We start from the raw sequence: 57,671 nt of genomic DNA on the forward strand, positions 1-57,671 counted from the left end.
AGTTGTCGCTTTTGACCTTTTTTGAGATCATATAAAAAGCTAATTTAATATATTAATAAAAACAATTATTGAGGATATGTTTATGATGCGAGTTGGATTATTTATTCTAACTAACTTAGCTGTTATGTTTGTATTTGGTATCATTTTAAGTTTATTACATGTTGATGCCCATAGTACCTTAGGATTGCTTATCTTTGCTGGCATTTTTGGTTTTGGTGGCTCTTTCATTTCTTTACTATTATCCAAAAAAATTGCTTTAAGTTCTGTTGGGGGGAAAATCATTACTCAGCCAAGAACGGCTCAAGAACAATGGTTAATTGATGTTGTGCGCCGTCAATCATCTGAGCTTAAGCTTAATATGCCCGATGTTGCTATTTACAATGCCTCTGATATCAATGCTTTTGCAACCGGTGCAACCAAAAATAACTCGCTTGTTGCGGTCAGTTCCGGACTATTAAATTCAATGACACAAGATGAAGCCGAGGCAGTAATTGGTCATGAAATGAGCCATATAGCCAATGGTGATATGGTAACAATGACTTTGTTACAAGGTGTGCTTAATACTTTTGTGATTTTTATCTCTCGCTTATTATCTTTTGCTGTTTCTCAAGCGCTTAATGAACGTGACAGCAAAGTTCCTTCTCATTTAGTTTATTTCCTAATTGTTATGGTATTTGAAACCATTTTTGGTATTTTAGCGAGTCTTATCGTAATGTGGTTTTCACGTTACAGAGAGTTTAAGGCTGATGCCGGGTCAGCGAAACTAGTCGGCGCAACAAAAATGATCGCTGCTCTTGAAAAATTGAAAGTCAGCCATGAACCAACTGAACAAGCTTCAATCCTCGCATTTTGTATTAATGGTGCTAAAAAAATCAAATTTTCAGAACTGTTTATGTCACATCCGCCTTTAGATAAACGTATTGATGCTTTACGTAATCAATCATTTATCGGTTAGTTTTTTACTTAAACGTATATGTTTTCTGAAACTTCTTGGCAAACATGGGTAATGTTCCCAATGTTTGCCAAATTGTATCTGTCCATTATTTACCATTCATGAGACGTAACCATGTTGCATCCTAAAAACGCTACGAATACATTAGAACTACTTAGCCCGGCTAAAAATATCGAAATTGCCAAACAAGCCATTTTACATGGTGCAGATGCTGTATATATTGGTGGGCCTAATTTTGGTGCACGCCATAACGCCGGTAATTCAGTTAGCGATATTGCGCAATTAGTCGAGTTTGCTCATCAGTATTACGCTAAAGTATTTGTCACTTTAAACACCATATTACATGACAATGAGCTAGAGCCGGCAAGGAAACTAATTTGGCAACTATATGATGCAGGCATTGATGCGTTAATTGTACAAGATATGGGGATTTTAAATTTAGATATTCCACCAATCGATTTACATGCCAGTACGCAAATGGATATCCGAACACCGGAGAAAGCAAAATTTTTATCGGATGTTGGTTTTTCTCAAATCGTTTTAGCCAGAGAGCTTAATTTAACAGAAATAGCAACCATTCATCAGCAAATCGATGCCAATATCGAGTTTTTTATTCATGGCGCACTTTGCGTGGCTTTTTCCGGTCAGTGTTATATTTCCCATGCACAAACAGGGCGGAGTGCAAATCGTGGTGATTGTTCTCAAGCATGTCGATTACCTTTCACTTTAAAAGATGATCAAGGGCGAATTGTCGCTTATGAAAAACATCTTTTATCAATGAAAGATAATAATCAGTCAAATAATTTAAAACAGCTTATAGAAGCAGGCGTAAGATCGTTCAAAATAGAAGGGCGGTATAAAGATGTAAGTTACGTCAAAAATATTACGTCATTTTATCGGCAAAAATTAGATGATATCTTATCTAATTCATCTGATTTTCGTCCAGCATCAAGTGGAAAAACTGAACACTTTTTCACTCCCGATCCTGATCGAACATTCCATAGAGGCAGCACCGATTACTTTGTTCGTGGCCGACAGCCAGATATAGGAGCATTTGATTCTCCAAAATTTGTCGGATTACAAATTGGTGAAATTATTAAAGTAACAAAGCAAAGTATCGACATCAGCACCAGCAAAAACTTAACCAATGGTGACGGGCTTAATGTACTGATTAAGCGTGAAAATTTCGGTTTTCGTGCCGATCGCGTTGAAAGAATATCAACTAATCTTTATCGAGTATTTCCTAATGAAATCCCAAAACCTCTTTTTTCAGTTAAATTGCCCTATGTCATCAATCGCAATTTAGATCACCTATGGCAACAAAATCTACTTAAAGATTCCAGCCAACGCCGTATAGCCTTAACCTTTACATTACGTAATTGCGATAAAGGTATCCAATTAGTCGCTAAAAGTGAAGAGGGGATAAGCGTTCAATTAGAGCTCCATGGCGAATTTGATCTTGCCCAACAACCTGAGAAAGCGATTAAAAATATTAAGGATAATTTATCCAAACTTGGACAGACTATTTATTATTTATCCCATTTAGAGATTGAACTTGAAACGGTCTATTTCATTCCTAGTAGCCAACTTAATCAACTAAGACGAGATATTATTACTAATCTCACTACAGCACGGTTAGCAAATTATCAACCGAAAAAACGTAAACCCGAAATTCAACCAGCGCCAATATATCCGGAAAATCAGTTAACTTTTTTGGCCAATGTTTACAATCATAAAGCCAGAGAATTTTATAATCAGCATGGCGTGACATTGATTGAAAGTGCTTATGAAGCGCATCAAGTTAAAGATGATGCGCCGTTGATGATTACCAAACATTGTTTACGATTTGCGTTCAATTTATGTCCAAAACAAGCCAAAGGAATTCAGGGCGTTAAAACCAAAGTTACGCCAATGAAATTAGTTCAAAATAACGAAGAATTGATTCTAAAATTCAACTGTAAAGCTTGTGAAATGCAGGTTTGGGGCAAAATCAAAAAGCATATTTTAAAAATGCCATTGCCTGGTTGTGAAGTTATTTTACTGACAAGTAATGATTAACATATTGATAATTATCGGATTATTATTTATTCGATAATTATTATAACCAATCATCTATTTAAGAATTTTAGCGATAAATAGCGAATATAAAAAGGTGTCATTTTAGTTCGTAATAATGTTGTTATTTAACATAATATACATTATTTGAATTTTAACTATTTGATTTAATTATAATTATTAAATTAAGTGCGTAATAATGGAAAATAGGGGACTTACTAACGTTTTTTTAAAAGAAAACACGCTAAAAAAATTTCTATTCATCTGCGAATTTAATTTATTTTTTTAATATGTATTGCTTCTTTCAAATTATCAAATTCATTAAAAATATATTCAACAGTTGAATCAAAAGACATATGGGGAACATATAGATGGATAATAGTTTGGTCATCTGTGAATGTAGCATATTGATTGTCTACGAATAATAATTTGTATTTTTTTGATAAATTTTCATACAATGATTCAAATTTAGATTTATTAAATGTTGCTGAAACAGATAGTAGTATATTTTCATCTTTTGAAAAAATAAGCGTTACTTTTGAGGCATCAAGTGGTAGTTCGCTGTCTTTTATCGTATACATTGGTCCTTTGGAATAATAATTAATTCCATTGTCAATTAAAGTATATTTTTCCTATGCTTCTTTTAATGTAGTTTTATGAATTTCAAGTCCAAATGGAGCTGGGTTGGCATAAAGTATTGAGCTGAACATTAAAGTAATTATAATTAATATTTTTTTCATTCCTAATTTCCTTTTATTATATGACTTTATAATTTTAGAACGTTTATAAAAGATCGAAATTTTGTATCATAGTATATTTATTTTTTAAAGAAAAATAGATGTGGAGAATGATTCTATTTAATAATTTAAGAAAATTAATAGAATCAGATAATTTCTATAAAAAAATAGTTCGCATAATGTTAATGCCGTTATGTTTAATTCGTAGGCTGTATAATGTTGGCCACCGCAGGTGGCTAACAGTCAAGAATTTAGCATAACGGCAGATTATGCGTACTAATTATGATATTGTTTCTTTCTTTTTGAATTATATTTCCAGCTTTTTGACATCTTATATACGTAGGATGCGTAATCATCCGCAAGGGAATCTATATTGGTGCGCATAATGTATATTATGTTAAATAATGAAATTAGAAGTTAAATAATATCATTTCGTTTTAATCGATACTATCTCCGCAATCTGTTACATCATTTAGTTAAATAAACATGATCGAACAAATTTCGTTTTATCTCAAAATATGGTAACCTTATCACCAAATTTAGAAACCACTCCCCTTAAGGATTGTATGCAAACTATAAATAAGACATTACGTTCAAAAAGTTGTGCTGTACCATGCGAGTTATGCAGTATGGGAGCATTTTGTATTCCAATGTTGCTTAATAATACGTTGGATAGTGTTTTAAAACGTAAGCAATCTTATTTAAAAAATGAAATTCTTATTAAAGCCAAAACACCTTTTACTAAATTCTTTATCATTCATTCCGGTGCATTAAAAACATTTGTTGTAACACCTGAAGGAAATGAACAAATTAATGGCTTTTATTTACCCGGCGATATTGTTGGCTTAGATGCTATTTCAACTAAGGTATATAACAACAATATTCAAGCTTTAAGTAATACTTTGGTTTGTGAACTCAATTATGATGAATTAATGTCGCTATTCCATACTCACAAAAATGTTAGAGATATGGTTTTAAACTTATTGAGTGCTGATATACATAATTTTCAGAAATTAGTGCTATGTTATTCTCAGAAAAAATCTGACGAACGACTGGCGACTTTTATATACTCTCTTTACACACGTTACGAACAACGAGGCCATTCATCTTTAAACATTAAATTGTCGATGAGTCGTGCTGATATTGCTAATTATTTAGGATTAACCATCGAAACTGTTAGCCGTAATCTATCAAAATTTCAAGAGCAGAATATTTTATCGGCGAAAGGAAAATATATATTTATCAATAATCTAAATGCTCTAATGGATTTGGCTAAATAAATTTTTATTTTTATGCTAAAATTATCAACATATTTATTGTAAGGTCTTTATTTATGACAAGTTTAAAGAAAACATTTATTGCTGCTACACTCGCACTAGTCCCTATCTCTTCGTTTGCTGCCCAGCAACTAAATGAAGAACAAGCAAATAGCATGCAATCATTTAAAAGTATCACTATTCGTGGTGCATTTTATACAGATAGTGATTATATAATGGCTATGTCTAAAGCAGCTGATAAAGAAGGAGCCGCTTCTTTCTATATCACTACAACAAATATAAGCCCTTCAAATGATACATTACGTATAGTTTACGCTAAATTATATAAAGCAGATGCACCTAAAGCGATTGAGAAAGAAGAAAGTCTTCGTCAATTTGAAGGTGTGTATGAATATCCTAAATCAAAAGCTATTCGATTAGAACCTTTTGATATTGTCCGTATTCGTGGCTACTTCCCTACTGATTATGACATCAACCAAGCTATAGCTAAAGAAGCTGCAAGTCATGGCGCTTATGCCTTTTATATCGACTCACGATCAGAATTAGGAAGTAATTTACAAGTTGCAGCTTACTTATTTAAGAAAGATGCGCCGGAGCGTAAACTACAACCGGAAAATGCAATTCCTTATGATTCTGAAGCTGGTCAACAAGCATTAGCTCAAGGTGGTGAAGCCGCTATGCAGGTTGAAAAACCGGGCTATTACTCACCATCATCATTTAATGAAAAATTCTATGCTGAAAAATTCAATAATAAAGTTATTGATAAAACAACAACCACTCAAACAGCGACAACCTCGACTTCAACTCAAACTGCTTCAGCAGTTCCGGTTGAACCGCAACGCGTAAATCGTTACACCGTCACTCTTCCTGATGGTCGTAAAATTCAAGAGCTTAACGATGCTACAGCAGCTAAAATGGTGGCATTTAATACGATCAAGTTCAGAGGATACTATGTGACTGATCAAGAAATTTCTTATCAAGCAGGTAAACGAGCGATTGATGCTGGTGCTAAATATTACCATATAGCACGAGTTGCTCACGATTCGAATGGACCAAATATCACTGTTTTTGTCGATCTATATCGATAATATCAAAACAAAAATGGGCGCCGGTGCGCCCTACTTTTTCTAACTTAATTTAATATCACCCACTGCTTTTAAAGCTCCGATTTGACCTGATCAATCTGTTGTTTAATTCTTTTGGCTGAAATAGGATAAGGTGTACCAAGTTGTTGAGCAAATAAATTGACTCTTAATTCTTCAATCATCCATCTTATATTTACTACTTGCTGTTGTAATCGTTGATTTTCAGTCAAACTATTTAGCCAATTTTCATATAGATTTTTGACCTCTTCCACTGTATTCATCGCTTGCCTATCTTTTGACGCATTTTGCATTAATTTTTCAATACGCTTATCAATGGCTAATAAGTAACGATGAATATCATTAAGTCGATGATAGCCCGATTTTGCGACAAATCCTTTATATATCAGATTATTTATTTGTTGTTTGATATCAGATAAAGCAAAAGCTAATGATAAATCAACTCGTCCTTTTAACTTTTTATTGATATTAAAGTGGAGAGTTAAAATAGATTCTACTTGTTTAGCAATATCCACGACGGTTTCATTAATGTGAGCCTTAGTATAATCTAAAAGCTGTTGATATTGTTCCTGATTCTCAATGGTTTGATTATTTTTTTCAATCAGATAATCAACAGCACAAGCTATACAATCATCAATGAGCGACAGCACTGTACCAAATGAATTAAAATATAATCCTAATTTTGATTTATTCGGCAATTTTTCATGCAAATATTTGATTGGTGAAGGAATATTTAATATAAGAAGACGCCTTAACCCCAATTTAGTTAAGCGTTGTTGCTCTTGTTTTGAATCAACCAATTTAATACTGACAGAGTTTTGATTATCTATAATAGTTGGATAAGCTTTAACGACATAATTTTTCTGCTTCGCTTCGTAGATGTTCGGTAAAGTACCAAAGTTCCAGTCAGTTAAATTATCTTGCTCTAATGATATCGATTTTTTTTCGGTTAATGAAGATAATGCTTGTTGTACTTGAGTTTTTAACTGTTCTTTAAGTTTATCTAAATCTTTACCGAAAGCAATTTCCTTATTGTTATCAACAATACTGAAACTCATTTTTAAATAATCCGGGATTTGATCTAGTTGCCAATCTTCATTGGTAATTTTCACCCCAGTCATTTTCCTAAATTCAGTTTCTAAGGTTTCCAGTAATGGTTGATTAGTAGCCCCTACCCGATTTAAAAAAGCTTGAGCATAATTTGGTGCAGGTACCAGATTTTTTCTTAATGATTTAGGTAATGATTTGATTAAAGCTATTACTAGATCTTCTCGAAAACCAGGAACTTGCCAATCGAAACCTCGATTTTTGACTTGATTTAAAATATTAATGGGAATGGTTATTGTGACGCCGTCACGTTTATCGCCGATATCAAATTGATAACTTAGCGGTAATTTTAATTGGTCTTGATACCAAAAATCAGGAAAATCATTTAAGTTAACTGATTGAGCTGATTGATTAATCAGCATATTCTTCTCAAAATTAAGAAAATCCGGATCCGTTTTTTGCTTAGTTTTCCACCATGAATCAAAATGTTTTGCCGATATCACCGACTTATCAATACGCTGATTATAAAAATTAAATAGCTCATTATCATCAATTAAAATATCTTGACGTCGGGACTTATGTTCAAGATCTTCAACCTCTTCTATTAATTTCTGATTTTGTTTATAAAATTTATGATTGGTTAACCAATCACCTTCAACAAGAGCATGTCGAATAAACAGGCTACGACTTAAAACCGGATCGATTTTGCTATAATTGACTATTCGGCTTGCAACAATAGGTAGACCAAACAAAGTGACCTTTTCATTAGCAATTGTCGTTCCTTGCTTTTTAGACCACCTTGGTTCACTGTAACTATATTTCACCAAATGTTTAGCGACAGGTTCAATCCATTCTGCTTCGATCTTGGCCGCCGTTCTTCCCCATAAGCGGCTGGTCTCAACTAATTCACTGGCAATGCACCATTTAGGCTGATTTTTGAAAATTGCCGAGTTGGGAAAAATAGCAAACTTGATATTGCGAGCGCCAATGTATTCATGTTTTTCCAGCTCTTTCATTCCAACATGTGAAAGTAATCCACATAATAAAGCAACATGCAGCGAACGATAATCAGCTAACTGGCTATTTATCGGAAAAGCTAACTGTTTAATAGTTTGCCTAATTTGAGTATAGACATCTTGCCATTCTCGAATTCGCAGATAATTTAAAAACTCTTTTTGACAAAGTCGCCTAAATTGATTTCCCGATAATTCTTGCTGTTGAGTTTTAATATAATTCCATAAATTAATATATGAAATGAAATCAGACTGTTTATCAGCAAAGCGGCGATGCTTCTCATCAGAAGCTTGTTGTTTATCAAATGGCCGTTCTCTTGGATCTTGAATAGACAAAGCAGCGGTGATAATCATGATCTCTTTAGTACAACCCAACCTTCTTGCTTCAACTAACATTCTGGCTAATCGAGGATCAATGGGTAATTGCGCTAAAATTTTACCGATATCAGTAAGATGATATCGATGATGTTTAGTATAAAGGGCACCAAGTTCTTCTAATAAACGAATACCGTCACGAATATATTTAGAATCCGGCGCCTGAACAAAAGGAAAAGCCGCTATATCCCCCAAACCCAGAGCAGTCATTTGTAAAATAACCGAAGCAAGATTAGTTCGAAGAATTTCCGGCTCTGTAAATTCCGGTCGTGATAGGAAATCTTGTTCATCATATAAACGTATACAGATCCCATCCGATGTTCGGCCACAACGCCCCTTTCGTTGATTTGCTGATGCTTGTGAAATTGGTTCAATAGGTAGACGTTGTACTTTTGTGCGGTAACTATATCGACTAATTCTAGCAAGTCCGGGATCAATCACATATTTAATACCCGGAACAGTCAATGATGTTTCAGCAACATTGGTGGCAAGCACGATTCGTCTTTTCGTATGTGATTGAAATATTCGATTCTGCTCAGAGTTTGATAGCCTTGCATAAAGTGGTAATACATCAGTGTGACGAAGTTGCAACTTGTTAAGCGTATCGGCAAGATCTCGAATTTCACGTTCACCGGTTAGGAATATTAAAATATCGCCGTTACTTTCTGCTGAAAGTTCGTCAATAGCATCGATAATTGGCTGAAAATCACTATTTTTTTCAACTTCACTATCGTTATTGTCAAAAATTGGCGGTCTATATCTGACTTCTACCGGGTAGGTTCTACCTGATACTTCAACAACCGGAGCATGATTAAAGTGGTTTGAAAATCGCTCAACATCAATGGTTGCCGAGGTAATAATAACTTTTAAATCGGGTCGCTTAGGTAGTAATTGTTTTAAATAACCTAAGATAAAATCGATATTTAAACTTCTTTCATGTGCTTCATCGATGATAATAGTATCATACTGCAATAAAAGTTTATCTTTTTGGATTTCAGCCAATAAAATGCCGTCAGTCATTAATTTAATTAATGTTGTATCACTTACCTGATCAGAAAATCTTACTTTATAGCCGACTAACTGCCCTATTTCTGTATGTAACTCTTCAGCAATCCGATTAGCGACAGAGCGTGCTGCTAATCGTCGAGGTTGTGTATGGCCTATAAACCCTTTAACACCTAAACCTAACTCTAAACATATTTTGGGAATTTGAGTGGTTTTACCCGATCCGGTTTCGCCGGCAATAATAACAACTTGATTATCTCTTATCGCATTAAAGATATCCTGTCTTTTTTCGACAACCGGTAAATTTTCCGGAAAAACAATCTGTTCTGGAAGCGTTTTGAGCCTGGTTTGGTAATGCAAAACAGCTTGATCAATAAGCGAGTCAATTTCTGCCGTATTTTGATTATGTTTGGCCAGTTTAGAGATTTTAAATTTATCTAAGAAAGTCATCGATTCTAAGAATTTTAATTGCTGCTGAGATAACATAGGGAGTAAAATATAAGAATTATTTTTAATTAAACTAATTATAACAAATTTTATTTATCATTAGGAGTCAATATGAAAAAGACCTTATTGCTAATTACTTGTGCATTAATCATGTCGGGCTGTGGTGAATCAACAAAAGTTAAGGCCGAAGATTTACAACATCACCGTTTTATATTGGTCAAAGCAAATGGTGAAAGCATCTCTCCGGAAAATCCTGCCGAAATCGTATTTGGCGAAAATATGCATATTATGGGTAACATGTGTAATCGTTTTGTTGCTAATGCAACTTTTGAAAATCAAATCCTTAAAGCTCCAGGTCTGGCCATGACAAAAATGCTATGTCCCGATACAAAACTTAATGAACTCGATGCAACCATTGAAGCGTTATTTACTGAAGGTGCCAATGTCGAATTAAATAAAGACACTTTAACCTTAAAAAATAAGAATAATGAATTAGTCTACCAATTAAAAGATTTGATGTAATTAAAAGTCAAACTTGCCTTGTAACTTTTGCAAAAATGATTGAGTTGGCTGTATTTGATAATATTGTGTTAAGAAATAATTAATGATAAAAAACTTTATTTAAAATAGAGTTAAGACTATAATGGCAAAAGTTTTTTTAGGATCCACATTTTGATGAAAATGACCAATTCTTCAAATATTTTAATTATGTTGAATAACTACTTATCAGTTATTTATAACCTCTTATATACCATTCATACCAATGCAAAGACATTGGTTTTTTTTTGTACAAAACCGATTTATATAAAATTTAAACATTAACCTTAACAACTAGTAGATAATATTATGAAAAAGACAAAAATAGTTTGTACCATTGGCCCTAAATCAGAATCAAAAGAGATGTTAGCAAAATTATTAAATGCAGGCATGAATGTAATGCGTTTAAACTTCTCTCATGGGGATTATGAAGAGCATGGTAATCGTATTAAAAATTTACGTGAAGTAATGCAAGAAACTGGCTTGAAAGCCGCTATTATGTTAGATACTAAAGGGCCTGAAATTCGGACTATCAAATTAGAAGGTGGTAATGACGTATCGCTTGTTGCAGGGCAAACTTTCACATTTACAACGGATGAAACTGTGGTCGGTAATTCAGAGCGTGTGGCTGTAACTTATAAAGGTTTTGCGCATGATCTTAAACCAGGCAACCGAGTTTTAGTCGATGACGGTTTGATCGCTATGGATGTTCAAGAAGTTAAAGGTAATGAAGTAATTTGTAAAGTATTGAACAACGGTGACTTAGGTGAAAATAAAGGTATCAACTTACCGGGTGTTTCAATCAAATTACCTGCCCTTGCTGAAAAAGATAAAAACGATCTTATTTTTGGTTGTGAACAAGGCGTAGACTTTATTGCTGCTTCTTTTATTCGTAAACGTTCTGATGTTGAAGATATCCGTGCTCATCTTAAAGCTCACGGTGGTGAAGATATCAAAATTATATCAAAAATTGAAAACCAAGAAGGTCTGGATAATTTTGATGAAATCCTTGAAGCATCTGACGGTATCATGGTTGCTCGTGGTGACTTAGGTGTTGAAATCGCTGTTGAAGAAGTTATTTTTGCCCAAAAAATGATGATTAAAAAATGTAATAAAGCTTCTAAACCAGTGATCACAGCTACACAAATGCTAGATTCAATGATTAAAAACCCACGTCCAACTCGTGCCGAAGCTGGTGATGTGGCTAATGCGATCATCGACGGTACCGATGCAGTAATGTTATCTGGCGAAAGCGCAAAAGGTAAGTATCCGCTTGAAACGGTAAATGTAATGGCAACCATTTGTAAGCGTACCGATATCACCATTCCTGCTTCGTTAGAGTTAACAGCCAAAGAAGAAAAATTGCGCATCACTGCAGCTGTTTGTTGTGGTGCAGTTGAAATTGCTGAACGATTAAATGTACCACTCATTGTGGTTGCAACTCGCAGTGGTAAATCAGCACGCGAACTTCGTCACTATTTCCCTAAAGCTAAAATTTTAGCGCTATCTTCTAGCCAAAAAACAGTTAACCAATTAGCCTTATCTAAAGGTGTGCAACCAATTTTAATCGATGCCATTAATTCGACTGATGATTTTTATCGTTTAGGTAAAGAAATGGCCGTTAAGGTTTGTGGTTTACAACAAGGTGATACTATCGTTATGGTATCTGGTGCTTTAGTACCAAGTGGCACAACTAACACAACATCAGTACACCGTATCTAATATTTGTTAAATAAATAATAAAAAGCTAGCGTATTGCTAGCTTTTTTTTTCACTTAAGTTATTCTGTAATACATCAAATAATTGTATGGTAAGAGATAACAAATGATAGAAGAAACAGTATATTTACCAAAAGAACTAAGTTGGTTATCATTTAATCAACGCGTATTACAAGAAGCTGCTGATGAAAGTAACCCGCTTATTGAACGTGTTCGATTTTTAGGAATATACTCAAGTAATCTTGATGAGTTTTATAAAGTACAATTTGCTAATTTAAAAAAGTATGTCTTAATTGAGCAAGAACAAGTTCAATCTTCCTCCACAGCAAAAAATTTATTACGTCAAGTTAATCAAAAAGTCATTCAGCTGGAATTACAATTCGATCAGCTTTATAACGAGCTGTTATTAGAAATGGCAAGAAATCAGATTTTTTTGATTAACGAAAGGCAACTCACCTCTTATCAAGAAAATTGGATAAAAAATTATTACAAACAAAACTTAAGGCAATACATCACCCCTATTTTACTCGATAGCCATACTGAACTCATTCAATTTTTAAAAGATGACCATGCCTATTTAGCTGTTGAAATCATATGTGAAGATAGCATTAGTTATGCCTTGCTTGAATTACCGACTGATAATGCACCACGTTTTGTATTGTTACCGTCTGAATTCTCAACCAAAAACAAATCAATTATCTTTCTTGATAATATTTTACGTTATTGTTTATCCGATATATTCAAAGTTTTTTTTGATGCTGTAGAATTAAACGCCTATTCAATCAATATAAATCGAGACGCCGAATACGAGTTAAATACGGAATTAGATAGCCTGCTTGAATTAATGTCACAAGGATTAAAACAACGATTAACCGCCCAGCCAGTTCGTTTTACTTATCAAAAAGATATGCCCAAAGCGCTTTTTGAATTACTGATTAATAAATTAAGATTAACTGAGCAAGATGCCATGCCAGGTGGGCGTTATCCAAATTTTAAAGATCTTGCTAATTTTCCGGATCTGGGCGTTAAACATCTGCTCAATAAACGTTTGCCTAGTCTTGCCTATAATCGTTTTAAACAATTTAGAAATGCATTTGCCACAATCAACGATCGTGATGTTTTACTGTATTATCCTTATTACTCTTTTGGTCATGTTCTGGAAATAATGCGACAGGCTTCTTTTGATCCGGCTGTTACGCATATTCGAATGAACATCTACCGTGTTGCTAAAGATTCAAGATTTATTCATGCTGCGATTAATGCGGCAAATAATGGTAAAAAAGTGACGGTTGTGGTTGAGCTACAAGCACGTTTTGATGAAGAAGCAAATATCAAATGGGCAAAACGATTAATCAGTAGCGGAATTAAAGTTATCTATTCTCAGCCAAAATTAAAAATTCATGCAAAACTATTTTTGATCGACCGAAAAGAAGACGACAGAATAGTAAGATATGCCCACATTGGTTCGGGAAATTTCAATGAAAAAACCGCAAGAGTTTATACCGATTTTTCGTTACTAACGGCAGATCCGGCAATCACTGGTGAAGTGCTAAAAGTGTTTAACTTTATTGAAAACCCATTTAAGCCGGTAACTTTTCACCATTTATTAGTTTCGCCACAAAATACACGATTACGCTTTCATGAATTTATTGAAAGAGAAATCAATAATGCCAAAGCCGGGAAACCTTCAGGCATTTATCTCAAACTCAATGCAATAACTGATAAAGAGATGATAAATCAACTCTATAAAGCTTCATGTGCTGGCGTGAAAATACGCATGATTGTGCGAGGTACCTGTATACTCGTTCCTCAAATTCCTAATTTAAGTGAAAATATCTATGTAACCAGTATTGTTGACCAGTATCTCGAACATGCTCGAGTTTATATTTTCGAAAATGACGGTAATAAAGATACCTACATATCATCTGCCGATTGGATGCCTAGAAATCTTGATAACCGGATTGAGGTCGGAGTAAAAATATTTGATCTGACATTAAAATCCACTATTCATAATATTTTCAATATTCAGTGTAATGACAATGTCAAAGCTCGAATTATCGATAAAGATAATATGAACAATTATGTCCAAAGAGGTAATAAAAAGAAAGTGCGAGCACAGCGGGCAATTTATGATTATCTAAAACAATTAGAATCGGCAAGTTAAGGATTTGAATGTGAATAAATTTGATGAATATGCAGTTATTGATCTCGGCTCGAATAGTTTTCATATGGTCATTGCACGTTGTATAGATGGTGCTACACAAATTATTTACAAAAATAAAAAAAATATTCATTTAGCTACCGGGTTAAATGAATTCTATGAGCTAAGCGAGTCAAGTATTAAACGAGGTATTGAATGTCTTGCGCTCTTTGCTGAACGGCTAAATGGATTTCCACCGGAAAATGTTCGAATTGTTGCTACCTATACGCTGCGCATTGCCAGCAATCGGCATCAATTTCTAGCCGAAGCGGCTAAGGTTCTACCCTACCCGATTGAAATTATCTCCGGACAAGAAGAAGCCCGTTTAATCTATTTAGGTACCATGACAGCTGAAGCAACCGCCGAAGATGATACCAAATTTGTTATTGATATTGGTGGTGGATCGACTGAAATTGCCATTGGTCGAGGAAACGATCTCAAACCATTTATTGTGGCAAGTCGACCAATGGGCTGTGTGACTTACACTAAGCAATTTTTTCCACAAAAGACCATTGACCGATATTCATTTTTAAGAGCTAAACTGGCAGCTGAACAACAAATTGAAAATCTTATTACCACAATAAAAAGACAAAATATCAGTGCCGCATTTGGCACTTCCGGCACAATTAAAAGTATTTACAAAATATTATTAGATTTAGGTGTCAGCGACGGTATCATTACGCCTAAACGCTTGGATGATTTAATCAGTTATATCTTAGAATTCAAGTCTTTTCATGAAATTGACTATCCATCACTTTCTGAAGAAAGAAAAAACGTTTTCGTCAGCGGGTTAGCAATATTTAGTGGCGTTTTTAACGCATTAGGCTTAAAAGAGCTTCAATTTAGCCCATGCGCATTACGTGAAGGGGTTTTGTATGAACTGATCGACGGTCCAAATTATCGGGATATAAGACAAACAACAGCAGAATCACTCTCTCAGCATTACAACATTGATGAACGTCATGCTAAACAAGTGGTTAAAACGGCAAAGTATCTTTTTTCACAATGGAAAGCGCAAACTTCGACTAATATTCCACAACATTTAGAATCTATCCTCTATTGGGCAGCGCAGCTCCATGAAGTGGGACTGAAAATAAATTTTTCATCAATACACAAACATTCGAGTTATATTCTGTTAAATAGTAACTTACCCGGATTCAATGAAGAACAACAACTTTTATTGTCTACCCTTGTTCGTTATCACCGAAAGTCAATTAACATTGATGAACTGCCCTATTTTAGTTTATTCGAATACAAACATATCATCTCGTTATTGCAGATTTTGCGGCTTGCCGTTTTATTTAATAACCAGCGTAATAACGATCTGGATCTCACTGCATTTAGATTAAAATTAAACAGTGATAAATTGAGCAAACTGACGATAGAACTCAACGAAAAGTTTGTTGAAAATAATAAATTAATCTTGCTTGATTTAGAGCAGGAGCAGAAATATTGGAAATCGGTTAACGATTGGAAATTATCGATTGAAATGTTTTAATCACTCAAAAAAAACCGCCAGTAAAACTGGCGGTGATAAACTAAGCTTTTAGCCTAATCCAATGATTTTCCACCATAAAATACCAATAGTGAAAACAATAATTAAATTTACTACGCTACAAATGAAACCGACTTTCCACCATGTTTTAACCGGTACAAAGCCTTCAGCAAACAGTAACGGGTTACGGGCATTAGCGAATTGGGTAATCGAACCAAAATAGTTAGTACAAATAACTAATGCAAAAATGGCAATCATTTGCGGCACGCCGAGTGCTAAAGCAACCGTTAAAAATACCGGGAATAAAGCAGCAATATGCGCATTACCACTCGCAAAGAAGTAATGTAGATAAACATAAGCTACACACAAAATCACAATGACTAAAACCCAGCTACTATCCCCTAAGTGACCTTTAACCGCATTACCAATTGTATCGCCTAGCCATTTAGTTACGCCTAGTTTATTCACTTGCCCTGCCATCATCAATAATGCAGCAAACCAAATCAAAGTATCCCAAGCGGCCTTTTCACCCTTGATGTCCTCCCAGCTAAGTACGCCGGTTAAAATTAAAATTGTTAAACCGATAAATGCAGTAGTGGTTGAGTCAATACCGAAATTTTTACCAAAAATCCACAAGCCTAACAGTAATACAACAGTTGTACCCATAATAATTTCTTTAAAGGTCACACAACCCATTTTTTCAAGTTCTTCGGTGGCTAATTTAGGCGCTTCTGGTGTCTTTTTAAGTTCAGGATTGGTTAAAAAGTAGATAACTAAAGGAATAACAATAAATGAGACTAAACAAGGTACGATAGCCGCCATAAACCATTGTCCCCAGCCTAAAGTAATACCAAGTTGACTTGTTACTAATTTGGCTGCCAGCAAGTTGCCGGTAAAGGCAGTTAAAAACATTGCCGATGTAATATCATTTACATGACTAATGGTTAACATTAAGAAAGTGCCAATACGATTTCTTGATTCATCTTTTGGACTCGAATTAAAATTAATCGCTAACGCTTCAGCGATTGGATATATTACCCCACCTGCACGAGCTGTCGTACTAGGAATAGCTGGAGCTAATGCCATATCCGTTACTGACAGGCCGTAAGCTAAACCTAACGTATTTTTACCTAAAATTTTAACCAGATAATAAGCTATACGCTTACTTAACCCTGTTTTGATAAAACCACGTGCAATCATAAAAGCAATAACAATAAGCCAAATAAGGCTACTGTTTAATTCGCTTAATGAAATTTTAATTGCATCTGTTGCTGTTGCCGCTCCTGACGGTCTTAAAACCGCAAATACTGTTATCGCTAATAATCCAATTGCACCAATTGGCATAATTTCAGCGACAATACAGGCAATAGTAGCAACAAAGATGATACTGGTGTGCCAACCTTCAATACTAATTCCTTCTGGCGGAGAAACAAATTGCCATAATATTGCTGAAATAGCGGCAATAATTATGAGCGGTAACCATTTGACAGGTGGTTTTTTCACTGTGTTCATAGTATTTTCCTTTTTAATTAAAAATGACTTAATTTAATTCATTATAAAAACGATCCAGTTTGATATAAATTTTTTCGTTTCCAACAAAATGTTAATGTAAAACATATTGTTGGCTAACTAGCTGAAAAGCAAAATTATCAGTATTAACTAGTTCGATTGTTTTATTTTTTAAAACAAATATGGCTGATAAATTCGGATGTTCAATCAAATATTTACCCGCTTTTTTAACCCCTAATCCATAGAGAATAGTCGAAAAAATATCACCTTCAAGCGACGTATCTGAAATTACCGTTACACTTTCTAATTCATTATCCAAAGGATAACCGGTTGAAGGGTCAAAGATGTGATGATAGCGGTGATTATTTAAGGTAAAGTAACGCTCATAAATCCCTGATGTAACCACAGATTTATCGTTGACTTGAATAATCCCAACCAGTTCATTGTTGAGTGAAAATGGCTCTTTCAAACCTATTTGCCAATTGCCATTCTTATCTAAAGGTGATTTGCCTAAAGTTAAGACGTTACCACCTAAATTGATAATAGCTTGATGTATGTTATTTTGCTGTAGAACCACTTTAACCACATCGGCTATATAGCCTTTGGCTATAGCACCTAAATCAATTTCCATTCCCTTTTTTTTCAAAAAAACAGCACAAGTTTTAGGATCAAGCTCAATTTCGTTAGGATCGGTTAATAATAGTTGATCATGAATTTGCTGTGGGGAGGGAACTTGCTGGCCTTGAAAACCGATTTTCCATAATTTAACTAAAGGACCAATAGCAAAATTGAAACAACTATTGGGCATTAAACTGACTTTATAAGCTTGCTCTATAAGCGAAAACACAGCACGGCTAACGATAACCGGATGTTTACCCGCAGCAGCGTTAATCGACATAACTTCTGAATGACGGCGGTTAACGGTCAATTTATCTTCAAGTAATTTTATGGTGTGAAACACCCTATGAGCTACGGTTTCATTAGGCTCATAAAGCGTTAATGAAACCGTGGTACCCATTAATACTTGAGTATATTCATGGCTTGAATTAAGCATTTTAAACAAGCTTAAGTCATATTAGTCAATTAATGATTAATGTAATCAGTGGCTTTTCTACCTGCCTGCATACCAAATATAATGATATCAGCAACAGCGTTTCCACCGATACGATTGGCACCATGAACACCACCGACCACTTCGCCAGCAGCAAATACGCCTTGTATTACATGTTTATCCGTATCTAAAACTTGAGTTTCAGTATTAATCGTTACCCCACCCATAGTATGATGCACGCCCGGCGCAATTTTAATCGCATAAAATGGTCCTTTGTTAATAGGATGTCGCATACCGGTTGTTCTTCCAAAGTCTTCATCACGTTTTGTTTCAGCAAACTGATTATAACGCTCAATAGTTTGGGATAAAGTATTGCTGTCAATTGAGAGTTTATCAGCAAGATCTTTAATCGTATCAGCTTGAACGACTAAATCATGTGATACATATTCTTCAACAGCTTTGTTTTCATTACGCACTTGTTGATCAAATAGAATATACGCATAATGCTCAGGCAAATTAATAATTTCTGCTGAAACTTTATCACGAGTATCTAACTCATTGACAAAGCGCTGCCCTTTTTGGGAAACCAGTATCGCCCCACCACCACGAATTGATTCAGAAATCAAATACGAAGTTGTTTGCTCAACAGTTGGATGGATCTGAATTTCTTTCATATCCACTGTGCCTGCACCCAGTTTTTCTAGAATCATAATTCCGGAACCGGTTGCACCTTTATGGTTAGTGGTAACAAATCCTTTCAGATCAGGACGATATTTTTCAACCATTTCACGATTTGCACTAAATCCACCAGTAGCAATAATAACCGCTTTGGCTTTAATCGTTTGAACGGAACCGTCTTCTTCACTGACTTTAACACCGACAACTTTATGATTTTCCGTTAAGATTTCAGTTACATTGGTATCAAGCATGACTTCAATACCACGTCGGTTGATATTTTTTTGCAATCCACTAATTAAAAATCCGCCAACAGCCGCGCCACTTGCCGGACGATGCGTACGGTCAATGCTCATGCCACCCGTTGTTGTGATACCACTAAGTTCGATACCATTATTATCTAACCAGTCAATGGCATCAGGTGCATTTTCAACAAAATAACGAAGTAATTCAGGATTATTTTTGTTTTTACCACCTGTTAACGTTTCTTTATAGAACAGATCTTTACTGTCCACAATGCCTTTAAGTTTTTGGAATTTGGTTTCGGCCGCATTCATACCAGCGGAAGCTTTATTTGTATTGCCACCAATAACCGGCATTTTTTCAACCACAACCACACTTGCCCCTAAATCATGTGCTTGAATAGCGGCTGACAGTCCAGCGCCACCACTACCAACCACCACCACATCATAAGCTTTATCATTAGGATCACCACCCTCAGCAAGGATAGCTTCTTTATTTGATTTCGCCATAGCTTTGGTTACCGCTTTTTTGAACGCTTCACATTGTGATGTCGCGCCAGAAATTGCATCGACGTGTGGGCTATTAGAGTCAATAATACGATGTTTGATTTCAGAAAAGTTGTTAACTACTTCACTATCAAAATCATTAGCATTAAGTAATTGCATGTCTTTAACGAAGTCTTTACCTAATTCAACATTAATTACGTATTCATAAGACTCATCATTAACCTTTTCTTGATAATTGCCCGGCTTGAATTTTTTTACATTAAGATTCACATCACGAATCAAGCTTTCAACTAATGAAAAGTGCCAAAGTGGCTCAGGTATATTGAGTTCTTCACGTTTATCACTATTGATGAAAAGTTCAAGTTTTTCCCCTTTTTCGACTCGACTAAGCCAATCAGGGTAAGCAATACATGCCCGACCCACTGCAACCAGATCAAAGCCGTTATCCATAGCGGCTTCGACATCACTTATATTAACCACATTACCGACGCCAACAACCGGAATTTTAGCTAATGTCTGTGATCGCATTGCCACATATTTATTAATTAAAGGCGTTGGATCATTAGTTTCAACAATAGATGGTCTTAAGATAGCCCCCATAGAGAAGTGAACGTAATCAAGTCCCTTTTCAGCCAATTTTTCAAGTAAGTACATCGAATCGTCAAAACGAATACCCGGTATTTCTAATTCTTCCGGTGAAAAACGATAACCAACAATAAAATCAGGGCTGGCGTATTTTTTAAACATATTATGGGTAATATCTAAAACAGCCAATGGGAATCGAGCTCGATTATCACGGCTACCACCCCATTTATCAGTTCGTTGATTTGAGTTAGGTGAGTAAAATTGTTGAATTAAGTAGGTATTAGCACCATGAATTTCGACCCCGTCAAATCCAGCTTGGATCGCTCGACGAACAGCTTGCCCAAACTTGTCAATCATCTCATCGACTTCATCTGCAGTTAATTCAATTGGGGTTGCTGCGCCCGGACGTGGTGCAGCTATCGCACTTGGCCCAACTGGGGATTGTCCACCAATGAGTTTAGGCTCAACCATACGGCCACCATGATAAACTTGGATAACGGCTTTGGAGCCTTTCTCTTTAATGGCTTTAGCGATCTTCGCTAATCCCTCTATTTTATCATCGTGATCTAAACCAATCGCTCCGGGAAAGGCTAAACCTTTATTGTCAACAAATCCACATTCAACAATAATAGTGCCTATTTCACCCGCTCTTGCTCGGTAATATTCAATTAAATCATGCGTGACAGAACCTTCATAAAATCCGGAACAAGTTGTCATCGGCGCCATCATTATTCGATTTTTTAATTCTACGCCGTTTGGTAAAGCTAATGGTTTAAAAATATTATCATTTCTCATTTTTCATTACCCAGTAATTTTCAAAATTGTTTTTTGTTACCGGTAATAATAACATTAGTTACTGGTATTCTCCACTTACATTAGTTTCATTAATAACCTTAGTATCAATTTTTGGACAATTTTTTCTGAATGTTTTTAATCAATTAGCTATTTATGACTGAATTTGTTGGTTAGATTTTGCCTATTTTTGAATTTGATGCTTCAAATCAGCGTAGTGATAGGTGGTCAAAGTCTAAAAAAAAACACTCTAACTATTTCATTTACTTACATATTTTTTGAATATTATACTTGAACTTTATTTTTATTCAGCTAGAATGTCTGACAGTTTGGATAAAAGAGAATTTGACCATGATTGTGGCATTTATACAACAAATCAAAACAACACCACATAATCGCTCTTTTTTCATTTCCTATATAAATCCTCCTTTATGGAGGATTTTTTATTTCTACCCCTTTGTATTTTTACCTCAATTTAATCAACAACACCATTTCAAGAATATTCATAAACAGGAGATAGCATGAAACCTTTGATCCCTTTTTATAATCCAAGTATTAGTTATGAAGATAATTATGCTCAAGGGCCTTTTGGACTTTTCGCGCAATTAGATAAAACACAACAAGTACCAACCAAACCAACTCAATTTTTAAATATTGATGTCAACCTCCCTTTTGGCATGCCAGCAGGTCCATTATTAAATGCTAATTATATCAAGGCCGCTTTTGCTTATGGATTTGATTTATGTGTGTATAAAACAGTTAGAACTAAACTTCATAAATGCCACCCTTTGCCTAATGTACTATCTGTCCACCCAAATGGTAAATTATCCCCGAATCTTGATACCGTATTAGCTGATACAAACTATACTCAACCTTTGTCAATTACTAACTCTTTTGGTGTTCCGTCTTTTGCTCCGGATATTTGGCAACCCGATATGGCTGACGCCGTAAAATCAGCTGGCCATGGACAATGTGTTATCGGCAGTTTTCAAGGCACCCAAGGTAATGGCGAAATCGAAAAAGATTATGCGCTAGCGGCTAAATTAGTCAGAGAAACCAATGCCCCTATTTTAGAAGCAAACTTAAGCTGTCCAAATGAAGGTGCGAGTAAATTACTCTGTTTCGACATTGATCGCGTTGAACGTATTGTAAATGCTATTAAAACAGCCGTACCTGATCGCCCATTGATCTTAAAACTGGCTTATTTTCCTGATGATGAAAGAATTATTTCGTTATTAACTCGAGTCGGTTCGATAATTGACGGCTTAAGCGCAATAAATACACTATCAGCTAAACCTGTCGATGCTAACGGTAAACCGGCATTAGGTGAAAATAGAAAAGAAGGCGGGATTTGCGGTGAAGCGATTCGTTGGGCTGGTCTGGATATGGTTAGTCGATTAGCCAAATACCGTCAACAAATGGACTTAAAATTTGCTATTGTTGGTGTTGGTGGTGTGAGTAATAGTGAACATTATCATCAATTTATCAAAAGTGGAGCCGATGCGGTGATGAGTGCAACAGGTGCAATGTGGAATCCATTACTTGCTATTGAAATTAAAAAAAGTTTGAAATAATCCGAATAATAAATATCACTTCGCAATCAAACACCATTATTTTTGTTACAGGGTAACTTATTTACCCTGTCCTCGCCTACTTTCAGCTGTGAAGTAAATTACTTTTTATTAAAATAATAGTAGCCAAAAACAAGATGTGCTAAAAATACTATGGCTAAAATGATTCTTACATGTAAAGAATCAAAAATAATAAAAGGAATAAGAAGCACAACAAACACCATTGCCAACATTTTAAATAAACTTGACTTGGTTGCTTTCTTTTCAATTAGCATTTTTTGGATATAAGTTTGATAGTAACTAGTTTGGGTGAAATAGTTATAAAGGCGCTCAGAACTATTTAACCATAGATATGCAGTTAAAAGATAAAAAGGTACGGTAGGTAATAAAGGAACAAAAATGCCAATCGTTCCTAATGCAAAAGAAATTCCACCCAGAACAACAAATATCGATTTTTTTAGCATGTCTGAATCAATTTAAGTAATATTTAGAGGCTATCGAAGATAACACAATTATATTAAACAAGGAAAGCATTAATAAGATAAGAATTGGCGGAACGGACGGGGCTCGAACCCGCGACCCCCTGCGTGACAGGCAGGTATTCTAACCAACTGAACTACCGCTCCGCTTTGTTTGATAGTTTTAATGTTAGAACATTAAAGTAGGCGTGATGTTAAAGATTATTTTTAATTACGTCAATATAAATTTTAAAATTAACGTCTGATTGAATATAAAACAATCATTAATGGTTATTCCACAACGCCCCGCCGCTTTTCTTATCAATTTTTGCTAAAATAGCATCATGCTCTGTTAACTCTGATTGTGACGCTTTAATCACTTTTAAAGGTGTACCACTGCGAGTAATCTTTTTTATTGTTTGGCTTTGTGTTGAAGATGAAAGATTCTCATCAGAACTAAAAGATAGCGTTGTTTGCCCACCGGTCATCGCTAAATAGACTTCAGCTAAGATCTCGGCATCCAATAAAGCGCCATGAAGTGTTCGATGTGAATTATCAATTTGATAGCGTTCACAAAGTACATCTAAGTTATTTCGCTTACCCGGGAATAAACGTCTTGCCATAGCCAATGTATCGGTAATGATACAGTGATCCGCAGTTTTAAAATCTAATCCACACAGGCGAAATTCATAGTCCATAAAGCCGACGTCGAACGATGCGTTATGGATAACTAACTCAGCACCGTCAATAAACTTAATAAAATCGTGAGCTATATTTTTAAAAATGGGTTTATCTTTAACAAATTCATCACTAATACCATGAACTCGAAACGCTTCTTCATCGATTAGACGTTCAGGATTAATATAAACATGAAAATGATTCCCCGTTAAACGACGATTAATAATTTCAACAGCACCAATTTCAATAATCTTATGACCTTCATAATGATTATTACCACCTTGGTTCATACCGGTTGTTTCGGTATCTAAGACGATCTGACGAGTAGAATTAGTTATCACAATGCTCTCTTTTTGTTAGTAATTGGGAAATAAACAAATTAATGATATAGTCTATCACCAAAATACTTTAATGTTGATACCTACACGATTTAAACCCAATGAGCCACTTAGCAAAAAAAGGCTAAAATTAGGTTATATATTTTAGGTTAATCTTATGGATAACATTTTAATGACTCGGTAAAAAGTTTAATAAAATGCTAAAAAAAATTGAAATCTATACGGACGGCTCTTGTCTTGGTAATCCCGGGCCCGGCGGCTATGCAGCTATTTTAAAATATAAACAGACAGAAAAAGTCTTATCAGAAGGCTACTTTAACACCACCAACAATCGTATGGAACTATTAGCGGCCATTGTCGCTTTAGAACAATTAAAACAATCTTGCCAAATTGAACTTTATTCAGACAGCCAATATCTTCGTAATGGTATATCCAATTGGATACATGGTTGGAAAAAAAACGGCTGGCGTACATCGAATAAAAAGCCGGTTAAAAATGTTGATCTATGGAAACGTCTGGATCAATTAGTCCAGCACCATAAAATCAACTGGATATGGGTTAAAGGACATGCAGGACATATTGAAAATGAACGTTGTGATATATTAGCGAAAACGCAAGCCCAATCGCCTACTTTAACCGATACTGGATTTGAACAATCTATATCAGATCAGCACATTGATAATTTAGATCTATTTTAAACATCGACTTTAATTATTCTTAGACTTCTATCAAAGACTTATTACTAGCACTATATAGGAGCAAAAATTTTATGTTTCAATTGCATATTATTCCGATTTTGAAAGATAACTATGTTTGGTTATTAGAAAATAATGATAAACAAGTTGTTATCATTGATCCCGGTGAAGCAGAACCTGTCCTTGAATATCTAAAAAAACATCACTTAACCCCCCTTGCAATTTTATTAACTCACCACCATATCGATCACGTTGGTGGTGTACCTAAGTTATATCAAATTTATCCCGATATTGAAATTTACGGGCCAAGTGAAATAGATTTGCCAATTCACTATCTGAATGATAAGGAAATAGTATCTAAGGAAATAGTGTCTATTGCTGATTTTCAATTTGAGGTTATTTCAGTACCAGGGCATACTTTAGGTCATTTAGCTTATTATATTAAGCCGTATGTTTTTTGTGGTGACACACTATTTTCTGCGGGTTGTGGTAGAGTTGTTGACAATGCTTATCAACAGATGCTCAATTCTCTCAATAAGTTAATGCAATTACCTGATGATACGTTAATTTGTGCAGGACATGAATACACTTTAGCTAATCTAAATTTTGCGCAAAAAATGGTGCCTAACGATAAACAAATCGTTAAGTATTTCGATAGTATTTGTAAAAAATCAATTACTTTGCCTTCTATTTTAACCAAAGAGAAACAAATTAACTTATTTTTAAGATGTAATGAAAAATCTTTACAAGATAAATTTAATTTTAACAATGAGTTAGACCTGTTCACTTATTTTAGGAGCCAAAAAGACATTTTTTAGGTATAATAACACGCTTAAATTGATGTCTAAACTTGAAAACTAATGAAAAAATTATTAATATTCACAATGTTATGTTCTTTTTTAGCTGCGTGTCAAAATCAAACTCCTCGACAAACTGTAAGTAGCAGCTATAAAAATTCAAACACGAAATCAATAGTTACTTCTAGTATTAAAAGTGGTGGTGTTAATTATGCATCGGTCACGCAAAATCCTTGGAAATTTATGTTAACCAAAATAAACGTAAATGTTCCGGAAAATAACCGTATTAAAGCGGAAAGAGAGCGTATTTTACGCAATCCTCAAGCGTTTGAAACAATCACTTTGCGTTCAGAGCCTTATGTTTATTACATCATCAACCAACTAAGAAAAAATAACTTACCGGTTGAATTAGCTTTAATTCCATTAATTGAAAGTGCATATGACCCTTTAGCAACTTCGCCAGCTCAAGCCGCTGGTTTATGGCAATTTGTGCCGATTACAGCTAAAGAGTATGGATTAAAACAAAGTAGTCATTTTGATGAGCGTCGTGATCTTATTGCGTCAACAACGACTGCTATTAATCTTTTACAAAATTTAAATAGCCGTTTTGATGGCGATTGGTTATTAACTTTAGCTGCTTATAATGCCGGTGAAGGTAGAATCAGAAAAGCGATTGAGAAAAACCAAGCAAAGGGTTTACCAACCAACTATTGGTCGCTTGATTTACCTGCTGAAACCATGCACTACGTTCCTAAAATTTTAGCGATCATCGATATTGTTAAAAATAGTAAACGTTATGGCATAAAATTGCCTGATTGTAACTATCAAAATTCGCTTGTAAGGATTGATATGTCTAAAAACGTTTCATTAACGAAAATTGCCCAATACACAGGGTTGTCGCTTAATGATTTGATGACATATAATGCTGGTTATGTTAAGCAAACAGTAAATGGCCCTTTCCATTTGCTTGTTCCTTATTCACATGCAGAATCTTTATTTAAAAAGTTAAAGGCAGAAAAGCTGGTTTCTAATCAAATCACTGAGCTTTTACAAGATGTACCACATAACACGATGCCATTTGAAGTGAAATCGACGACGATTCAATATAGTGGTATAAATAACAACATGAATTCGGTACTTACTGCCAACAAAAATCAGATAACCTATCAAGTTAAAGCGGGTGATAATCTTTACTCTATTGCGCAAAATTATCGGGTAAAAATCACCGATATTTTAGAGTGGAATAAGTTGAAAAACCCACGAGTAAAAGAAGGGGACGTTCTTAAAATTAAGCTAGTAAAAGCTAAATAATTTTAAAATTCACCAATAAAGGATTATGATCTGATGCGGCTGTGTTAATTATTTGCGCCGCATCAAGCTTTAACCCTCGATAAAATACAAAATCTAATGGCCTACCCAAAAACGTTTTGCGAATATCATTAGTAAAGTTCACAGGTTTAAGTTCAATTGAACGAACTAAATGATAAAGTAAATTCACTCGCTGTCGACTCCATGCATTAAAATCTCCAGCTAAAATAACCGGTCCTTGATGTGTTTTAATGCGATTTAATAACATATGGATTTGTTGCCGGTAAACTTTAACACCAATACTAAAATTTATCGCATGAACATTGGCAACTAAGAGTTGTTCTGACGAATTTTCAATAGGATAAAGCGTGATTAACGCCGACTTAGGTACACGTATAAGCGGCTCTTTTTCACGAAACGACCACAAAGCACTTGGCAATGAATCGGATATCGTCATGACACCTGCATAAATATCATTCAAACAATAGGCGGGGACATGGTCAGCGATTTTATTGTGCTGACTGATAAAGTTAAGCAGCAAAGGGGTATTTTGCGCTTCCTGTAACAATATCAATTTAGCCTTGCTGGCATACAGTTCAAGGATATGGATACAGTCAGCTCTTTTTTGCTTGAAAATATTCCACACTAAAACTGAAAACGACATCTGGTTAACCAATGGTGTGTTAACCATAATTTGATGATTGGGCAATATTAATTCAATATCACTATCACTTTGATATCGTAGTGTATAGTCACGCTGTTTAAACATTTTATATCGTCATTTTTTGTTTTAAATAATCATCAAATGATATTTTGTCACTTTGCTCGATCATCACCTGTTTTTCAAGCGATAAATTGCGTTGTTGAATAAAATCACTATCTGTAAGTAAGCTTAATGGTTCTGTGATAAGCTGTTTTTTATATTGAGTCGCTAAAGCTAAGCCAAATTTAGCCGTGCCTAAATCGCTGATAGCCTCAAGCGTTCTTGCAGAAAGCGTTAATTCAGGTTGATCAAACATCAAATCAAGCCGTTCGCAAACTTTACGATAATGTTGTTTATCATCTTGATGATCCAATACATCAGCAACACGGAGCAAATCTTTAAATAATTCGTGGCCGACTTTCGATAATGGCTCACGATAGCTATCACAGCCGATACCAATTTCAAGACCAGGTTTACGCCCTTCCATAATAACCCGATTCCAATTTAATTTTGTACACTCAAGCTCCTCACTACTCATTTCTGGGGCTGGCGCTAGCGCACACCATATTAAAAACAGATCAATAAAGCGAATCTGTTCTTCGGTAATGCCTATCGGTGAAAACGGATTAACATCGAGCGCTCGTACTTCAATATACTCTATTCCACCACGTAGTAAGGCATCAGAAGGTAACTCCCCTGCTCTAGGCACACGTTTAGGGCGAATTGGTGCATAAAACTCATTTTCAATCTGTAATACATTATCATTTAACTGCCGATAATGACCATCAACTTTAATGCCTAACTTTTTAAACGCTTCTGATTTAGTTTGAGTAGCACGTTTTAATCCTTCTACATAAGTATCAAGATGATTAAACGTAATACCCAGTTGTTTCTGGGCATTGTTGGTATAGCCGATATCACTTAATCTTAATGAAGTTGCATAAGGCAAGAAGCAGTTACCATTTGTTTGTTCAATAAAGGCCTTAGCTTTTTGCTTATCTTGAATAAATGAAGAGCACATGGAAGGCGATGCACCAAACAGGTAAGGAATCACCCAACCAAATCGATAATAATTACGTATTAAAGTAAAATAACCTTCAGAAATGACAGCCTTGCCTTCTTCGGCGTTTTTTACTCCAAATCGGGCTTGCCAAAATGCCATAGGCAAAGAGAAGTTATAATGCACGCCGGATATGGTTTGCATCATGGCGCCATAACGATTTTTCAATCCTTCCCGATAAACCGTTTTAAAACGCCCTTCATTTGAGCTACCATATTGCGCCAAAATAATATCGTCTTCATTTGCCACAAAACAAGGCATACTTAATGGCCACATCATCTCATCGCCGATACTGACACTGGCATAACGATGTAAATCACGCAAAAACGTGAGCATATAATCAATATTCGTATTAACCGGCGTAATAAATTCAAGCATCGATTCGGCAAAATCGGTTGTTATCCAAGGGTGAGTTAAAGCTGAACCAATTTTATTAGGAAAAGGGGTTTTTGCTAAAGAGCCGTCTGGTAAAATACGAAGTGTTTCACGTTCAACACCCCGTTGAATTCCCTGTAAAATAGTATAGTGCTTTTCCAACCAATTGAGCGCTTTAGAAACGTCAGGAATCATAATATCTCATTTCCTAAATTCAGTTTAAATTGGCTTAATTTTAGCATAGTTTAAGGGTTTAGATAGGCTGTTTTGTGACTATCAAAAAGAAAATAGAAATCTATCAATCGACAAAATTATTTAGATTATTTGAAAATCGCCAACAATAAACCATTACCTATAAAATAGATAATGGTAAATATCTTTGCGAGTAATTTAGCTTAGTTACTGGCTTGTTGGCTTTTTTGATTAGCGACATAATCTTCATCAACCGGTGTGATAAGATTATTTTGATGATCAACAATATAGGTTTTTCCAAAACCTAACACTAATCTACCGGCTGTCGGTGTGATTTTAAATAAATTAAAATCTTTCATTTCCGCTAACATATAGACCATTTTACTCACTCTTTTAGCAAGCTGGTCAATAATGTTATCAAATAGCTCAGTTTCTCTTTCAACAATGCTTGTTTTTGCATGGAAAGATAGTCGTCTACGAGCATAGATATTCTTAGTATTACTTTCATCATCAATGATTAAAAAAGAGATATTTGAATTATCTTTCATATTCTGACTATGAGGCGCTAAATCTGATATTAAAATATAATAATCATTACCGTCAAAATAATAAGGCGAATAACTCGTATCTACCTCTCCGTTTTTAGTCATTGTTGATAAGATGACTGTGCGGATTGTTTCATGTAAATTTTCTATTGTCTTTTCAACAACATCATTTTTGGACTCAGCCATAATTACTCCTTGTTTTTGTCAATATTGAGTTAATTCATCTAACTACATTGTTATAAATTCAACTGGTAGCATTTATCAAAATAGTTCGAAATATCAGTATGAGAAATTATAATAAAACTACTGTTCGGTAGGTTTGTCTTTAACAATTTCAGCAATTGTTTTTCGGACTGCTTATCTAATGCATTGGTTGTTTCATCCATAAAAATCCAATCAGGTTTATGCATTAAAATTCTTGCAATCATTAGACGTTGCTTTTCACCACCGGAAAGTGTTTTTAAATTATCACTGAGTAAATTTCTATCGATAAATTCTGTAGAAAAACCAACTTCTAATAGAAGTTGCTTAATCAAACTTAAATCTTTTTCAAACAACGGCTGCGGATAGCTTATTGCATGAGCTAATCCCCCAACCGGAAAATAGGTATTTTGCGATAAAAATAATGTCTTTAATTTTGGCACTTTAATCTTCCCCTCAAAATTGGGATAAAGGCCAGAAATTACTTTGAAAAATGTTGATTTACCTACACCCGATGCACCGGATATAACAACCGAATCGCCTTTATTAAGATAAAGATTGGGTAGTGTTAATAACACAGCGCCATCCGGTTTTTTTATAGTTAAATCGTCAATCGCAAATGCATCTTGATTTATCTCTAATTGGCTAGCTGATTGGTATTGACGAGCGGCTTGATTAGCTTTTTCAAAAAACTGGGTTAAACGATAACTACACGCAATAAGTTCAGCAAGTTTATGATAATTGAAAATAAACCAAGACAAGTTAGTCACAACATTACTAAATGATTTACTAATTTGCATTAAAGAACCTAAGCTAACTTTACCAATTAAATAGATAGGCAGAGAAAAGAAAATAGGCATACTTAACACCGTTAAATAATATGGCCGAGTAAAACAGCCTAAAATAAGTTGTCGTTTAATTAATAAATACCAATTTTTGATAATATGATTGAAATGCTGTTCAAACTGTTGTTTCTCCACTTTTTCACCATTGGCTAACGCGATTGGCTCTTTCGATTCACGAAATCGAGTTAAGGCAAAGCGATAATTTGCCTCTAAGTGTTGTTGTTCAATTAATAAGTTTTTTAATGGGCGCCCGAGCATGTGAGCGATGCAAGAAGTGAATAATACATAGATTGGTGCCAGCCAAATTAAATAATGAGAAATACTTATATCGATATTAAATAGACTAAAATTTAAAACAAAATTATCGGTAATTTGCCACAAAAGCATAAAATAGGAAAACAGACCAATACATTGAGTAATTAGCGAAAAGCCTTCATTAGTTAATCGCTCAATAAATAGCAGACAGTCTTCGGAAATACGCTGATCAGGATTATCAATTTCGTCTTGATGGTTATTTAAATACCAATATGCTTTGTTATTGAGCCACTTATCAAGTATCGAATCATTTAAAACCTTGCGCCATGTAATCACTAAGGTTTTTCTTAAAAACTCAATTATTAAGTAAGTTATTGCCCCCGAAATTGTTAACAACACAAAAACGATTAATTGGGTAATAACGCCTTGCATGTCATATTTTTCTAATGCATTAAAAAAGTTTTTATTCCAATTAATCATTTCAAGACTAATTTTAATTAAAACAATATTTAAACAAATAATAATTAAAGCATAACAGTAACCATATTTACCTTGTCTTGATTTGAAGCAAAGCTTCATAAGCAAGATTATATTTTTCAATGTTTGCACAACTTATACTCTCAAAACTGCCTTTTTTCTACATCAACTCCTGCCAAAAATGTTTTATCAATTTGACAGAAGTATTTAACGTTAATGATTAAAAATTAATAACCGCACTAACGGCAAAAGTTCTTCCCGGCGCGGTTTGAAGCTCGATAGGATTTGTCACTTTTACATTATTTTGTACATTTTTATAATAACTACTAAACATCGGCCATTTAAAATAACGGCGATCAAATATATTTAATACCGATCCCCGAATGGTAATATTTTTGCTAGGGTGCCAATTTAAATAGGCATCATAGATTGCATAACCGCTTGGTTTAAATATTTCATCTGATGACGATTTGTCTTTAGAAACGTGAGATACAGCCTTAGAAAAAGTTCCGACGACTTCAGTATCAAAATTAAAATCGGGAACATTCCATTTCAAACCGATATTACCTTGCAGTGGCATGGCTTCATTGAAATAAGTTTTTTTATCACCGGGAGAATCTTGTTTTTTTCCATATTGATATGAGCTTGAAGCATTCAAAGTCCAATTTGGCGCAAAATGCCACTCGCCCGATGCTTCAATTCCCCATAAATTGACGTTGGATAAATTTTTGTAGGTATAATCCTTCGGCCCAACCCGAATAAAATTCTTAATATAGTTACTATAATTAGCTTTGAATAAACCTACACTAAACCAACCTTCTGAAAAATCGCCTCTAATGCCGGTCTCATAAGATTTTACTTTTTCAGGTTTTAGTTTAGGGTTAGGAATCAGATTCATCGTTACCGAAGGCAATGACGTATAAAGCTGTTGAGCCGTTGGCATTTTGAATCCTTCAGCATAACGGGCATAAGCAGAGTATTGATCAGTGATGTTATATAATATGCCTAATTGCGGAATAAGGCGATGTGAACTCAAATCACGAGGCTCTTTGCCTTTAACCACCGCATAATGGCTATCGGTATTGGGTTTAATTTTATAGGTTGCGTATCGTAAACCCGGTTTAATTTTTAAATTTTCAGAGATAAAGTGAAATTCATCTTGAAGATAGATATCTGCACGTTGCGTTTTAGCATTAGCAAAATTAAAGCCGCCACCTATGGTTTTTACGCCATTTTTGGTGCTCTCATTACGATAATAGCTACGGGTAATATCCCCTTGAAAACCATAAGTTAAATCATGCGTTATATTGAAAAAATCCACGTTCGAATTTAACTGAAGATCCAACTGCCAAAACTTTTCTTTATAATCGTTAGTGGTATAGGTATTAATCGGATTTTGTCGTTTATCTTTTTGTTGACGATACGATTTTAAATAACGTTCTTGCGGCGAGTAAGAGAACATGGTTTTGATTTGATCGATAAACGATACTGGGGGCGTCCAACTATCATCAATAGCATACCTTTTACGAGTTTGTATTTGCGTTCTTCGATAATCGCCATTAAATGTTCCGTTAGCTTGTAAACCATAATCATACATCTGTTTAACAAATGAGTTAGACCGGAAATTTTCAAATGTTAACTTTGTTTCTCGAGTGTCATTATGATAAACCAATTTGGTTAACATATTTTCTGCTTTGGCATCTAACGGATTGAGTTTATTACATCTAATGGCATCTTCGCCACGTGGACAGCCCCAAATACCGCCATTCGCTTTAGCTTTAGATAACTTGGCTTCTTGGTAATCTCTTCGGCTAAAGCTTATCAGCCCTTCTAAATTAGGTAGCAATTCAAGCGCTAACATGCTTGTTTTAGTATTTTGTTTATTCAAACTATCATAACCACCACTTAATCGCACTGCATAAGATTTACCTTTCAGCAAATCACTGGGATCTAAAGTTTTAAATGCAACTACCCCACCAACAGCATCAGCGCCCCATAATACCGATCCCGGTCCACGAATAACTTCAACAGCTTTTATGTTGGCTAAATCAATAAAATTTCTATTGCCGTCTTGGATACTTTCAATTACTCTTGCACCGTCGACTTGCATTTGAATACGATTACCCGCCATACCACGTATTCTAATTCCGCCTAAATTACCAAAAGGGTCAGTACCTGAAGTTTGTCTGTTAACTGAGATTCCCGGTAAATATCTGACTAAATCTTCCATTGTTGACATTTGATGATCATCAATGTTCTTGCTAGTGATAACATCAACGGTTTCCGGAATAGCTAATTTGGCTCTCTTTTGTCTGGTAGCCGTAACCGTCATAGTTTCCAATTCATCATCAGCCGCAAAAACTGATAGTGGTAATGAAGCAGCTAAAACAGTTAAAAATATTTTACTTATTTTCATTTTTCACCATAAACTTATGTTATTGAACTGCTCGCATTAAATTTCCAATTTTTGATAATTATCATTTTTCGTAAATCTATCAAAAATAATAAATAAGATCAACAATAATGATAACCATTACCATTTGCTAATAATTATCATTAACATTAAAATGAAAAACATAAAAATATTCGTAAGTTAGAGAAGTGTTTGAAGATTAATTGATATCAAAGCGACAAAGTTTAAGAGGTAAAATGAGGAAATTGATGATTAATACTTATTAATCATCAATTAATAAAAACTCGCCTAAATATTTAAAAAGTTATTGAGATTTTTCCAATAAAACCAACACTTCCATATGTGAAGTATGAGGGAACATATCAAACAGTTGTACTTTACTAATTTGATAATCCGATAACAAGCGAACATCAGCAACTAACGATGATAAATTACAGCTTGAATATAAGATAAAGTTGGGTGACATCTGTTGTAAATATTGTATCAATTGGCTCCCTGCCCCACGTCTGGGTGGATTAAGTAAGACTAAATCCGCTACAGCTTGCTCGGCAATTGCATATTGGGTTGCATCCAATGATTTAAATGTCAAATTATTAAATCCTAGTTGTTTGGCCGATTGGGTTGCACAATCGATAGCATCGGCACTTATTTCAATACCCGTCAATTGAATCTGTTTATCCATTGCTTGAACACAATGCAAACCAAATCCACCGACACCACAAAATAGATCCCAAATGGACTTAATATCTAAATCAGCAATCCACTCACTTGCTGTCTTATACAGGTTTTGAGCAATATAAGTATTGGTTTGAAAAAAGCTTTTCGATTTAATAAAAAGCGGAATTTGATTTATCGTCATGGGTAAATAAGGATTATTAGTCAAAACTAACTCTTCTTCCCCTTCTAAAATCGCGGCATGATTCGGCTGAATATTAATTGAAACGACTTGCAAATTTTGAATTGTCGCTTGTAGTTGGTGAAAAGAGTTTTTAATTTTACTCACCAATTTATGTGATTTTAAAACAAATCGTAACATAAAGCCGCTTGATTGAGACATTGAGCTTTGGGTAATGATCACATATTTTAATTCGCCTTTTCGTTTATTGATATTATAGGGCACCAGACCTTGTTTACGAATATAACTACGCACTATTTTCAATATACTTTGCATACCAGCGCTATATAACGGACAATCACATAAATCGACAGCTTGATCACCATTTTCAATCCCCAATATCGGCTTTTCAACGGTACCTAATACCGCCATTTTCGCTTTATTTCGAAAAGCAGAATCAGGGCTAGCAAACGGCGCCATAACTTCTTTGGGTTGTAAGGTAGCTAGCTGCTTTAATAACTCATGTTGTTTGTCTTCGAGTTGCTTTGGGTAAGGACGATTAATCCACTGGCAAGATAAACATTTCTTTTGTTGATAATAGTGACATTGCATTACGATAAAACCTTTTTTTATAATTGGTAATTATATACTTAAAAGTCGTTTTACCAGTATTACTTTTCATTTTTATACTCAAATATAGGTAAAATCTGAAACTTCTTTACAGAATATTGATTAACTCTTGATAACCTGTCGCATAATAGCCTCGCTATAATTTGACGAAAAAATGGTATATGGTAGGATATTGTCATCAATATTACAGGAATATTTGAATGTCTATTAAGTTAAAAACCCCAGAACAAATTGAAAAAATGCGTATTGCAGGAAAGCTTGCAGCAGAAGTATTAGAAATGATTGAGCCTTATGTCAAACCTGGCATTAGTACCGGTGAGCTAGATAAAATTTGTTATGATTATATCGTCAATGTCCAAAAAGCAATTCCGGCTAATATTGGCTATAGTGGATATCAACACACCAGTTGTATTTCAATTAATGACGTAGTATGTCACGGCATCCCGAGCTTTGAAAAAAAATTAAAAGACGGGGATATTTTAAATATCGATGTGACAGTCATCAAAGACGGTTATCATGGCGATACCTCTCGCATGTACATTGCTGGCAAACCAACAGTTGCGGGCGAAAAACTTTGCCAAGTCACTCAACAAAGCTTGTATGAAGCAATCAAAATTATTAAACCGGGTATTCGTTTAAGAGAGATCGGTAAAACCATCCAAAAATATGTCGATAAATTTGGTTTTTCATCGGTACGTGAATATTGCGGGCATGGCATTGGCGAAGTCTATCATGATGAGCCGCAAGTACTCCATTATGATGCTGATGACGGCGGTGTGATTTTAAAAGCCGGCATGACATTTACTATCGAACCGATGATAAATACCGGCGACTGGCGAACTCGTACCATGAAAGATGGTTGGACAGTGAAAACAAAAGACCATGGTCTTTCAGCGCAATACGAACACACGATTTTAGTGACCGAAAATGGCGTTGAGGTTTTAACGCTTCGAAAAGACGAAGACTTCCCTAGAGTCATAGAACACTAAAAAACAAAAGATTCAACAATTTAACATTGTTGAATCTCCGCTTATTTTATTCTTCTATTATCATCGTAACGTTCACTTGTTGTTAATCTGTCAAACTTCAGATCGAAAACCAACAAGTGACCTCATCAAAACCGACTAACAATTAATAAAGTAAAGTATAGAGTTTACGACGATAAGTTCCGGCTAACGAATTACTGGTACCTAAAGCTGCGAGCAGATCCAGTAAGGTCTTTTTAATACGCCCTTCCCCTGCATTGAGATCTTTGGTAAGCGGTTGATAGAGCAATTCTAATGCCTCTTCATGTCGGCCAACTTGCATTAATTGTGAGGATAGTTGAATCATCAAATCGATATTATCCGGTTGTTCGGCTAATTGTGCTTGTAGTAACTGCAATTGAGGTGAGTTTGCCGCTTGCTCAAGTAATTCAATCTCAACTTGTAAACCATGAAAAACTGAATCTTGATCTTGTAATGGTATCGTTGCCAGTACCTCTTTAGCATCAGCCAGTTGCTTTAATTCGATTTGCGCTTTTGCCAACATCAACGCAATATCAGATCGTGGTTTCCCTAAATGGTCAGTAAGATTTTGCCAGGCTTGTTTTAATAAAGGTAATGCTTGTTCATATTTCCCTTCATTATATAAATTTTGTGCTTCAACAAGTTTTAATTCATCTTCATTTGGCAACACTTTAGCTAAAAATTGTTTAATCACTTCTTCAGTCTGTGGACCTTGAAAACCATCAACCGGTTGACCATTTTGAAATAGATAGACGGTAGGAATAGCACGAAGACCGAATTGGGCAGCTAACATTTGCTGTTCATCACAATTGATACTAGCCAAAATAAATTGACCATGATGCTCATTAGTGAGTTTGGTCAATGTTTGAGTCATTGCCTCGTAATTGGGACTTCTTGCAGACCAGAAATAGAATAGCACTGGCAATCGAGAAGATTGCTCGATGATCTGTTGAATATTTTGTTCATTGACATCAAAAATAAATTGCTGTTGCATATCGTGTCCTATCAATAATATGGTTAGGTATTATTTATTTTGTAAAATTTTATCCATTAATCTATCCGGAAGCAAACGTTTAGCTATTGCTGCCAACTTCGTTACCATGGTGACCCTGTAACGTATTTTCGGTCTGGCATGCTCTAACGCATGTATCAAATAGGGTAAAATGGCTTGCGCTGGTAAGGTAAAGCGTTTAGCTATAGGCGGATTTTTGACAATTTTATCCTTGTCGGTTTGATTAACATTGGCTGAAAAGTCGGTTTTCAATGGCCCAGGTTCAATCAAGCAGACTTTAATATTGGTTTTAGCTAACTCTAATCTTAACACATCAGACCACGCTTCTAACGCATATTTACTGGCTGAATAAGCGCCTCGACCGGGGGTGGCGACAACACCGACAATTGAACTGGTTTGAATAATTCGCCCTTCGTTGTGCGCTAACATAGCCGGCAAAAGTAACTGGGTTAATTGATGAACACCAAAAAAGTTTGTCGAAAATTGAGATTCTAACTGTTCACGGCTAATCGTATTTAAGCGCCCATAAACACCAAATCCGGCATTATTAAAAAGTGCATACAATTTACCATTGGTTAAACTTAAAACCTCGTTAGCCGCCTGCGTGACCGATTGCGGATCATCCAGATCCAGTAGCACGGTTTCAAATCCTTGATCAATTAATTTTTGTTGGTCTGATATTTTTCGGCAAGAAGCAATAACACGATAACCCCGTTGCTTTAATGTCAAAGCTGAGATTAGCCCGATACCACTAGAACAACCTGTTATAAAAATTGTGCGCAAAGTTCAACTCCATTAGTTTGATATATTGTCAAGTTTGAAGACTGCAATTATGATAGCATATTTATCCTAATATTATGCCCGTTAGCTAAGAGGAAATTATGAAAATTGCTATTATCGCTGCAATGGAAGAAGAAGTTGCTATCTTAAAAAGTAAAATCACTAATTATCATATCGAACACCATTTAGGTTGCGATTTTCATGTTGGTCAAATAGCCGGATGTGATATTGTATTACTTCAATCGGGAATTGGTAAAGTAGCAGCCGCCTCCGGCACCACACTTTTACTTAATCATTATCAGGTTGATGCGGTGATTAATACCGGTTCAGCGGGTGGGCTATCAAGCGCATTAAACATTGGTGATATCGTTGTATCGAAAGATGTTTTTTACCATGATGTCGATTTAACCGCTTTTGGTTATAAACCGGGACAAATGTCGGGTTGTCCGGTAACATTCGCCGCCGATTCAAAATATCAAGCATTAGCAAAATCTTGCATCAAAAAACAGGGCGTTAATGCGGTTGAAGGATCAATTGGTAGTGGTGATGCATTTATCAATGGTAAAGAAAATCTGCAAAGAATCAAACAAACTTTCCCGGATGCAATCGCCGTTGAAATGGAAGCCGCTGCAATTGGCCATGTTTGTTGGTTATTTAAGACCCCATTTGTTGTGGTACGAGCGATTTCAGATAATGGTGACAGTGAATCAGCGGTTGATTTTCAATCATTTTTAAAACTGGCCGCCGCCCACTCCTCAGCGATTGTCGAGTCAATGCTTGCTGAACTAGCGTAAATCAGACTAATTTGGGTGACCAATCAAGAAAAAATCGATTTTATTTTGATAAGCTGTTTTGATAATAATAAAGCTTACCCATTGCCAGTTTCTCGCCCTTGGGTTTAATTACATCAGCAGGTATGACCTGCTGACTTTTAAATACCAAATTTTTCAAATAAAGGTTTACGCCAACCCTGTAATATTTCAGGCTCAGTACTGGTTTTATCCGCTTGCCATTTTACATATTGATTAATCAACCGCCTTGAAAGCAATAAATCCGGATTAAGCCCGGTTTGAGAAGCAATGGCTTGTGCCGCATTTTTCAATTGTTCACAGATATCTTTGTAATTAGGATAACGGTTAACCCGGCAAATTGGTGCAATATCCGGCGTCGGCTGAGCTAAAATATCTAAAATCATCTGACCATACAGGCGTATTTCTTTCCCTTTCATGCCTAATTGACTCAGCTCACTGAGCGATGAAGGTAAAAAACGGGCTATTTTAAATAAGACTTCTTCATGCACAACAAAATTTAGCGCAATATCTTGCTCTTTCGCTATCAGATATCGAAAACGGGCTAGTTTATACAACTGCCCTAAATTTTTCCCTTTTAATTGCCAACTATTTTTAATATTGAGATACGCATCATCAGGATTCATTACCTCACACTTACGGCTAATCACCATTTGACACTCTTGATAAGCAGCGGATAAATAATGATTGTCTGCTAACAGTGCTTTCAATTTATTCATCAATGGCAAAAGATACAGTACATCATTGATAGCATATTGGCATTGTTTATCGGTTAAAGGTCGTTTAAGCCAATCAGTTCGTGTTTCACTTTTATCCAGTTCTACCGCTAAATATTTATTAACTAAACTGGCATAGCCACTACTGAGTGGGTTATCCAAAAACGAAGCGAGAATTTGGCTATCAATGATCGGCGTTGGTACGCAACCAAAGTGATGTAAAAACACTTCAATATCTTCAGAACAAGAGTGAAAATACTTTTCAATTTTTGGATTATTTAACACCGCCAAAAAATCTTGCCAGTCAGTTATCGCTATGGGATCAATCAATGCTGCATGCTCGCCATTAAATACTTGTAACAAGCCTAAATGAGGGAAAAACGTACGAGTACGTACAAATTCTGTATCTAATGCTAAAGCTGAACTGTTTTGAATGTTCAAACAAAATTCAGCTAGCTGGTCATTATGGGTAATAAGCTTATAAGACAAATTAAGATTCCTATTGAGACAAGTTTACGGTTTAGTGTTAAAAGTCACATCAATCACCCCAATTTCACCCCGTGTCATTAAGCGAATAGGAGGACTACCAAAACCAAATCCGCTACTAACAATACTGGTAAAATGGTGTGTGGTATCTTGATATAAACCATAGGGATTTTTATACATTATATCAACAACTAAATTAATTGGGAAAATTTGCCCGCCATGGGTATGCCCTGATAGCATCAGATCGACACCTAAATTAGCGGCTTTATCAAGATTGCTGGGCTGATGATCAAGTAAGATAATAGGTGTATTGCTATCACTAAACATCATCAAATCAGCAAGTGACGCTCGTTTAGCATGATAACGGTAGGACGAAAGGTCATCACGGCCGATTAATGTTATGCCAACATCATCCAGATAAATAACATCATCTTTTAATACTTTCATATTGGCTTGCTCAAAAGCATCAATAATATCTTGCTCATGATTGTCGGCGTGTTTGGAATGGTAATATTCATGATTACCAAAAATTACAAAAGTACCATATTTCGACTTCAATTGTTGAAACTGTTTAGCAAAACCTCGTTGAGTAAACGGCGCTAAGCGCCTATCTAATGTATCACCGGTGATCACAATAAAATCGGCCTGTTGTTGATTTACCTCTTCCACCATTTGTTCAATTCTTTTCGGTGATGTTAATTCACTTAGATGAATATCGCTTAGATGCACAAAACGTAGATGATCGACATTTGCCGACTTATTAATATTGACATGATAATGCACAATTGTTGGATTAACAGCCATACTATATCCATAAAAACACAACGAAATAACCGCAACCACATAGCAGATTTTAAACCACAGCTTCGGTTTAAACCGCTTTTTACTCGCCAAATAAATGACATCAGCCAGTAACATTAATAAACTTGCGCAAATCACGACAGATGCCAGACAATTAAAAAATAGCACTAGGTGTGGAACAGCAAAATTATTCGCTAATCGAGCAATTATCAAAGAGTAAATCGCAATAGCCACCAATGACCAATACATTAATCGATAACAACCCGTTAACTTGATATCAAACCAAAACTGCCACCTTTTTCCTAAATAAAACGTTGCTAAGACGCTAACAAAAATAGCGATTAAAGGAGTGAAAAGATCTACAAAAGCCATAATAAACCAAACAATTTATCGCAAAAAAGTGATATGATAACAAAATTAATTTTTCCAGTACCAATAACTTTTATGAGTATCAAAAAAGACCAATTATTCATGGCGCCAATTGAAAAGCTAGGCGATTGGACGTTTGATGAAAAAGTCGCTGAAGTTTTCCCCGATATGGTGCAACGTTCTGTCCCGGGTTATTCAAATATTATTTCAATGATTGGTATGCTTGCAAAGCGATTTGTCCAGCCAAACTCTGTGATTTATGACTTAGGTTGTTCATTAGGTGCCGCTACCCTTTCAATTCGTCGTCATGTTAATCAGCCTAACTGTAAAATTATTGCGGTTGATAACTCTTTACCGATGATTGAACGGTGCAAACGCCACATAGAGTCTTATAAAGCAACAACGCCAGTCGAAGTGATTTGCGATGATATTTGTAATATTGATATGCAAAATGCTTCAATGGTCGTGCTTAATTTCACCTTGCAATTTTTAACGCCTGAAAATCGTCAACAAGTGTTAAATCGCATCTATCAAGCGCTTAATCCTAACGGAATATTAGTCTTATCAGAAAAGTTTAGCTTTAGCGATCCCATTATTGATGAGTTGCTATTTAACATGCACCATGATTTTAAACGCGCTAACGGCTATAGCGAGCTGGAAATTAGCCAAAAGCGCAATATGTTAGAAAACGTCATGTTAACTGACAGTATCGAAACACATAAACAACGTTTATCACAAGCCGGATTTGCGCATATTGATACCTGGTTTCAATGTTTCAATTTTGGCTCCATCATTGCCATTAAATAGCACGCTTTTTTAGTGTAATTAATAAGGAAAATAGCATGATTGATTTTGGTGATTTTTACCAGATTATTGCAAAAAATAAGCTCAGCCATTGGCTTGAAGTGTTACCGGCACAATTAGCCCATTGGCAAAAACACAATATTGATAATCGTTTTAATCAATGGCTAAATAGCATAAAACATTTACCGGCAATCACGCCCTATTACATTGACCTATTACACAGTGTAACGGCCAAAACCGAGCATCCGCTAAGCGCAGGCGAGCAACAACGAATTGAACAACTATTGAAAACCATGATGCCGTGGCGTAAAGGCCCTTTTCATTTGTATGATATTGAGATTGATACTGAATGGCGCTCTGATTGGAAATGGGAACGATTGATTAACCACATTGACTGTCTGGAAGGCAAAACGGTATTAGACGTAGGTTGTAATAGTGGCTATCATTTATGGCGAATGGTTGGAGCAGGCGCAAAACTTGCAGTGGGAATCGATCCTATGGCGCTTTACCTTTGTCAATTTGAAGCAATACGAAAACTATTAGGTAATGATAAGCGAGCACATCTATTACCATTAGGGATTGAACAGCTTCCAAAACTTACTGCTTTTGATACGGTATTTTCCATGGGCGTTTTATATCATCGCCGTTCACCACTCGATCATCTTTACCAACTAAAAGATCAACTTGTTAACGGTGGACAGTTAATACTTGAAACACTGGTTATCGAAGGTGAATTGCATCAAGCACTAATGCCAGGAGAACGTTATGCACAAATGCGTAATGTCTATTTTATACCGTCTGTACCTACCATGATCAATTGGTTACAAAAATGTGGCTTTAGTGAAGTAAAATTGGTGGATATTTCGCAAACTAGTTTAGATGAGCAACGCAAAACGCCGTGGATGACATCAGATTCATTAGCTGACTTTTTAGATCCTAACGATAGCTCAAAAACGATTGAGGGTTATCCCGCCCCAACTAGAGCTGTATTTGTTGCCAGAGAATAAAACTTAATAAATCTGAGCGAATCAATAAAACATTAACACTGATAGGCATCAAAATTGGATTTAGACCAATATGGTAGGTTATTCAATTTTTGATTGCCAATCAAATGTTACATCCCCTATCTTCACAATATTAATTAACCTATTATTGTGTTTAAAAACGCCGCCCAAACACGCTGCTTGATAAGCCGAAAACTTGCCCAAAAATAGTAATGATTGCGCTCCCAAAATCTGATCAATTCTAAATATTTTTGATTGTCAATCACCACCTTTATCCAAAACGTATGCCTGAATGGTTTTAACCAATTTCATTTAAGATAATTCACAAACATAATCGCATGAAATATCGCCAGAAAAAGACTGTTTTTTGCCATTTTTTTCTATCTTATTTTTACATAAAGATGTATAATTCTTTACAATTTCTTTTCAAAGTCTATTTACAGGGATTTGTTTAAAAAAACACTTGTAAAGAAGTTTCAGAAATACCATACGTTTCAGTATAAATACAATAATTTTTATCAAATCTATCTATAAGGAATAAGTATACAATGGGGTTACTTCGATCTATTCTTGAATTGCCTTTTTACCTATTACAAAAAGGTTGGGAAATAATACGCTATTTTATTATTTTCTTATTTTACTTAATCAAAGGAATCTTCTGGCTATTTACCCCAATAATTGGTGAGATAAATTGCCATTGGTCTTTACCCAACTGGTTAGCAAAAATAAAAACTTCCTATGATTCAATTGGCATGGCGCTTAATAAAAGAAAGCTGTTGATCGGTTCAACAATTATCGTCACTGCAATTGCGATAATTTCTATCAACTATCTATATCATTGGAATCTAAACCGCCCTAAACCAGTAGAAGCAGCCACCAATGTTAAGAACACTTATACTGTCAGAATAGATCCGCCTACTTTCAAAGATTATCGATTGAAAGTTAACTTTTTGGGATCGTCTCACTCGCCAGCCCCATTAGAACTAATCAATAAAGAAATTACTCAAGGGATTTCTATTTCGCCTAAAATAGAAGGTACTTGGGTATGGGCTAATGACAATACCATAATATTCGAACCGCTCACAAAGTCGTGGCCACTAGGAGAAACATATCAAGTAAACTTAGATGATAAAAAACTGTTAGCCGATAATAATTTTTTAAAAAAAAATTCTGTATACCACACGTTTATTTCACCTGAATTTGACTACAAATTAAATCCAACAGGCAAACTTTTTTACGATCCGACACAAGATTACGCGCTCAAAGTCATCAATTCAATTACCTTTAATTATCCTGTAGATAAACAAACTTTAGAAAAAAACATAAAACTTTCACTTTATGAAATACTTGATGACAAAGATAAAGATGATAAATTTTTAGAAAATATCGATTTTACTCTTGCTTATAATGAAGATAATACTGTTGCCTATATCACTAGTAGTGCGCTTCCAATACTGAAAAATCCTGGTTATCTCAAAATAGAGATAGATAAAGGTGTTACATCCTCACTCGGTGGTGCTCCGGTTTTCACAACAGTTGCTTCAACTATCAACCTACCGGGTAAATATAATCTTGAAATCATTGACAGTGAACTAGATATTGTTTCAGGCACTAATAATGACCTAAAACAAGTATTAAATATTTCTTTATCTCAAGTAGTCAATGATGAAGAATTAGCTAAAATGATTAAAGTTTGGCAACTACCTGAAGATAACAATAAAAATAATAACGATGAAGAAAAAAAATATGATGATGATGATGATGATGATGATGATGATTATAATTATAGTTATGAGAGATATTCTGAACAAAGCTCTATTTACGTCGATGAGAAATTACTCGCACAAGCTAAACCTGTTGAATTAAAATTAAGAAAAGGTGAAGACAATGATAATAAGGTAGTGAGTTTTGACTTACAAGCTGATCAGAAATCTAAGCTTTATATTGTTATCGACCGAAATTTAGTTGCGCAAAATGGTTATATTCTTGGCGAAGAATATAAAAAAGTTTTAACCGTACCAAAATATTCGAAATTTGCTAGCTTTACTTCATCAGGTTCTTTGTTATCGCTTTCTGGTGAGAAGAAAATACTATTGGTTTCTCGAAACATTAAACATTTGAAACTTCAAATTGATCGTGTTATCCCTTCTCAGCTTCATCATTTACCTTCATTTAATAGAGGTTATTCTTTGGAAGATATGGACTTTGGACGTAATTCTAATGACCATTTTGTCGATAGATTTGTATTTACTAAAGAAATAACGGGTCCAGCTCAATCAGTTCAAGAGACCGCCTTCGATCTAACCAGTTACTTAACTAAAAATACCAATGATGTTAAAAATCGAGGCGTCTTTATACTCTCCGTTTATGGTAATGATGGTCTTAATGATGATGGTAAACATCAAAAACCAAATAAAATCAAATATAATTTTATGCAATCACGTCTTATTGTCGTAACAGATTTGGGAATTATTGCCAAGAAATCTCTCGACAACTCTTATGATCTGTTTATCCAGTCAATAAATACAGGGGAACCGGTCAGCAACGCAAAAGTGACTGTCATGGGCATCAACGGTGTGACTATTACGTCACAAGTGACTGATGAAAGCGGACATGTCAAATTTTTACCGTTATCTGAATATGATCAAGGTGTAAAACCAGTTGTATTTATTGTTGAGAAAGATCAAGATTTATCGTTTCTGCCGATTGACAAAAGCTCGACAAATTTAGAATTTTCACGATTTGGGACATATGGTGAAGAAGAAACCGTTGACGGTGGTCAGTTACGCTCACATATCTTTACTGATCGTGGTATTTACCGCCCCGGCGATACTTTACATGTCGGTACCATTGTTAAAGCACAAAAATGGGCTAAATCATTAGCCGGCATAACGTTAGAAGCAGAAATCCATGATGCCAAATCTAATATAGCACTGAAAAAACCAATAGTGCTTGATAATTCAGGTTTTAATGAAATCAGTTATAAAACCAGTTATAGTTCCCCTACCGGTGAATGGTTTATCTATTTGTATCTAAAAAATGACAATGAAAAGCAACGAATTTTATTAGGCATTGAATCATTTATTGTTCGTGAATTTGAACCGGATAAAACACAGGTATCACTAAAATTATTACCAGAAATTAAAGCAGGCTGGAGAAAACCTGAAACATTAAAAGCACAAATTACCGCTAAGAATTTGATTGGAACAGATGCAGCTAATCGCCGTGTAACAAATACATTAATTCTTCAGCCGTTTTCCACTCAATTTACAAAATATGAAGATTATTATTTTTATAGTTCTTCTTTAGTTAACGATCAAAGTTTCAAGGTAGAATTAGACGAACAAAATACCGATGAAGATGGTATTGTTAATGTCGATATTTATAAAAATCTCAATAGTTTTAAAGGCAATTACATACTCAAAATGCTAACCGAAGTCTTTGAACCTGATAGTGGGCGAAGTGTCGCTGCAACAGCAACAACATTAGTATCGCCTAATGATTACCTTGTTGGGGTTAAAAAAGACAATTATGATTGGAATTTTTTCAAAGATTCTAAAAATTATTTGGAATTTATTGCTATCAATCCATTACTGGAAAAAATTGATCTCAATGATTTGAAACTCTCAGTTTTTGAAGAGAAAAAAGTTTCTGTTTTGGTTAAGCAACCGTCTAATAACTATCAATATGAATCACGTTCAAAAGTCTCGCTAATATCACAGAAGCCTTTTGCGATCAGCAAAGATAAAACAATTTATCAGTTTGATACGCAAAACCCGGGTAATTTTATTATTGAAATCAGGGATAAGAATGATAATTTACTACACAAAATTCAGTACGAAGTTAAAGGGGATTCAAATTATGAACGTTCATTTTACCGTAATTCAGGGTTAGATCTTAAAATTGATAAAACCAATTATAATCCGGGAGATGAGATAGAAATCGCTATTAAAACCCCATATGTTGGTAGCGGTATAATCACTATCGAGCGGGATAAGGTTTATGCATGGAAATGGTTCCATACTGATACAACTAGCTCAATACAAAAGATCACAATACCGCAAGATATTGTCGGTAATGCTTATATTAATATACAGTTTATTCGAGATCCAAACTCTGAAGAAATATTCCTCAGTCCGCTTAGCTATGGTGTTGTACCATTTAGAATTAGTACTACCCAGTTTGACGATAAACTCACCTTGCAAGTACCAGAAAAAATAAAATCGGGTAATAAACTTCCTATTACCTTGCATAGTAATTCCCCGCAAAAAGCCATTATTTTTGCGGTTGATGAAGGTATCTTACAAATTACAAAATATAGGCTCGTAAATCCTTTAAACAGTTTCTTTGCTAAAAAGCAACTATCTGTTAAAACTTTACAAATTATGAATATGATTTTGCCAGAGTTTAGACACCTAATTTATAGTTCTGCACCAGGGGGAGATAACGGAAATAATATGGAATTTGCCGGTCATCTCAATCCATTTAAACGCAAAGGCGATGAGCCGATAGTTTATTGGTCAGGTATTATTGATGTAAACGGAGATAAAACCGTTGAATATCAAGTCCCTAACTATTTTAACGGTGAGTTAAGAATAATGGCTGTCTCAGTGGGTGAAAACACCATGGGGCGCACGCAAACATCAACAACAGTACATAATGATATTGTGTTGCAACCAAACGCGCCTTATTTTGCAACGCCAAATGATGAATTTGAAGTTAGCCTTAATCTGACAAATTTAATTGAAAATATGGGTGATAAAACTATTCCAATTAGTGTTAATGTCACAACTACCCCACACCTCTCAATTATCGGTGAAAACGAAAAAACAATCGAGCTGGCAACCGGTAAAAATGGCGTATTGAATTTTAACTTTAAAGTCAATTCTCAGCTTGGCAATGCTGATCTGCACTTCACTGCCGTAGCTGGTGATATTAAGGTAACAAGAGATATCAGTCTTTCTGTTCGACCGAGTAGCGAATATCGTCTCACCACGATGATGGGACGAATCGATGGTCACAAACAAGAGTTTACTGGCTTTAGGGATATGTACAGTGAATTTAGTAAACGTCAGGCATCGGCATCCTATTCACCATTTGTACTGAGTAAAGGATTGGGGACATATTTGCAGAATTATCCTCACAACTGCTCTGAGCAAATTATTAGTCGTGCTATCCCTGCTTTAGTCGCAAAGAAATATGCTGATTTTGATTTAATCTCTCAAGAGGAAAATATTTCTCTATCAGATGTGTTCCAAATTCTGCAATCACGCCAAAATAGTTCAGGTGTTATTGGGTTATGGTATCCAACCAATGAAGAGGATCCGTTTGTGACATTATATGCGGTTCACTTTATGCTTGACGCAAAAGATATGGGACAAGCTATTCCACAAAAAATGCTCGATAATGCTAATCACTATCTAGAATATTTAGTAAATCGTGTTGCTTTTGATTTAAATCAAGTACGTTCACGAGCTTACGCTATTTATTTATTGACCCGGCAAAATAAAATAATGACCAACTATCTAGCATCCCTTTTAACCGATTTAAATAGAAAATATGATGCTTCTGAATGGGAAACCGATATTATGGCTATGTATATCGCATCTTCTTACAAGATGCTCAAAATGGATAAACAAGCTGAAGAATTATTAAAACCTGTCTGGAAAAAAATGGAAAAAGCTTATGATAATGCATGGTGGACAAATAACTACTATGATCCATTAGTGGTAGATGCAAGCAAAATTTACCTAATTAACAAGCATTTCTCAGAAAAAGCACAAGATATTCCTGCCCAAGCGTTGGAAAATATGGTGTTAATGCTCAATAAGCAAAAATACACAACGCTATCAGCAGCAATGACAATAATGGCATTAAGCAATTATTCTTCAAATATTGTCAATGCTCAATTAACCAACGATTCACTACAAATTAGTACAGCATCAAGAGGTAGCGATAAACAAAAATTGATTGCCAATTTACAAGGTATACTGGCGAAAGCGAAATTTGCTGCTGAGGATAATACCCTATATGTAAATAACGTTACCGATTTACCTGCATGGTATATGATTTCACAGCAAGGCTATGATAAAAATATTTCAAGTGAGCCGATTAAATCCGGTCTTGAAATCTATCGTGAATTTACCGATAAAAATGGCAACCCTGTTGAACAAGTCGAACTGGGAGAGACAATTAATGTCACGATCAAAGTTCAAGCCCTATCTCAAGAAGGTGCGACCAACATTGCAGTTGTAGATCTATTGCCTGCCGGCTTTGAAGTGGTACAACAAGCCATGAACTCGGAGCAAAGTGATAATGAGGATGACAATGGCGATGAGCAAAACGGTTGGCAATCACCGATAGCCATAAAACCCCATGGCTACACTTGGTATCCTGATTATACCGACGTCCGTGAAGATCGAGTCATTATCTATGGTTCTACCGACCAAGGCGCGGTAAAAGAATTCTCTTATCAAATAAAAGCCACCAATGTTGGAACTTATACCATACCACCTTCATTTGCTGAAGCAATGTATAATCGTGATATTCAAGCGATATCAAAAGCAGGCAACAAAATTAAAGTGGTATCACCACCACAACAATGATTAAACAACTAGACATATCGATTTTAAAACGGGCTTATCGCCCGTTTTTTAACCGAATATTTAATGGAGAATAAACAAATGATCGCATTAATGATCAACAAATAGCGAAACTATTAACTTCCTCTCAATAAACCCTATGAAAATACAAATACATATCACCAGCGCATACCTAAAAAAGATCGTAAATTAAGATTTTTAATATCATGTTTTTACGCAAAGTAGTATAATTTATCACTTGTTTTATTAATTATATTTGTTGGTCTTTTCTAATCCTTGTCAAGAAGTTTCAGAAATACCCTACGTTTTAGTAAAAAATAATCATTATAAAGCTTTATTAGATCTGATCTGTCTATAAGCATTAAGGGATAAGTTAAAATGGAATTACTACGATCTATTCTGCAATTACCTTTTTACATTTTGCAAAAAGGTTGGGAAATAATACGCTATTTCATCGTATTTTTATTTTATTTGATTAAAGCTATTTTCTGGCTTTTTAGCCCAATTATTGGTGAAATTAATTGGTCTACACCGAGTTGGTTACCAAAGGCAAAAGCCATTTATAATGCAATTGGTAATGCATTGAATAAAAGAAAATTGTTGATAGGATCGACAATAATTCTTGGAACACTTACTTATATGGGGGCAAACTATGCTTACCATTGGTATTTAAACCGTCCACAACCTATCATACCTGCCCCAATTGTTAAACAAAATTACAGTGTGCGAATTACGCCGCCAAATAGATCTTATGATCAATTAACCCTCTATTTTGTTGGCGATATTCGCTCTCCTGCCCCTTTAGACAAAGTAAATAAAGAAATTACCGAAGGAATAACGATAACACCGCAAATTGAAGGAACGTGGAAATGGAGCGATGATAGAACGATTACTTTCAAGCCTAACGTTGCCTATTGGCCACTTGGCGCTGAGTATAACATTACCTTAGATGACTCTAAATTGTTAGCAGAAAACAGTTATCTACCGGGAGATTTACCCGGCATCACTTTCACCACACCTTCTTTCAATTACAGTTTAGGCTATCAAGGTAAACTCTACTCAGATCCGACTCAAGACAATGTGAGAAATGTTTTATATACAGTATATTTTTCCCACACAGTAGATAAGCCCACTTTTGAAAAAAACATAAAGCTTGCAATGTACGAAGATGGAGTAGATTATCACCAAGACAAATTTCTCAATAATATCGATTTTACTATCGCTTACGAACAAGATGACACCATTGCCCATATCAAAAGTAGCCCTGTCCCATTTTTAGAAAAACCGGGTTATGCGAAACTAACCATTATGGAAGGTGTAAGTTCCACTATGGGTGGCAAACCAGTTGAATCAATTGCCAATTCAAAAGTTGCCATTCCGGACAAATATAATCTTGGTATTATTAATGCTGATGTGAAACTTGTTGAAGAAAGCAATGAAAAGATACAACAAGTATTAATTGTCTCTTTAACACATCCGGTAAAATCGGAAGATCTCACTAAGGTGGTTAAAGTTTGGCAATTAAGTGAAAGCACAAGCAACTACGAACATCACTACTATTACGATGAAATAACAGGTAGAAACCAAAGTATCTTTAAGGTACCAGAAAAAGAGCTAGAAAAAGCTAAACCGATTGAGATAAAACCAATCGCAACTGAACACGCTTATCAAACTGTACTGAGTTTCAAAATAGATGCAGATCAAAAATCAAAACTTTATATCGAAGTTAACCAACCTTTATCTGCTCAAAATGGTTATTTCTTAAAAAATAGTTATCGGCATATATTAACCGTTCCGGAATATCCAAAACTTGTTGATTTTGCCGCATCAGGATCGTTATTATCACTATCGGGCGAGAAAAAAATAGCACTCGTCTCCCGTAACTTTAGTAATTTAAGACTTGAAATCGATCGGGTTATCCCTTCTCAATTACAACATTTAATCTCATTTAACCAATCTTACGACTTTGAAGATATGGATTTTGGCGAAATGGATAATGATCACTTTGTCGAAAAATATACAGTCAGGAAAGAGGTAAAAGGCTCCCTTCAAGCCATTACACAAACAGAAGTTGATCTTTCTAAATATTTAACAGCCAATAATAAAGATAGAAAAAATCGAGGGGTATTTTTACTTAGAGCCTATGGCGATGATTATGATGGCGACCGTTTTATGAGTTCACGCTTTATGGTAGTGACCGACCTGGGAATTATTGCCAAAAAGTCGCTCGACAAATCTTATGACCTGTTTATCCAATCAATTGCAAGTGGTGCTCCGGTTAGTAATGCTAAAGTAACGGTTATGGGAATGAATGGCGTTGCCATTACTTCCAAAAAGACCGATCACACAGGACATGTTAAATTCTCAGCATTGTCAGAATACTATCGAGGTATTAAACCACTGTTATTTGTGGTTGAAAAAGATAGAGATTTATCTTTCTTACCTATCTCCAGCTATGATCGTGATCTTAACTTATCACGATTTGATATAGGTGGTATTGTTGAGACAATCAAAGGTGGTGAATTACGTTCCCATATCTTCTCAGATCGCGGCGTTTACCGTCCGGGTGACACGTTTCATATTGGAACCATTGTCAGAGCACAAAACTGGGCTAATTCATTGACTGGCATAACATTGGAAGCAGAAATTTATGATGCTCAATCTAATTTGGTATTAAAAAAACCCATTGTCCTTGATAAAACAGGATTCAATGAATTAAGTTATAAAACCAACTACAGCTCCCCAACAGGTGATTGGTATATCTATTTATATCTTAAAGACGATAACGAAGATGAACGAATCTTATTAGGCACAAGTTCGATTGTGATTCGTGAGTTTGAACCGGATAAAACGACCGTCTCGTTAAAATTATTACCGGACATTAAACAAGGTTGGGTGAAACCCGAGCAGTTACAAGCTGAAATTACCGCTAAAAATCTAATCGGTACTGATGCCGCTGATCGCCGTGTAACAAATAGTGTAATCCTTGAACCTTCTTACCCACACTTCAAAAAGTATGAAGATTATAGCTTTTATGAATCGATTTCAGCGCATCGAAAAAGCTTCAAAGTCGAATTAGATGAAGAAGAAACCGATGAAAATGGTCAAGTTAAAATCGACCTTCATAAAAATATGGAAAGCTTTGAAGGCAATTACATGCTTAAAATGCTAACCGAAGTATTTGAGCCGGATAGTGGCCGAAGTGTAGCTGCAACTGCAACAACATTTGTATCACCTAGTGATTATATTGTCGGTGCTAAATCTGACGGCAATTTATCTTATATTAATAAAGATTCAGATCGTTATTTAGATATTATTGCTATCAACCCAATTCTTGAAAAAATTGAACTGAGTGATTTAACACTGTCTGTCACCGAACAAAAATATGTTTCAATTTTGGTTAAGCAACCGTCAAATACTTATCAATTTGAGTCACGTTTGAAAGAGTCAGTTATCTCAGAGCAACCTTTTGCGATTAACAAAGATAAAACAATTTATCAGTTAGATACGCAAAATCCGGGTAATTATATTATTCAAATTATGGATAAAGATAATCAGCTATTGTATAAAACTCGTTACACCGTTGTGGGTAATTCAAATGTGACACGTCAATTAGACCGCAATGCAGAGTTAGAACTTAAGATCAATAAAACCCAGTTTAATCCGGGCGATGAAATTGAGATCGCAATCAACGCGCCATATGTCGGTAGCGGTATTATCACTATCGAGCGGGATAAAGTTTATGCATGGAAATGGTTCCATACTAATACAACCAGTTCCGTCCAAAAAATCAAACTGCCTAAAAATATGAGTGGTAATGGCTACATTAATGTTCAATTTATTCGTGATCCAAATTCCGATGAAATATTTATGAGCCCGTTAAGCTACGGTGTTATACCATTTAAAATTACCAACAATCAGTTTGACGATAAACTGTCGCTACAAGCACCAGCAAAAATAAAATCGGGTGACAAACTCCCAATTACTTTGCATACCAACAGCCCGCAAAAAGTGGTAATTTTTGCGGTAGATGAAGGGATCTTACAAGTTTCGAATTATAAACTTAAAGATCCGTTAAACAGCTTTTTACGTAAAAAGGCGCTCTCAGTACGAACGTCACAAATTTTAGATCAGATATTGCCGGAGTTTCGTCATTTAATCACCCATTCAGCACCGGGAGGCGACGGCGATAATGATGATGTACTATCCGGTCATCTTAATCCATTTAAACGTAAAATAGATGAACCTGTCGCTTATTGGTCGGGTATTATTGATGTTAACGGTAATAAAACCGTTGAATATCAAGTACCTAATTATTTTAATGGGAAAATTCGAATCATGGCCGTTTCGGTAGGCGAGAAAACCATGGGTCATACCCAAATGTCAACCACGGTAAGTAATGATATTGTATTGCAACCTAATGCCCCCTACTTTGCCGCACCAAATGATGAATTTGAAGTGGCGCTTAATGTGACTAATTTGATTGAAAATGCTGACGATAAAGCTACCGCAATTAATATCGACGTCACAACAACCCCACACCTTTCAATTATCGGTGAGAGCAAAAAAACGATTGAGCTGGCTAATGGCAAAAATGGGGTACTGAAGTTTAAGTTTAAAGCCAATACTCAATTTGGCAGCGCTGATCTGCATTTCACCGCGACCGCAGGTAAAATTAAAGTAGAGCATGACGTAAGTCTTTCTGTTCGCCCACTTACTGAATATCGCTTAACCACCATGATGGGACGAATGGATGGACATAAACAAACCTTTACTGATTTAAGGGATATGTTTAATAGTTATAGTAAACGTGATGCATTGGTCTCTTTCTCGCCATTTGTGCTGAGCAAAGGTTTAGCGACCTATTTGCAGGACTATCCACACTACTGTTCAGAGCAAATTCTAAGTCGGGCGATTCCTGTTTTAGTTGGCGGCAGCTATCGTGAATTTAATTTAGCCGCCAAAGAAGGCATTACCCCTTTATCGGAATTGTTCCAAATTTTGCAATCACGTCAAAATAGTGAAGGCGCTATTGGATTATGGTATTCAACTTATAATGTTGATCCGTTTATTACATTATATGCGGTTAACTTTATGCTTGAAGCAAAAGATATGGGGCAAGCTGTTCCACAAAAAATGCTCGATAATGCCAATAAATATTTGGAGAAATTAGCTACATCTTATAAGAAAGATTTCTATAATTTACGGTTACGTGCTTATGCCAGTTATTTATTAACTCGACAAGATAGGATAACGACCAGCTATTTAGCATCCATTTTACAAGATCTCAATAAAAACTATAATTCATCAGCATGGGAAACTGATATTATTGCTATGTACATTGCATCTTCTTACAAGATGCTCAAAATGGACAAAGAGGCAGATAAAATCTTAAAACCAATTTGGCAAGAAATGTCAAAAGCTTATAACAAAGCTTGGTGGACGCATAACTATTATGATCCATTAGTCATCAATGCCAGCAACATCCACTTTATCAGTAAACATTTTCCTGAAAAAGTGAAAGACATCCCTGCTCAAGCGTTGGAAAACATGGTTTTAATGCTCAATAAGCAAAAATACACAACCCAATCGGCGGCAATGACAATATTAGCCTTAAGCAGTTATTCATCAAGTATCGCCAATGCGCAATTAAAGCCTGATTCTCTCCAGATTAGTGCGACATCAAAAGATACCGATAAACAAAGAATCATTGCTAATTTGAAAGGCATTTTAACCAAAGGACAATTTAGCGAAGCGGATAAAACCTTGAATGTGAAAAACAGTACCGATTACCCTGCATGGTATATGATTTCACAACAAGGTTATGATAAAAATATTCCAAACGAGCCGATTAAGTCCGGGCTTGAAATCTATCGAGAATACACCGACCAAAATGGTGCGCCGATTGAGCAAGTCAAACTGGGAGATAAAATCAATGTAACGGTCAAAGTACGTGCCATAGCTGATCAAGGTGCGACCAATATTGCCATTGTTGATTTACTACCAGCCGGATTTGAAGTCGTACAACAAGCGATTAATCCGGAGCAAAAGGATGCTGACGAGGATGAAAATGAGTACGATGATCAATACGCCGAGGATGAAGGCTACGATTACAGTTGGCGATCACCGATAGCGATAAAAACTGGTGGCAACACATGGTATCCTGAATATACTGATGTCCGTGAAGATCGGGTCATTATTTATGGCTCTACCTATAACAATAAGATTCAAGCATTCACTTATCAAATAAAAGCCACAAATATAGGTAGTTATCACGTTCCGCCTGCATTTGGTGAAGCAATGTATGATCGTGATATTCATGCGGTTTCTAAAGGTGGAAGCAAAATCATGGTTGTGCCACAACAATAATCATTTATCTTAATTGTGAGGTAATACAGTTTAAACGGGCTTATCGCCCGTTTTTTTATTTTAATTGCCGATATTCATCGCCTTGTAAGCAAATCGATACGGCTTTCATCAATCGATTTAAGATTGGCTTTCAAATTGGAATTGAAATGGGCATAATGCCCAATTATTTACTGTTCAATCAATTTTAAAGTGGCAATAACCGGAATATGATCACTCACTAAAGGCCATTTAATCCCGTTCCACTCTTCACCGTTATTTGGAATAATTAATTTTTCAACTTCCCATACCTGATTACGGCTAGTGAATATATGGTCAAGATCTAATCCGGGATTTCCGGCTGGCCATGTTCGGGTATCGACATTTTCTTGTTTAACTAAAGTCCAATATTTTTCAAACTCTTTAACAACCCGATCATTTTTAACCGAATTAAAATCACCCAATAAAATCATTATGCCGGAAGCAAGATTCGGAAACTCCTCGTCTAAATCCAGATCATCAAAAACGATGCTATTAATAAATCGTGCTTGTGACATTCTTACCTCATCTTCTTCATGCCAATCAAAGTGAGAGTTAAAAATATAGATAGGAGAATCAAAACCCGGCACGTTGATTTTACTTAGCATCAATGCTCGTTGTTCATAATCGCCCGACGGCAACAAAAACACCTTTGTTTTTTCAATTGGATACTTAGATAATATTGCATTACCATAATTGCCGCCTTTCATATCGGTAGCTTTACCAAAGGCGTAATACATACCGGTTTTTTCGGCAATGATTTTGGCTTGATCTAAGCCGTTACTGCGTGTGGTATTTTGATCGACTTCTTCCAGTGTGACGATATCCGCATTCATCGATTTAATCGCTTTAGCGACTAAATCAAGATCAACGGTATGCTTTCTCAATCCACCCGCTATATTGTAATTTGCAACGGTGATTTGTGGTTGTTTATCTTTTTCATATACTTTGTTTGGCGAGCTATAATACTGCGACTGAACTAAATCTTGTGATGCATAAGCATGAGAAAACCAAGCCAATAATCCAACTAGCCCTAATACAAAAAATTGTTTTTTCATCTGTTTTTTCCTATAGCAAAATGTGCTTAAAAGTTTGAATTTTTTCAAACTTGCCTATACTAAAATAGATATACGCTTTTAAATGCGATCTGTATCACAAGTTAAATTTTTATTATTAAATAAGTTATCATTGATTTTCTA

36 protein-coding genes and 1 tRNA gene are annotated in these 57,671 nt (G+C 35.3%); 18 read left to right on the forward strand and 19 right to left on the reverse strand.

Annotated elements, in window-relative coordinates:
• Positions 1 to 82: 82 nt before the first annotated feature.
• On the forward strand, positions 83 to 955 hold the full coding sequence (gene htpX, locus J3U74_RS06190) for a protease HtpX (RefSeq protein ID WP_220219587.1): 873 nt from the start codon (positions 83 to 85) through the stop codon (positions 953 to 955).
• Positions 956 to 1,066: 111 nt separating this feature from the next.
• Positions 1,067 to 3,010, forward strand: coding sequence for a peptidase U32 family protein (locus tag J3U74_RS06195; protein WP_267329671.1), 1,944 nt, complete (start codon positions 1,067 to 1,069; stop codon positions 3,008 to 3,010).
• Between the two features lie 269 nt (positions 3,011 to 3,279).
• On the opposite strand, the gene J3U74_RS06200 is transcribed toward J3U74_RS06195, so the two are convergent.
• Complete coding sequence (locus J3U74_RS06200) at positions 3,280 to 3,588, reverse strand: hypothetical protein (RefSeq protein ID WP_267329670.1); 309 nt, start codon at positions 3,586 to 3,588, stop codon at positions 3,280 to 3,282.
• A gap of 722 nt (positions 3,589 to 4,310) precedes the next feature.
• Between J3U74_RS06200 and fnr the strand changes: the two genes are divergently transcribed.
• Both fnr and J3U74_RS06210 read left to right on the forward strand, forming a co-directional pair.
• The gene (gene fnr / locus J3U74_RS06205; RefSeq protein ID WP_220219584.1) at positions 4,311 to 5,024 is read left to right on the forward strand and encodes a fumarate/nitrate reduction transcriptional regulator Fnr; all 714 of its coding nucleotides are present in this window, start codon (positions 4,311 to 4,313) and stop codon (positions 5,022 to 5,024) included.
• A gap of 53 nt (positions 5,025 to 5,077) precedes the next feature.
• A complete protein-coding gene (locus tag J3U74_RS06210) occupies positions 5,078 to 6,109 on the forward strand; it encodes a YdgH/BhsA/McbA-like domain containing protein (RefSeq protein ID WP_220219583.1) in 1,032 nt (343 codons plus the stop codon).
• Between the two features lie 68 nt (positions 6,110 to 6,177).
• Here J3U74_RS06210 and hrpA read toward each other — a convergent pair whose 3' ends face one another.
• Positions 6,178 to 10,050, reverse strand: a complete 3,873-nt coding sequence (hrpA, locus tag J3U74_RS06215; protein ID WP_267329669.1) for an ATP-dependent RNA helicase HrpA — start codon at positions 10,048 to 10,050, stop codon at positions 6,178 to 6,180.
• A gap of 72 nt (positions 10,051 to 10,122) precedes the next feature.
• Here hrpA and J3U74_RS06220 point away from each other — a divergent pair, with 72 nt between their 5' ends.
• From J3U74_RS06220 to J3U74_RS06235, 4 genes are all read left to right on the forward strand, one after another.
• Positions 10,123 to 10,533, forward strand: coding sequence for an META domain-containing protein (locus J3U74_RS06220; protein WP_267329668.1), 411 nt, complete (start codon positions 10,123 to 10,125; stop codon positions 10,531 to 10,533).
• A 324-nt stretch (positions 10,534 to 10,857) separates the two neighbouring features.
• Complete coding sequence (pykF, locus tag J3U74_RS06225) at positions 10,858 to 12,270, forward strand: pyruvate kinase PykF (protein WP_220219580.1); 1,413 nt, start codon at positions 10,858 to 10,860, stop codon at positions 12,268 to 12,270.
• Positions 12,271 to 12,372: 102 nt separating this feature from the next.
• Positions 12,373 to 14,430 carry a polyphosphate kinase 1 gene (gene ppk1 / locus J3U74_RS06230; protein ID WP_267329667.1) on the forward strand — a complete coding sequence of 686 codons (2,058 nt, stop codon included), beginning with the start codon at positions 12,373 to 12,375 and terminating at the stop codon, positions 14,428 to 14,430.
• A 64-nt stretch (positions 14,431 to 14,494) separates the two neighbouring features.
• Entirely contained in the window at positions 14,495 to 15,964 is a 1,470-nt protein-coding gene (locus J3U74_RS06235) for an exopolyphosphatase (protein WP_416379789.1), read from the forward strand.
• Between the two features lie 48 nt (positions 15,965 to 16,012).
• Here the strand turns inward: J3U74_RS06235 and J3U74_RS06240 are convergent, their stop codons facing one another.
• From J3U74_RS06240 to J3U74_RS06250, 3 genes are all read right to left on the reverse strand, one after another.
• On the reverse strand, positions 16,013 to 17,473 hold the full coding sequence (locus J3U74_RS06240; RefSeq protein WP_267329665.1) for a DASS family sodium-coupled anion symporter: 1,461 nt from the start codon (positions 17,471 to 17,473) through the stop codon (positions 16,013 to 16,015).
• A gap of 91 nt (positions 17,474 to 17,564) precedes the next feature.
• Positions 17,565 to 18,524, reverse strand: a complete 960-nt coding sequence (locus J3U74_RS06245) for an FAD:protein FMN transferase (RefSeq protein ID WP_267329664.1) — start codon at positions 18,522 to 18,524, stop codon at positions 17,565 to 17,567.
• A 29-nt stretch (positions 18,525 to 18,553) separates the two neighbouring features.
• Positions 18,554 to 21,325 (reverse strand): flavocytochrome c, encoded by a 2,772-nt coding sequence (locus J3U74_RS06250; protein WP_267329663.1) that lies wholly within the window; start codon positions 21,323 to 21,325, stop codon positions 18,554 to 18,556.
• Between the two features lie 518 nt (positions 21,326 to 21,843).
• Between J3U74_RS06250 and J3U74_RS06255 the strand changes: the two genes are divergently transcribed.
• Positions 21,844 to 22,896, forward strand: a complete 1,053-nt coding sequence (locus tag J3U74_RS06255; RefSeq protein ID WP_267329662.1) for a hypothetical protein — start codon at positions 21,844 to 21,846, stop codon at positions 22,894 to 22,896.
• Positions 22,897 to 22,994: 98 nt separating this feature from the next.
• On the opposite strand, the gene J3U74_RS06260 is transcribed toward J3U74_RS06255, so the two are convergent.
• From J3U74_RS06260 to dnaQ, 3 genes are all read right to left on the reverse strand, one after another.
• The gene (locus J3U74_RS06260; protein WP_220219573.1) at positions 22,995 to 23,357 is read right to left on the reverse strand and encodes a YbaN family protein; all 363 of its coding nucleotides are present in this window, start codon (positions 23,355 to 23,357) and stop codon (positions 22,995 to 22,997) included.
• Between the two features lie 85 nt (positions 23,358 to 23,442).
• Positions 23,443 to 23,519 (reverse strand) — tRNA-Asp (locus J3U74_RS06265).
• A gap of 116 nt (positions 23,520 to 23,635) precedes the next feature.
• The gene (gene dnaQ, locus J3U74_RS06270; RefSeq protein WP_267329661.1) at positions 23,636 to 24,370 is read right to left on the reverse strand and encodes a DNA polymerase III subunit epsilon; all 735 of its coding nucleotides are present in this window, start codon (positions 24,368 to 24,370) and stop codon (positions 23,636 to 23,638) included.
• Between the two features lie 194 nt (positions 24,371 to 24,564).
• Here dnaQ and rnhA point away from each other — a divergent pair, with 194 nt between their 5' ends.
• The 3 genes from rnhA to J3U74_RS06285 all read left to right on the forward strand — a co-directional run bounded on the left by rnhA (position 24,565) and on the right by J3U74_RS06285 (position 27,170).
• The gene (gene rnhA / locus J3U74_RS06275; protein WP_267329660.1) at positions 24,565 to 25,065 is read left to right on the forward strand and encodes a ribonuclease HI; all 501 of its coding nucleotides are present in this window, start codon (positions 24,565 to 24,567) and stop codon (positions 25,063 to 25,065) included.
• Positions 25,066 to 25,136: 71 nt separating this feature from the next.
• Positions 25,137 to 25,880, forward strand: a complete 744-nt coding sequence (gloB, locus tag J3U74_RS06280) for a hydroxyacylglutathione hydrolase (RefSeq protein ID WP_267329659.1) — start codon at positions 25,137 to 25,139, stop codon at positions 25,878 to 25,880.
• 222 nt (positions 25,881 to 26,102) lie between these two features.
• Entirely contained in the window at positions 26,103 to 27,170 is a 1,068-nt protein-coding gene (locus tag J3U74_RS06285; RefSeq protein ID WP_220219570.1) for a transglycosylase SLT domain-containing protein, read from the forward strand.
• Here J3U74_RS06285 and J3U74_RS06290 read toward each other — a convergent pair.
• The 6 genes from J3U74_RS06290 to rlmC form a co-directional block, all read right to left on the reverse strand.
• On the reverse strand, positions 27,163 to 27,936 hold the full coding sequence (locus J3U74_RS06290) for an endonuclease/exonuclease/phosphatase family protein (protein ID WP_267329658.1): 774 nt from the start codon (positions 27,934 to 27,936) through the stop codon (positions 27,163 to 27,165). The genes J3U74_RS06285 and J3U74_RS06290 overlap by 8 nt on opposite strands.
• Position 27,937: 1 nt before the next feature.
• Positions 27,938 to 29,500, reverse strand: coding sequence for a glutamate--cysteine ligase (gene gshA, locus J3U74_RS06295; protein WP_267329657.1), 1,563 nt, complete (start codon positions 29,498 to 29,500; stop codon positions 27,938 to 27,940).
• 200 nt (positions 29,501 to 29,700) lie between these two features.
• Positions 29,701 to 30,228 (reverse strand): HugZ family protein, encoded by a 528-nt coding sequence (locus J3U74_RS06300; protein ID WP_220219567.1) that lies wholly within the window; start codon positions 30,226 to 30,228, stop codon positions 29,701 to 29,703.
• 50 nt (positions 30,229 to 30,278) lie between these two features.
• The gene (locus J3U74_RS06305; protein WP_267329681.1) at positions 30,279 to 31,922 is read right to left on the reverse strand and encodes an ABC transporter ATP-binding protein/permease; all 1,644 of its coding nucleotides are present in this window, start codon (positions 31,920 to 31,922) and stop codon (positions 30,279 to 30,281) included.
• A 118-nt stretch (positions 31,923 to 32,040) separates the two neighbouring features.
• Positions 32,041 to 34,236, reverse strand: coding sequence for a TonB-dependent hemoglobin/transferrin/lactoferrin family receptor (locus J3U74_RS06310; protein ID WP_267329656.1), 2,196 nt, complete (start codon positions 34,234 to 34,236; stop codon positions 32,041 to 32,043).
• A gap of 301 nt (positions 34,237 to 34,537) precedes the next feature.
• Positions 34,538 to 35,680, reverse strand: coding sequence for a 23S rRNA (uracil(747)-C(5))-methyltransferase RlmC (rlmC, locus tag J3U74_RS06315; RefSeq protein WP_267329655.1), 1,143 nt, complete (start codon positions 35,678 to 35,680; stop codon positions 34,538 to 34,540).
• 218 nt (positions 35,681 to 35,898) lie between these two features.
• Here rlmC and map point away from each other — a divergent pair, with 218 nt between their 5' ends.
• Positions 35,899 to 36,687 (forward strand): type I methionyl aminopeptidase, encoded by a 789-nt coding sequence (gene map / locus J3U74_RS06320; RefSeq protein WP_220219563.1) that lies wholly within the window; start codon positions 35,899 to 35,901, stop codon positions 36,685 to 36,687.
• Positions 36,688 to 36,829: 142 nt separating this feature from the next.
• Here the strand turns inward: map and J3U74_RS06325 are convergent, their stop codons facing one another.
• Both J3U74_RS06325 and J3U74_RS06330 read right to left on the reverse strand, forming a co-directional pair.
• Positions 36,830 to 37,699, reverse strand: a complete 870-nt coding sequence (locus J3U74_RS06325) for a co-chaperone YbbN (RefSeq protein ID WP_267329654.1) — start codon at positions 37,697 to 37,699, stop codon at positions 36,830 to 36,832.
• A gap of 30 nt (positions 37,700 to 37,729) precedes the next feature.
• Entirely contained in the window at positions 37,730 to 38,500 is a 771-nt protein-coding gene (locus J3U74_RS06330; RefSeq protein ID WP_267329653.1) for an SDR family oxidoreductase, read from the reverse strand.
• 98 nt (positions 38,501 to 38,598) lie between these two features.
• Between J3U74_RS06330 and mtnN the strand changes: the two genes are divergently transcribed.
• The gene (mtnN, locus tag J3U74_RS06335; protein WP_267329652.1) at positions 38,599 to 39,291 is read left to right on the forward strand and encodes a 5'-methylthioadenosine/S-adenosylhomocysteine nucleosidase; all 693 of its coding nucleotides are present in this window, start codon (positions 38,599 to 38,601) and stop codon (positions 39,289 to 39,291) included.
• Between the two features lie 137 nt (positions 39,292 to 39,428).
• On the opposite strand, the gene rnd is transcribed toward mtnN, so the two are convergent.
• Together rnd and J3U74_RS06345 are read right to left on the reverse strand one after the other, a co-directional pair.
• Positions 39,429 to 40,511, reverse strand: a complete 1,083-nt coding sequence (gene rnd, locus J3U74_RS06340; RefSeq protein ID WP_220219559.1) for a ribonuclease D — start codon at positions 40,509 to 40,511, stop codon at positions 39,429 to 39,431.
• A 24-nt stretch (positions 40,512 to 40,535) separates the two neighbouring features.
• Positions 40,536 to 41,681: a metallophosphoesterase gene (locus J3U74_RS06345; RefSeq protein ID WP_267329651.1), complete on the reverse strand. Its 1,146-nt coding sequence runs from the start codon at positions 41,679 to 41,681 to the stop codon at positions 40,536 to 40,538.
• A gap of 72 nt (positions 41,682 to 41,753) precedes the next feature.
• Between J3U74_RS06345 and cmoA the strand changes: the two genes are divergently transcribed.
• From cmoA to J3U74_RS06365, 4 genes are all read left to right on the forward strand, one after another.
• A complete protein-coding gene (gene cmoA / locus J3U74_RS06350; protein ID WP_267329650.1) occupies positions 41,754 to 42,485 on the forward strand; it encodes a carboxy-S-adenosyl-L-methionine synthase CmoA in 732 nt (243 codons plus the stop codon).
• Positions 42,486 to 42,520: 35 nt separating this feature from the next.
• The gene (gene cmoB / locus J3U74_RS06355; RefSeq protein WP_267329649.1) at positions 42,521 to 43,489 is read left to right on the forward strand and encodes a tRNA 5-methoxyuridine(34)/uridine 5-oxyacetic acid(34) synthase CmoB; all 969 of its coding nucleotides are present in this window, start codon (positions 42,521 to 42,523) and stop codon (positions 43,487 to 43,489) included.
• A gap of 545 nt (positions 43,490 to 44,034) precedes the next feature.
• Positions 44,035 to 50,091 carry an alpha-2-macroglobulin family protein gene (locus J3U74_RS06360; RefSeq protein ID WP_267329648.1) on the forward strand — a complete coding sequence of 2,019 codons (6,057 nt, stop codon included), beginning with the start codon at positions 44,035 to 44,037 and terminating at the stop codon, positions 50,089 to 50,091.
• 375 nt (positions 50,092 to 50,466) lie between these two features.
• On the forward strand, positions 50,467 to 56,457 hold the full coding sequence (locus J3U74_RS06365; protein ID WP_267329647.1) for an alpha-2-macroglobulin family protein: 5,991 nt from the start codon (positions 50,467 to 50,469) through the stop codon (positions 56,455 to 56,457).
• A 167-nt stretch (positions 56,458 to 56,624) separates the two neighbouring features.
• On the opposite strand, the gene J3U74_RS06370 is transcribed toward J3U74_RS06365, so the two are convergent.
• Entirely contained in the window at positions 56,625 to 57,530 is a 906-nt protein-coding gene (locus tag J3U74_RS06370; RefSeq protein WP_267329646.1) for an endonuclease/exonuclease/phosphatase family protein, read from the reverse strand.
• Between the last annotated feature and the right edge of the window lie 141 nt (positions 57,531 to 57,671).

The organism is Gilliamella sp. B3892 (assembly GCF_026536305.1).
GTDB lineage: Bacteria > Pseudomonadota > Gammaproteobacteria > Enterobacterales > Orbaceae > Gilliamella.

Coding starts and splice junctions, on each gene's coding strand:
- map (WP_220219563.1), top strand. CDS start 35,899: ATGTCTATTAAGTTAAAAACCCCAGAACAAATTGAAAAAATGCGTATT.
- J3U74_RS06325 (WP_267329654.1), bottom strand. CDS start 37,699: ATGCAACAGCAATTTATTTTTGATGTCAATGAACAAAATATTCAACAG.
- pykF (WP_220219580.1), top strand. CDS start 10,858: ATGAAAAAGACAAAAATAGTTTGTACCATTGGCCCTAAATCAGAATCA.
- J3U74_RS06240 (WP_267329665.1), bottom strand. CDS start 17,473: ATGAACACAGTGAAAAAACCACCTGTCAAATGGTTACCGCTCATAATT.
- rlmC (WP_267329655.1), bottom strand. CDS start 35,680: ATGCAATGTCACTATTATCAACAAAAGAAATGTTTATCTTGCCAGTGG.
- gloB (WP_267329659.1), top strand. CDS start 25,137: ATGTTTCAATTGCATATTATTCCGATTTTGAAAGATAACTATGTTTGG.
- ppk1 (WP_267329667.1), top strand. CDS start 12,373: ATGATAGAAGAAACAGTATATTTACCAAAAGAACTAAGTTGGTTATCA.
- J3U74_RS06255 (WP_267329662.1), top strand. CDS start 21,844: ATGAAACCTTTGATCCCTTTTTATAATCCAAGTATTAGTTATGAAGAT.
- fnr (WP_220219584.1), top strand. CDS start 4,311: ATGCAAACTATAAATAAGACATTACGTTCAAAAAGTTGTGCTGTACCA.
- J3U74_RS06310 (WP_267329656.1), bottom strand. CDS start 34,236: ATGAAAATAAGTAAAATATTTTTAACTGTTTTAGCTGCTTCATTACCA.
- J3U74_RS06290 (WP_267329658.1), bottom strand. CDS start 27,936: ATGTTTAAACAGCGTGACTATACACTACGATATCAAAGTGATAGTGAT.
- J3U74_RS06260 (WP_220219573.1), bottom strand. CDS start 23,357: ATGCTAAAAAAATCGATATTTGTTGTTCTGGGTGGAATTTCTTTTGCA.
- J3U74_RS06220 (WP_267329668.1), top strand. CDS start 10,123: ATGAAAAAGACCTTATTGCTAATTACTTGTGCATTAATCATGTCGGGC.
- J3U74_RS06235 (WP_416379789.1), top strand. CDS start 14,495: ATGGTCATTGCACGTTGTATAGATGGTGCTACACAAATTATTTACAAA.
- cmoA (WP_267329650.1), top strand. CDS start 41,754: ATGAGTATCAAAAAAGACCAATTATTCATGGCGCCAATTGAAAAGCTA.
- rnhA (WP_267329660.1), top strand. CDS start 24,565: ATGCTAAAAAAAATTGAAATCTATACGGACGGCTCTTGTCTTGGTAAT.
- J3U74_RS06345 (WP_267329651.1), bottom strand. CDS start 41,681: ATGGCTTTTGTAGATCTTTTCACTCCTTTAATCGCTATTTTTGTTAGC.
- J3U74_RS06370 (WP_267329646.1), bottom strand. CDS start 57,530: ATGAAAAAACAATTTTTTGTATTAGGGCTAGTTGGATTATTGGCTTGG.
- J3U74_RS06300 (WP_220219567.1), bottom strand. CDS start 30,228: ATGGCTGAGTCCAAAAATGATGTTGTTGAAAAGACAATAGAAAATTTA.
- J3U74_RS06210 (WP_220219583.1), top strand. CDS start 5,078: ATGACAAGTTTAAAGAAAACATTTATTGCTGCTACACTCGCACTAGTC.
- J3U74_RS06245 (WP_267329664.1), bottom strand. CDS start 18,524: ATGCTTAATTCAAGCCATGAATATACTCAAGTATTAATGGGTACCACG.
- J3U74_RS06195 (WP_267329671.1), top strand. CDS start 1,067: ATGTTGCATCCTAAAAACGCTACGAATACATTAGAACTACTTAGCCCG.
- mtnN (WP_267329652.1), top strand. CDS start 38,599: ATGAAAATTGCTATTATCGCTGCAATGGAAGAAGAAGTTGCTATCTTA.
- J3U74_RS06365 (WP_267329647.1), top strand. CDS start 50,467: ATGGAATTACTACGATCTATTCTGCAATTACCTTTTTACATTTTGCAA.
- cmoB (WP_267329649.1), top strand. CDS start 42,521: ATGATTGATTTTGGTGATTTTTACCAGATTATTGCAAAAAATAAGCTC.
- J3U74_RS06360 (WP_267329648.1), top strand. CDS start 44,035: ATGGGGTTACTTCGATCTATTCTTGAATTGCCTTTTTACCTATTACAA.
- J3U74_RS06285 (WP_220219570.1), top strand. CDS start 26,103: ATGTTAACCAAAATAAACGTAAATGTTCCGGAAAATAACCGTATTAAA.
- J3U74_RS06305 (WP_267329681.1), bottom strand. CDS start 31,922: ATGAAGCTTTGCTTCAAATCAAGACAAGGTAAATATGGTTACTGTTAT.
- htpX (WP_220219587.1), top strand. CDS start 83: ATGATGCGAGTTGGATTATTTATTCTAACTAACTTAGCTGTTATGTTT.
- J3U74_RS06250 (WP_267329663.1), bottom strand. CDS start 21,325: ATGAGAAATGATAATATTTTTAAACCATTAGCTTTACCAAACGGCGTA.
- hrpA (WP_267329669.1), bottom strand. CDS start 10,050: ATGTTATCTCAGCAGCAATTAAAATTCTTAGAATCGATGACTTTCTTA.
- gshA (WP_267329657.1), bottom strand. CDS start 29,500: ATGATTCCTGACGTTTCTAAAGCGCTCAATTGGTTGGAAAAGCACTAT.
- J3U74_RS06200 (WP_267329670.1), bottom strand. CDS start 3,588: ATGTATACGATAAAAGACAGCGAACTACCACTTGATGCCTCAAAAGTA.